At 30.2% G+C, this 57,671-nt stretch carries 54 protein-coding genes, 1 tRNA gene and 2 rRNA genes (2 of these 57 cut by a window edge); 22 read left to right on the top strand and 35 right to left on the bottom strand.

The features are described 5' to 3' along the window. From CM240_RS17360 to CM240_RS00550, 5 genes are all read right to left on the bottom strand, one after another. On the bottom strand, nucleotides 1–67 hold the 5' end (the start) of the coding sequence (locus CM240_RS17360; RefSeq protein WP_044035765.1) for a galactose-binding domain-containing protein. Its footprint begins 6,839 nt before the window's first position; 67 of the gene's 6,906 nt are visible here — the first part of the coding sequence; its start codon is at nucleotides 65–67; its stop codon lies beyond the left edge, outside the window. A gap of 932 nt (nucleotides 68–999) precedes the next feature. After that, nucleotides 1,000–3,027: a carboxypeptidase-like regulatory domain-containing protein gene (locus CM240_RS00560; protein WP_156930485.1), complete on the bottom strand. Its 2,028-nt coding sequence runs from the start codon at nucleotides 3,025–3,027 to the stop codon at nucleotides 1,000–1,002. 48 nt (nucleotides 3,028–3,075) lie between these two features. Beyond that, nucleotides 3,076–3,222, bottom strand: coding sequence for a hypothetical protein (locus CM240_RS17355; protein ID WP_156930484.1), 147 nt, complete (start codon nucleotides 3,220–3,222; stop codon nucleotides 3,076–3,078). Continuing rightward, nucleotides 3,219–3,893, bottom strand: a complete 675-nt coding sequence (locus tag CM240_RS00555) for a hypothetical protein (protein WP_156930483.1) — start codon at nucleotides 3,891–3,893, stop codon at nucleotides 3,219–3,221. Before CM240_RS00555 ends, CM240_RS17355 begins: the two co-directional genes overlap by 4 nt. 84 nt (nucleotides 3,894–3,977) lie before the next feature. After that, a complete protein-coding gene (locus tag CM240_RS00550) occupies nucleotides 3,978–4,727 on the bottom strand; it encodes a hypothetical protein (RefSeq protein ID WP_044035762.1) in 750 nt (249 codons plus the stop codon). A 269-nt stretch (nucleotides 4,728–4,996) separates the two neighbouring features. Here CM240_RS00550 and CM240_RS00545 point away from each other — a divergent pair, with 269 nt between their 5' ends. Together CM240_RS00545 and CM240_RS00540 are read left to right on the top strand one after the other, a co-directional pair. Continuing rightward, the gene (locus CM240_RS00545; protein WP_044035761.1) at nucleotides 4,997–5,677 is read left to right on the top strand and encodes a helix-turn-helix domain-containing protein; all 681 of its coding nucleotides are present in this window, start codon (nucleotides 4,997–4,999) and stop codon (nucleotides 5,675–5,677) included. Further along, complete coding sequence (locus CM240_RS00540; RefSeq protein WP_156930482.1) at nucleotides 5,635–6,567, top strand: IS3 family transposase; 933 nt, start codon at nucleotides 5,635–5,637, stop codon at nucleotides 6,565–6,567. Before CM240_RS00545 ends, CM240_RS00540 begins: the two co-directional genes overlap by 43 nt. A gap of 211 nt (nucleotides 6,568–6,778) precedes the next feature. Here the strand turns inward: CM240_RS00540 and CM240_RS00535 are convergent, their stop codons facing one another. After that, nucleotides 6,779–7,294 carry a thioredoxin family protein gene (locus CM240_RS00535; RefSeq protein WP_044035760.1) on the bottom strand — a complete coding sequence of 172 codons (516 nt, stop codon included), beginning with the start codon at nucleotides 7,292–7,294 and terminating at the stop codon, nucleotides 6,779–6,781. A 215-nt stretch (nucleotides 7,295–7,509) separates the two neighbouring features. Between CM240_RS00535 and CM240_RS00530 the strand changes: the two genes are divergently transcribed. Continuing rightward, nucleotides 7,510–8,397 (top strand): ParM/StbA family protein, encoded by an 888-nt coding sequence (locus tag CM240_RS00530; protein WP_044035759.1) that lies wholly within the window; start codon nucleotides 7,510–7,512, stop codon nucleotides 8,395–8,397. Then, nucleotides 8,387–8,632 (top strand): hypothetical protein, encoded by a 246-nt coding sequence (locus CM240_RS00525; protein ID WP_044035758.1) that lies wholly within the window; start codon nucleotides 8,387–8,389, stop codon nucleotides 8,630–8,632. Before CM240_RS00530 ends, CM240_RS00525 begins: the two co-directional genes overlap by 11 nt. Before the next feature lie 264 nt (nucleotides 8,633–8,896). Here the strand turns inward: CM240_RS00525 and feoB are convergent, their stop codons facing one another. From feoB to CM240_RS00505, 4 genes are read right to left on the bottom strand one after another with little or no spacing between them, the layout of a single operon-like run. After that, nucleotides 8,897–10,906, bottom strand: coding sequence for a ferrous iron transport protein B (gene feoB / locus CM240_RS00520; RefSeq protein WP_044035757.1), 2,010 nt, complete (start codon nucleotides 10,904–10,906; stop codon nucleotides 8,897–8,899). Nucleotides 10,907–10,927: 21 nt separating this feature from the next. Then, a complete protein-coding gene (locus CM240_RS00515; RefSeq protein WP_051483608.1) occupies nucleotides 10,928–11,149 on the bottom strand; it encodes a FeoA family protein in 222 nt (73 codons plus the stop codon). Nucleotides 11,150–11,160: 11 nt separating this feature from the next. After that, entirely contained in the window at nucleotides 11,161–11,382 is a 222-nt protein-coding gene (locus CM240_RS00510; RefSeq protein WP_044035756.1) for a FeoA family protein, read from the bottom strand. A 2-nt stretch (nucleotides 11,383–11,384) separates the two neighbouring features. Then, a complete protein-coding gene (locus CM240_RS00505; RefSeq protein ID WP_044035755.1) occupies nucleotides 11,385–11,648 on the bottom strand; it encodes a PCI domain-containing protein in 264 nt (87 codons plus the stop codon). Nucleotides 11,649–11,904: 256 nt separating this feature from the next. Here CM240_RS00505 and CM240_RS00500 point away from each other — a divergent pair, with 256 nt between their 5' ends. From CM240_RS00500 to CM240_RS00485, 4 genes are all read left to right on the top strand, one after another. Next, a complete protein-coding gene (locus CM240_RS00500; RefSeq protein WP_044035754.1) occupies nucleotides 11,905–12,099 on the top strand; it encodes a hypothetical protein in 195 nt (64 codons plus the stop codon). Nucleotides 12,100–12,400: 301 nt separating this feature from the next. Beyond that, entirely contained in the window at nucleotides 12,401–13,054 is a 654-nt protein-coding gene (locus tag CM240_RS00495) for an HAD family hydrolase (protein WP_044035753.1), read from the top strand. Between the two features lie 373 nt (nucleotides 13,055–13,427). Continuing rightward, nucleotides 13,428–14,375: a DMT family transporter gene (locus CM240_RS00490; RefSeq protein ID WP_044035752.1), complete on the top strand. Its 948-nt coding sequence runs from the start codon at nucleotides 13,428–13,430 to the stop codon at nucleotides 14,373–14,375. A gap of 93 nt (nucleotides 14,376–14,468) precedes the next feature. Further along, nucleotides 14,469–15,305 carry a phosphotransferase gene (locus CM240_RS00485; RefSeq protein ID WP_044035751.1) on the top strand — a complete coding sequence of 279 codons (837 nt, stop codon included), beginning with the start codon at nucleotides 14,469–14,471 and terminating at the stop codon, nucleotides 15,303–15,305. A 12-nt stretch (nucleotides 15,306–15,317) separates the two neighbouring features. Here CM240_RS00485 and CM240_RS00480 read toward each other — a convergent pair whose 3' ends face one another. Continuing rightward, complete coding sequence (locus tag CM240_RS00480; RefSeq protein ID WP_044035750.1) at nucleotides 15,318–16,631, bottom strand: carbohydrate-binding domain-containing protein; 1,314 nt, start codon at nucleotides 16,629–16,631, stop codon at nucleotides 15,318–15,320. Nucleotides 16,632–16,842: 211 nt separating this feature from the next. Between CM240_RS00480 and CM240_RS00475 the strand changes: the two genes are divergently transcribed. Both CM240_RS00475 and CM240_RS00470 read left to right on the top strand, forming a co-directional pair. Beyond that, complete coding sequence (locus tag CM240_RS00475) at nucleotides 16,843–17,589, top strand: polyphosphate polymerase domain-containing protein (protein ID WP_242838484.1); 747 nt, start codon at nucleotides 16,843–16,845, stop codon at nucleotides 17,587–17,589. After that, nucleotides 17,583–18,269, top strand: a complete 687-nt coding sequence (locus tag CM240_RS00470) for a DUF4956 domain-containing protein (RefSeq protein WP_044035748.1) — start codon at nucleotides 17,583–17,585, stop codon at nucleotides 18,267–18,269. The genes CM240_RS00475 and CM240_RS00470 overlap by 7 nt, the downstream gene beginning before the upstream one ends. A gap of 119 nt (nucleotides 18,270–18,388) precedes the next feature. Here CM240_RS00470 and CM240_RS00465 read toward each other — a convergent pair whose 3' ends face one another. Continuing rightward, nucleotides 18,389–19,423 carry a M42 family metallopeptidase gene (locus CM240_RS00465; RefSeq protein WP_044035747.1) on the bottom strand — a complete coding sequence of 345 codons (1,035 nt, stop codon included), beginning with the start codon at nucleotides 19,421–19,423 and terminating at the stop codon, nucleotides 18,389–18,391. Between the two features lie 116 nt (nucleotides 19,424–19,539). Here CM240_RS00465 and dhaS point away from each other — a divergent pair, with 116 nt between their 5' ends. After that, a complete protein-coding gene (dhaS, locus tag CM240_RS00460; RefSeq protein ID WP_044035746.1) occupies nucleotides 19,540–20,088 on the top strand; it encodes a dihydroxyacetone kinase transcriptional activator DhaS in 549 nt (182 codons plus the stop codon). Between the two features lie 320 nt (nucleotides 20,089–20,408). On the opposite strand, the gene CM240_RS00455 is transcribed toward dhaS, so the two are convergent. The 4 genes from CM240_RS00455 to CM240_RS00440 all read right to left on the bottom strand — a co-directional run bounded on the left by CM240_RS00455 (nucleotide 20,409) and on the right by CM240_RS00440 (nucleotide 29,686). Further along, nucleotides 20,409–23,603 carry a ligand-binding sensor domain-containing protein gene (locus CM240_RS00455; protein WP_051483607.1) on the bottom strand — a complete coding sequence of 1,065 codons (3,195 nt, stop codon included), beginning with the start codon at nucleotides 23,601–23,603 and terminating at the stop codon, nucleotides 20,409–20,411. Between the two features lie 136 nt (nucleotides 23,604–23,739). Then, nucleotides 23,740–25,185: an RICIN domain-containing protein gene (locus CM240_RS17120; protein ID WP_084485329.1), complete on the bottom strand. Its 1,446-nt coding sequence runs from the start codon at nucleotides 25,183–25,185 to the stop codon at nucleotides 23,740–23,742. Between the two features lie 246 nt (nucleotides 25,186–25,431). Beyond that, a complete protein-coding gene (locus CM240_RS00445; protein ID WP_084485328.1) occupies nucleotides 25,432–27,801 on the bottom strand; it encodes a M6 family metalloprotease domain-containing protein in 2,370 nt (789 codons plus the stop codon). A gap of 184 nt (nucleotides 27,802–27,985) precedes the next feature. Next, nucleotides 27,986–29,686, bottom strand: coding sequence for an ABC-ATPase domain-containing protein (locus CM240_RS00440; RefSeq protein WP_044035745.1), 1,701 nt, complete (start codon nucleotides 29,684–29,686; stop codon nucleotides 27,986–27,988). 478 nt (nucleotides 29,687–30,164) lie between these two features. Here CM240_RS00440 and CM240_RS00435 point away from each other — a divergent pair, with 478 nt between their 5' ends. The 6 genes from CM240_RS00435 to CM240_RS00410 all read left to right on the top strand — a co-directional run bounded on the left by CM240_RS00435 (nucleotide 30,165) and on the right by CM240_RS00410 (nucleotide 36,215). Next, on the top strand, nucleotides 30,165–31,304 hold the full coding sequence (locus CM240_RS00435) for an ABC transporter substrate-binding protein (protein WP_044035744.1): 1,140 nt from the start codon (nucleotides 30,165–30,167) through the stop codon (nucleotides 31,302–31,304). 20 nt (nucleotides 31,305–31,324) lie between these two features. Then, nucleotides 31,325–32,200, top strand: a complete 876-nt coding sequence (locus tag CM240_RS00430) for a branched-chain amino acid ABC transporter permease (protein WP_044035743.1) — start codon at nucleotides 31,325–31,327, stop codon at nucleotides 32,198–32,200. Between the two features lie 9 nt (nucleotides 32,201–32,209). Continuing rightward, the gene (locus CM240_RS00425) at nucleotides 32,210–33,154 is read left to right on the top strand and encodes a branched-chain amino acid ABC transporter permease (protein ID WP_044035742.1); all 945 of its coding nucleotides are present in this window, start codon (nucleotides 32,210–32,212) and stop codon (nucleotides 33,152–33,154) included. Between the two features lie 252 nt (nucleotides 33,155–33,406). Further along, nucleotides 33,407–34,588, top strand: a complete 1,182-nt coding sequence (locus CM240_RS00420) for an RNA-guided endonuclease InsQ/TnpB family protein (RefSeq protein WP_044035741.1) — start codon at nucleotides 33,407–33,409, stop codon at nucleotides 34,586–34,588. Between the two features lie 159 nt (nucleotides 34,589–34,747). Further along, nucleotides 34,748–35,518, top strand: coding sequence for an ABC transporter ATP-binding protein (locus CM240_RS00415; RefSeq protein ID WP_044035740.1), 771 nt, complete (start codon nucleotides 34,748–34,750; stop codon nucleotides 35,516–35,518). Further along, the gene (locus CM240_RS00410) at nucleotides 35,511–36,215 is read left to right on the top strand and encodes an ABC transporter ATP-binding protein (protein WP_044035739.1); all 705 of its coding nucleotides are present in this window, start codon (nucleotides 35,511–35,513) and stop codon (nucleotides 36,213–36,215) included. The genes CM240_RS00415 and CM240_RS00410 overlap by 8 nt, the downstream gene beginning before the upstream one ends. A 199-nt stretch (nucleotides 36,216–36,414) precedes the next feature. Here the strand turns inward: CM240_RS00410 and CM240_RS17115 are convergent, their stop codons facing one another. After that, nucleotides 36,415–36,852: a L,D-transpeptidase family protein gene (locus CM240_RS17115; protein ID WP_278246580.1), complete on the bottom strand. Its 438-nt coding sequence runs from the start codon at nucleotides 36,850–36,852 to the stop codon at nucleotides 36,415–36,417. Between the two features lie 254 nt (nucleotides 36,853–37,106). Between CM240_RS17115 and CM240_RS00400 the strand changes: the two genes are divergently transcribed. Then, entirely contained in the window at nucleotides 37,107–37,607 is a 501-nt protein-coding gene (locus CM240_RS00400) for a GNAT family N-acetyltransferase (protein ID WP_044035738.1), read from the top strand. On the opposite strand, the gene CM240_RS00395 is transcribed toward CM240_RS00400, so the two are convergent. Further along, nucleotides 37,608–38,519: a ribonuclease Z gene (locus tag CM240_RS00395; RefSeq protein WP_044035737.1), complete on the bottom strand. Its 912-nt coding sequence runs from the start codon at nucleotides 38,517–38,519 to the stop codon at nucleotides 37,608–37,610. It lies immediately after the preceding gene. 182 nt (nucleotides 38,520–38,701) lie between these two features. Here CM240_RS00395 and CM240_RS00390 point away from each other — a divergent pair, with 182 nt between their 5' ends. After that, nucleotides 38,702–39,457 carry an exodeoxyribonuclease III gene (locus tag CM240_RS00390; protein WP_044035736.1) on the top strand — a complete coding sequence of 252 codons (756 nt, stop codon included), beginning with the start codon at nucleotides 38,702–38,704 and terminating at the stop codon, nucleotides 39,455–39,457. A 31-nt stretch (nucleotides 39,458–39,488) separates the two neighbouring features. On the opposite strand, the gene CM240_RS17110 is transcribed toward CM240_RS00390, so the two are convergent. After that, nucleotides 39,489–39,644, bottom strand: coding sequence for a DUF1540 domain-containing protein (locus tag CM240_RS17110; protein WP_084485326.1), 156 nt, complete (start codon nucleotides 39,642–39,644; stop codon nucleotides 39,489–39,491). 51 nt (nucleotides 39,645–39,695) lie between these two features. Further along, nucleotides 39,696–40,382, bottom strand: coding sequence for a cyclic nucleotide-binding domain-containing protein (locus CM240_RS00385; protein WP_044035735.1), 687 nt, complete (start codon nucleotides 40,380–40,382; stop codon nucleotides 39,696–39,698). 117 nt (nucleotides 40,383–40,499) lie between these two features. Here CM240_RS00385 and CM240_RS00380 point away from each other — a divergent pair, with 117 nt between their 5' ends. Together CM240_RS00380 and CM240_RS00375 are read left to right on the top strand one after the other, a co-directional pair. After that, entirely contained in the window at nucleotides 40,500–40,922 is a 423-nt protein-coding gene (locus CM240_RS00380; protein WP_044035734.1) for a DMT family transporter, read from the top strand. A gap of 11 nt (nucleotides 40,923–40,933) precedes the next feature. Further along, the gene (locus CM240_RS00375; protein ID WP_044035733.1) at nucleotides 40,934–41,374 is read left to right on the top strand and encodes a DMT family transporter; all 441 of its coding nucleotides are present in this window, start codon (nucleotides 40,934–40,936) and stop codon (nucleotides 41,372–41,374) included. A gap of 392 nt (nucleotides 41,375–41,766) precedes the next feature. On the opposite strand, the gene CM240_RS00370 is transcribed toward CM240_RS00375, so the two are convergent. The 11 genes from CM240_RS00370 to CM240_RS00320 all read right to left on the bottom strand — a co-directional run bounded on the left by CM240_RS00370 (nucleotide 41,767) and on the right by CM240_RS00320 (nucleotide 53,644). After that, nucleotides 41,767–43,464, bottom strand: coding sequence for an ankyrin repeat domain-containing protein (locus CM240_RS00370; protein ID WP_044035732.1), 1,698 nt, complete (start codon nucleotides 43,462–43,464; stop codon nucleotides 41,767–41,769). A gap of 87 nt (nucleotides 43,465–43,551) precedes the next feature. Continuing rightward, nucleotides 43,552–43,989 (bottom strand): staygreen family protein, encoded by a 438-nt coding sequence (locus tag CM240_RS00365; protein ID WP_044035731.1) that lies wholly within the window; start codon nucleotides 43,987–43,989, stop codon nucleotides 43,552–43,554. A 338-nt stretch (nucleotides 43,990–44,327) separates the two neighbouring features. Beyond that, nucleotides 44,328–44,762, bottom strand: a complete 435-nt coding sequence (gene aroQ, locus CM240_RS00360; protein ID WP_044035729.1) for a type II 3-dehydroquinate dehydratase — start codon at nucleotides 44,760–44,762, stop codon at nucleotides 44,328–44,330. Then, the gene (locus CM240_RS00355) at nucleotides 44,759–45,265 is read right to left on the bottom strand and encodes a shikimate kinase (RefSeq protein WP_242838483.1); all 507 of its coding nucleotides are present in this window, start codon (nucleotides 45,263–45,265) and stop codon (nucleotides 44,759–44,761) included. Before CM240_RS00355 ends, aroQ begins: the two co-directional genes overlap by 4 nt. A gap of 11 nt (nucleotides 45,266–45,276) precedes the next feature. Then, nucleotides 45,277–46,428 (bottom strand): bifunctional chorismate mutase/prephenate dehydratase, encoded by a 1,152-nt coding sequence (locus CM240_RS00350; protein ID WP_044035728.1) that lies wholly within the window; start codon nucleotides 46,426–46,428, stop codon nucleotides 45,277–45,279. 15 nt (nucleotides 46,429–46,443) lie between these two features. Then, on the bottom strand, nucleotides 46,444–47,532 hold the full coding sequence (gene aroC / locus CM240_RS00345; protein WP_044035727.1) for a chorismate synthase: 1,089 nt from the start codon (nucleotides 47,530–47,532) through the stop codon (nucleotides 46,444–46,446). Next, entirely contained in the window at nucleotides 47,529–48,797 is a 1,269-nt protein-coding gene (gene aroA / locus CM240_RS00340) for a 3-phosphoshikimate 1-carboxyvinyltransferase (protein WP_044035726.1), read from the bottom strand. The genes aroC and aroA overlap by 4 nt, the downstream gene beginning before the upstream one ends. A 15-nt stretch (nucleotides 48,798–48,812) precedes the next feature. Further along, on the bottom strand, nucleotides 48,813–49,874 hold the full coding sequence (gene aroB / locus CM240_RS00335; protein WP_044035725.1) for a 3-dehydroquinate synthase: 1,062 nt from the start codon (nucleotides 49,872–49,874) through the stop codon (nucleotides 48,813–48,815). Then, entirely contained in the window at nucleotides 49,843–50,718 is an 876-nt protein-coding gene (locus CM240_RS00330) for a prephenate dehydrogenase (RefSeq protein WP_044035724.1), read from the bottom strand. The genes aroB and CM240_RS00330 overlap by 32 nt, the downstream gene beginning before the upstream one ends. A 22-nt stretch (nucleotides 50,719–50,740) precedes the next feature. Then, nucleotides 50,741–51,757: a 3-deoxy-7-phosphoheptulonate synthase gene (gene aroF, locus CM240_RS00325; RefSeq protein WP_044035723.1), complete on the bottom strand. Its 1,017-nt coding sequence runs from the start codon at nucleotides 51,755–51,757 to the stop codon at nucleotides 50,741–50,743. A gap of 291 nt (nucleotides 51,758–52,048) precedes the next feature. After that, nucleotides 52,049–53,644 (bottom strand): putative polysaccharide biosynthesis protein, encoded by a 1,596-nt coding sequence (locus CM240_RS00320; protein WP_051483605.1) that lies wholly within the window; start codon nucleotides 53,642–53,644, stop codon nucleotides 52,049–52,051. A 174-nt stretch (nucleotides 53,645–53,818) separates the two neighbouring features. On the opposite strand from CM240_RS00320, the gene bcp reads away from it, so the two are divergent. Further along, nucleotides 53,819–54,277, top strand: a complete 459-nt coding sequence (bcp, locus tag CM240_RS00315) for a thioredoxin-dependent thiol peroxidase (protein ID WP_341349775.1) — start codon at nucleotides 53,819–53,821, stop codon at nucleotides 54,275–54,277. Between the two features lie 200 nt (nucleotides 54,278–54,477). Here bcp and trpB read toward each other — a convergent pair whose 3' ends face one another. From trpB to CM240_RS00295, 4 genes are all read right to left on the bottom strand, one after another. Continuing rightward, nucleotides 54,478–55,668, bottom strand: coding sequence for a tryptophan synthase subunit beta (gene trpB, locus CM240_RS00310; protein WP_044035720.1), 1,191 nt, complete (start codon nucleotides 55,666–55,668; stop codon nucleotides 54,478–54,480). Between the two features lie 148 nt (nucleotides 55,669–55,816). Further along, a tRNA-Phe gene (locus tag CM240_RS00305) sits at nucleotides 55,817–55,892 on the bottom strand. 6 nt (nucleotides 55,893–55,898) lie between these two features. Next, a 5S ribosomal RNA gene (rrf, locus tag CM240_RS00300) occupies nucleotides 55,899–56,016 on the bottom strand. Between the two features lie 56 nt (nucleotides 56,017–56,072). After that, nucleotides 56,073–57,671: ribosomal RNA gene (locus CM240_RS00295) — 23S ribosomal RNA — on the bottom strand; it runs 1,302 nt beyond the window's last position.

Here is a 57,671-nt window from a genome sequence, read left to right as displayed (position 1 = left end):
CTTTAATCTCAACCTTCACATCTGTAGTTGACTCTCCATTAGCATCAATAAGATACGGTGAATTCATCAAAAATATTTCTTTCTTTTCTTCATTATCTGAATAGAAAGAAATTGTATTATCCTCATTTAACTCAGGTCTAAGACCTTTAGCTGTTATATTAAATTGAAACTTCTCGGTATCAATCTTCTTATTTATTATTAAATTTTCTTTTAATGATGTAGTCCCTTGTATATATTGAAGAGTAACATCATCTAATATATCTGAATAATTTATTGTATTAGAATTATTCTCTAAAGTCTTAATATTTTCATTGTAAGTTAAGACTTCCTTAACTTCCTTTTTATTTTCTTCCGTTATATTTTCATATTTTTTATCATTATTTATTGTAGTATCTACTGCTTCTTTTATTAACTCATCTACTTGCTTCTTTTCTTCATTTTTATCTACTTTCTTTTCCTCTAACTTCTTTTTTTTACTTCCTTCTAAATTCCAACTTAGCTCATATCCTTCCTTTTCAATAGATACAAGCTTTTCTGCATCAGAATCCTTAGCAAAATTAAATTTTAAGTCTCCATTTTCACTTCCTATAGCATCTATCTTTTTATTATCTTCTGTTTCTGCAATAGTATCTTTAAGCGTGTTATCTATTTCTTTCCACTGTCCATCTTCTTCATAATGAATCTGATCCTTATAAATAGCTACTTCTGTACTTCCGTCTTCCTTAAGAAAATATTTTGTATTTTCTGTTCTCTTTTCTGTGAGTTCTTCAACTATCTTAGGCTCCTCAACTACTTTTATTTCTTCTACATCTTCTGTCTTAATACCAGAGTTCTCTCCTTCTATTTCATTGAATATTGCATTTTGTTGTAATACGATTTTTTAGTATTCAAATGCAATTTATGCTATAAACAATCGCTTCTATGTACTAATTTGTATTTATATACAAAAACAACCTCCATTTACTTAAATGAAGATTGTTTCTACATCCTTATAATATTTTAAGTTCCACTTTCACTCCAATTTGGATTATTTTCTTGCGTTACTTTTGCTTTTATTGAACTATCAAACTTTAACTTAAAGTTGTCTGCTATAATGTCTATTTTATCTTGAGATACTAACTTTAATTTATAGTCTACTTTATAATAATATCCTGGCTCTACTTTTAAGGCTGTATTTTCTATAGAATACTCTTCCCCTGACTTAACTATTTTTATTTCCTTAGAAATTGGCTCTCCTATAGCAGTATCACTACCTTCTTTATACCTATTGACTATTATATTTCCAGTAAACTTAGTTTCTGCGCTTATTATAGGTTTTGTACCTTTAGGTAACATCTCTATATTTAACGTCACTGTCTCATTGTCATTTAAATGATATATTGTGCACATTCTATCATTATAACTTGGATGAGTAACCTTTAATATAACTTGTCCTGGTGCTACATCTTCTATGAAATATTCTCCATTTGCATCAGTAGTAACATATCCTTCTATACCACTACCTGTTATTATCGCACCTTTTATAGGGTTTCCTTCTTTGTCTGTAACTTTTCCTTTTATATTAGATGATCTATCTATATCTTTATTTACTATTACTTTGGCAAAGTCTATAGCATATGAATCTCCACCGGCTATATCACCTTTTTTTATTTCTGTTCCATCATAATTTTTACCTACTATTGATCCATCTTCATTTACCATGCCTGTATATATAGTACCATCTCTAGGATCATCTACTTTTAATAGTAGTCCATCACCACCATTTTCTATATACTTTAGTAATCTTTTAGGAACCTCAAAAGTTACTAAATTTGCTCTTGGTCCATGTTGGTCTATATTATTTATTATTTCCTCAAACTCTTGAACTCTAACAGCTGGGTAATCTGGATTACCTTCTACTTCTAAAGTAACTTGATACTTATTTGTTGATTTTGGTGAATATGCTGATACAATCCAATCGCCATCATTCTTCTTATATTCTATAAAGTCTTCTGATGGCTCTGGTTGAACATCATCAAACATTACTTGAATTGTTGCACTTGATACTTTCTTACCTTTTTCAATTTTATCGCTATAAACAAACTTCACTGGCTCTACCTTCTGTAAATCTCCCCAGTTTACTCCATTTAACCAATGACTCCACTTGCTTCCTAACGTACTATTAGTATATCCGTCAAAAAATACCTCCCCATTGTCTTCAATAAGTCTTCCTATCTTATTTGTATCTATTTGCCAATAATCATCATAAAATTTACTTTCCTTTGTCCAAGTACCATCTTCTTTTTCATAAAAATATCCACCAAAGCAACAACTTCCACCAGGATTTTTAGTATCCCATACTAATGGCCACTTATATTGTTCAGTTCTCCAATTTCCATTTTCTCCAAAACTTATACCTGGTTTTGCCGTATATAATATAGAACTCCACTTGTTCCCTAAATTGCCTTTTTTAGTTCTCTTTATTAAGTTATAAAATCCAGTTGTCGCCATTTTCCTATCAGTTCCTTGCGCATCGTTATACCTTGGATAAACATCCAAACTGTGAACTGGTGTAATTTGCGTAAATGGATCTATATTGTTATATCCAAAACCTAAATTATCTATGTCGCCTACCAATAAATCAAATCCAGCAGTATCCTCCCTATCATCTACATCAATATCATCTTCTGGTATATTAAGCTTTCCCTCTTCTGTACCGCCTATTTTCTCCCCTTTAAATAGTAAACTTAAATCCATATTAGCAGTTAGATTAGACTTATTAATAATCTTTACCCCTTCATAACTTACGTCTAAGCCATCGGTAGGGTTCAATATGCTCCCATCAATATTATTCCCTCCACACTTCCAACTACTATTAGATGTATCTATCTCAACTTTAGCATTCCCATTTGTTATATGAAGACTATTTATTTTCTTGCCATCACTGCCACTTATATTTACTTTGGCATTAAAATAACCATAGCTAATACTTACTGTCAGTATAAAAGCTATCATGATGCTTAAAATGACATACTTCCCCTTTTTCAATTTTCTAATCACCCCTTATATAATTACTAAAAACAATAATTATATAATTTATTTCTTATTGTTATACTCAACTTCTAGTGTCGGTATTTTAGCTTCTGCCTCTCCGTTAAAATAACCATAACTACTAGATGCCAATAATCCAAGTAAAACAATGGATGCTAATAATAATACTATTTTGACCTTCTTTCTACTCAAACCCTATCACCTCTCCTATTGATTTTTGATATCTTTGCAAATATCACTCCCATAATTATCAAAATTGAGGCTTCTAAAATTAAAGTTTGCTTATTAAAAATCGAACCTGTCTTAGTTAACTTCTTAGTAATTACATTATCTTTTTCTACAGCAACAGTGAATGCATTGGGATATAATATATATTCATAGTTCTTATTTTGAAATTCATTTCCTGATAGACTATTAAATGATATATTCATATTAAAATCCACTTTAGAGTTTATATCCATAAAAATAGGTTCTTCAAAATTTATATCCCTATCTGCAAGATCAGATATTTTGCCACTATAGATATTTTTATTTTCCTTGGCAATATTAATATTGTATTCTGTATCTAAAATGCCTTCTTCTTTAGCTTCATCAAAGCTATATACCTTGCCACTATTTACATCACTTATATAACTTCTTTTAAAAGAGATTCCTTGAAGATAACACTTTTCTCCCCATATATTATCTATAGTAAAGGTCTTATTAACTATATCACTGGGTTTCCAAACCCCTTCCTTCTCCTTACTATAGATATAATTGTCATCTTCACTACCAAGAACTCCTGCCGAAGTAAAGCAAATTACACAAATGGTGACAATACACAGTAATAACATTTTCTTTGTCTTATTCAACATATTACTCATATCTCACCTTACCTATATAGGCATTGTTGCACAATATACTGCTAATATGCACTAAATTGTGCAACGACCTATCATTTATAGAAACTATTCACCGTCTTCTGACCATCCTGGATTATTTTCTTGAGTTGCTTGTAATTCAACTATTGAATTAAGATCAAATCCTGCATCTGCTGTTGATGCTGTACTCTTATCTTGCTTTGTATTTCCTGTTAATAGTGGTAATTCAAATCTAACATCTACATTTTTCTCTCCACCTTTGGCAACAACCCCTAAATCTACTGCTGATTCACTTGTTAGATCAACCTTTGCATCATTAACATATAACTCCCAACCTGCTGCAGTAAGTTTATCTAATTCAGCTTTTGCAGCAGCATCATTCTTTACTACTAATTGCATCTTAACTGTTAAATTACTTTCATTTATTAAACGTAATCCAGATTCTTCACCATTTTTTCCTGGAACACCTAATACTAAAGCATCTCCCGGTCTTGTAAATTGTACTGGTGTTGTAACTGGTGAACCAATAACAGCTCTTTCTATTCCATTTGAATCTGGAGTCTTATTAACTGCATTGATATCTGGGCTGGCATCTTTTTCTACAGTTGCACCTGAATGTTTAGCTACATCATAAGACCATTGAAAATCAGAAGCACCATTATTTTCTACTTCTGCTTTTACAACAACATTACCATTAGTAATTTGAATTTTTTGTAACTTACCATTAGCCCCATTACCAATACCATCATTCTTACCTGTAAAGTATGCAAAAGATGTTGCAACTCCTGCCACCATCACAACTCCTAATATTCCTGCTAAAACTTTCTTTTTTTTCATATAACATATCCCCCTCAAAAATAAAAAATATATTTAAACAGTAGCTACTTTGTTTAACATAATATAATTTACTTTATTTTACAGTTCTGTTAAATAATATCACATAGTATTTTCCAATGCAATATTTTTCGTAATTTTTTTGAGTTAAACTAAATATAAGCAAAAAAGAAGACTGAAGCACAATAAAATAAATCAAATTGTGATATGCTCCCCTTATGGTAGACACATAAAATAATTAAAATGTCTATCATGAGAGGGAGTATTTTTTTATGTGTAAAAAACGTAATTTTAGTGCTGAAGAAAAAGTTAAATATGTTGAGGAATATCTAAAAAGTAAAAATAGTATGAGTCATTTTTCATCTATGCTGGGGATTGCCTTAGAATCTTTTCGTCAATGGATTCGTAACTACAATAGTATAGGCGCGGAAGCCTTTACGATGGAAGGATATAAGGGCTATTCTAAAGAATTGAAATTACAAGCAGTAGAAGCTTATTTGTCAAATTTATATTCTCAAGATGAAATTTGTGCAAAATATAAAATACGTTCAAAAACGCAACTACAAAGATGGATTTCAATATATAATAGTCATAATAAACTAAAATCTTCTGGAGTTGGAGGGACAGCAATTATGACTAAAGGTAGAACTACAACTTATAATGAACGTATTGAGATTGTAAAGTATTATATAGAAAATGATAAAAATTACGCTAAAACAGCAGAAAAATTTCAAATATCATATCAACAAATATATAGTTGGATTAAGAAATATGAAACCAATGGCATTGAAGCACTATTAGATAAACGTGGAAAGCGAAAGCTTGCCGATGAAATGTCTGAAATAGAAAAGTTAAAAGCGAAAAACAAATTACTTGAAGCCGAAAATCGTAGACAACAGATGGAGATAGAATTCTTAAAAAAGTTAGACGAAATAGAAAGGAGGCGATTTTAAGTAAAACAAAAAATGAATTTATCTATTTAGCAATACAAGAGTTGCATAAGCAAAAATCTTTTTCTATTAAAGAATTATGTGAAATAGCCGGTATTGCACGCTCCGCATATTATAAATGGACGAATCGCAAAGTAAGTATGAATGAAAAATTTAATGAGGTGTTATTATCACTTATACAAGAATCATATGAAGAAATAAACGGAATATTAGGATATAGACAAATGACTATAAAATTAAATCGTGAAAATGATTTTCATGTAAATCCAAAGAGAATTTATAGGCTTATGTGTATTCTTAATCTAAAGTCAGTATGTCGTAGAAAACGAAAAACTTATAAAAAATCTACACCTGAAACTGTAGCTGATAATATTCTAAATAGAGATTTCTATGCAGATAAATTTGGTGAAAAGTGGCTCACAGATGTAACGGAAATGAAGTATGGTATTGGAAAGAAAGCATATTTAAGTGCAATTCTAGATCTTTCTGATAAGAGTATTGTCTCTTTTGTAATTGGGCATTCAAATAATAATAATCTAGTGTTTCAAACATTTGATATTGCCCGTAGGGAGTATCCGCAGGCTACGCCTATTTTTCATAGTGATCGTGGTTTTCAGTATACTTCAAAAACATTTAAGAAAAAGCTTGAAGAAGCTAATATGATTCAAAGTATGTCACGAGTATCACGTTGTATTGATAATGGTCCAATGGAAGCATTTTGGGGTATGTTAAAATCAGAAATGTATTATTTAAAGAAATTTAATTCATATGAAGAATTAGAAGCAGCAATTATAGAGTACATAGATTATTACAATAATCGTAGATATCAAAAACGTCTCAACTCTATGACTCCGTTAGAATATAGGGAGTATTTATTAAAATCTGTAGCATAAAATATAGCTAACCACAAAAGTGATTAGCTATATTAAATATTTTTATTATTTCACCTGTCTACTTGACAGGGAGCAGTTCATTGTGCTTCAGTCCCAGTTTATTAATAGTAAGGATATAAATTTTTTAGCGATCATATAAAATTTTATTTATTAATATCTCAATCTAAATTCTAAAAACTCCACAAGAACTTCTTTCAAGATTGTTAATTAATCATAATTCCATATACTTGTAATTAATTCCAGTTATAAGTTCAATTAAATCCTTTTGTATATATTCATTAAATTTACCCATTCTCATTTTTCTTACAAGAACGTTTCTATCTCTTCCATCACTTTCTTTAATTTTATATTTAACCCTATTAGGTAATTCTACATACTTTCTAAGTACATCGCCATCATTATTTAATACCAATATAGTAGGTACTCTTTTATCTCCAGACATCTTTTCTAATATCTCTTCGTTTCCTTTCATTCTAAAAAAACTTAAATTTATATTTTCATTAAATTCTGATAATCTTAATAAAAAAGGAATAACTATAGCAGAATCTTGACACCTTGTCTCTGTAAAAATAACTACTTCTACTGGAATATTTATATTCTTTATATCTTCTAGTCCTTCTTCAAATAGCTTCACTCCAGAATACATTCTTTTTACTAACCTTTTATGATTATCTGGAGCTCCAGAAATTAATTCTTCATAGCTCATAGATTTCTCCATATCTAACATCTTATCATCCTTTCATCTATGCTATAAGATTTCATATTAATTTTAGTTTTCCGAAGACTACTTTGCAATATAAGATTTTTAAAAAACTTTTACTATAAAATTCTTTTGGAAATTTTTTACACATTCTGTATGGACAAATAACCTACAAAAGATTATAATTCTAATTGTAAATATTTTACATTTAGGATTTTTACGTACAAAAGGAGGACAAAGTGATGATAATGGGAATAGATGTGGGATACTCTCACACTAAGGTTTGTACTGAAAACGGACTTGATATATTCCGAAGCACAGTAAATGAAGGTGCTATAGATATTAATGTTAACTCTACTAAAATATCTTTCGAAGGCAAAGATTATACTATCGGTGAAAAAGTCGGTTCTTTTTCAGTAAAATTAAATAAAATTAATGATACGATTTTTAGACTATGTCTATATTCTGCTATAGCTAGAAATCTACGAAATCATGATACTTCTATAGAATTGGTTATAGGATTGCCTATCCAATACTATAAAGATCAAAAGAAACAATTGATTGATGCTCTAGAAAATACAAGCGTTTCTATGACATTAAATAATAAGCCTATTAATTTTGAAATTACAAAATGTCTTGTTTTCCCTCAATCTGCTGGAGGAGTAATACTATATCCAGATCTATTTAAGGAAAATATAACTGTTATTGATATTGGTGGTATGACAGTTGATGTTGCTTTTTATAGCGATTTTTCTCTTCAAAATTATAGAACCTATGAAGAAGGCATGTTGAAACTTTATGATACTGTTGTTCAATCTATTAAAGCAAATTATGGTGTATCTTATGATATTCTTCAAGCTGAAGATATCATTAATAGTAAGATTATTCATAAAGATGGTGAAGATATAGATTGTAGTGACGTTATCGAACAAATTTTAAGTGCCCATGCTAATAGAATAATAACTAGAATTATGGCTGGAATTCGTGAATACGAAATATCCAAGCATATTTTTATGGGTGGTGGATCCTATATATTAAGAAAATATTTACCAGATGTTATTGAAGAAAAAAATATTTTTGCCAATGCTGATGCTTTTTACAGAATTGGAGTTGAGAGATTTGCGAATTAAAAAAACTATAAGTATTCAACAAGACGTCTTAGAAAAAGGTCAACATAGAGCTAATGAATTCTTCTCTGGTAACTTTTCTTTATATATAACCTACTTAATTAATTCCGATGTAAAAGGTGTAATGAATAGCGGTATTCATTCTACTAACCAACCTTACGCAACATCTCCTACTAATGATTATAGACATAAAAAAGAAGTGTCAAATGCTATAGATAGTATTTTAAATATGGAATAGAAAAAAGAGGCTTCAGCAATAACAAATGAAAATTTGTTTACGAAGCCTCTTTTTTTCAATTCGCAATTAATGTGGAAATTCCTATGGAATTTCTTCAATTATAAGTGTACTTTGTATAGTTGCTATATGAAAATGTAAATTTTCATTGCCTACCTTCAACTGTTTCTGCTGTCCGCAGGACTATAATATTTTCCCCTCCGGGGGAAAATCAACCTTAATTGTGAATTGTGAAATGTAAAATGTGAATTATCACCTGTGCTCTGATTAAGCGAATCCTAAAAGTGATCCTATTTGGAATACTAGTACTGATAGTATCCATGCTACTACGAAAGTATATACCGCTGCGAAAATAGTCCATTTCCAAGAGTTTGTTTCTCTTTTTATTGCTCCTAATGCAACTAAGCATGGTGTATATAATAATGACATAACCATAAATGACATAGCAGATAGTGGTGTAAATACTCCTTGTATTGCAGCTACTACTCCTGCACCTTCCTCTACTCCTGCATAAATTAATCCCATAGTTCCTACTACTGTTTCTTTAGCTAATATTCCTGTTAAAAGAGATATTCCTGCTTGCCATGTTCCGAAACCTGCTGGCTTAAATATTGGTGCTATAGCACTTCCTATAATACCCAATAATGATTCTTCACTATTTGCTTCAACCCCTACTGGTAAACTTGATAATGCCCACAATACTATCATAACTGGAAGTATAACAACTCCTGCCTTTTTAGCGAAGGCCCCTGCTTTATCCCACATTAATAAAAGTACATTTCTTATTGATGGTAGTTTATAACTTGGAAGTTCCATTACAAAATACGATGGTTCTCCCTTAAATAAAGTTTTACTAAATAATTTACCCATTATAAGTGCTACTATTATTCCAACTACATAAAGTGAAAATAAAATTAATGCCTCATGTTTTTCAAAAAATGCACTTATAAATAATGCATATATAGGTAATCTTGCTCCACAAGATATAAATGGATTTATAAGTATTGCTATCATTCTATCTTTTTTATTTTCTAAAGTTCTTGTAGCCATGATTCCCGGAACATTACATCCTACACTTACAAGCATTGATACAAAAGTTTTACCATGTAAACCTAATGCCCTCATAAGCTTGTCCATAACATATGCCGCTCTAGCCATATATCCACTATCTTCTAATATACCAAGTAATATATACATAACCATAATTAATGGTAAGAAGCTAATTACAGCTCCTACTCCTCCGAAAAGTCCATCACCAACAAAACCTTGTAATAATTCTGGAGCTCCCATAGAAGCTAATGCATCTACTACTTTCTCTCCTAATGTTCCTATAAGTCCATCAACCCACTCTTGAAGTCCTGCCCCTGCAAAAAATGTTATCTTATAAAGCAAAAACATAACTAAAGCGAAAATCGGAATTCCTAGAAATTTATTAGTTACAACTTTATCTATTTTATCTGTAATAGTTTCTTTATGCCTTTCATTTCTTACTACAGATTTAGCTACTATATCTCCTATAACAGAATATCTTTCATTAACAATAGCCATTTCACCTTCGAAACCAATATCATCTTCAATATCTTTATTACACTTATCTAAAATATTTTTTAAATCTTTATTACCTTCTACATTAAGTTGCTTCTTTATATAATCATCATTCTCTAATAATTTTAATGCAGCCCATTCTGATGGTATATCAGTACTCTTTTTTGACTTATCTATAGTTTCTTTAATAGTTTTTATACTATTAGTTATAGTATCTCCATAATTAATATCTAAATTAGAGCTATTTATACTATCACTTATACTGGCTTCTATTAATTTATCTATACCTTCATTTTTTAATGCAATAGTAGGAACTACTGGTATTCCTAAACTTTTTGAAATTTCTTTTATATTAATTTCAATTTCTTTATTTTTTGCCTCATCCATCATATTTAAAGCTAGTACAACTTTTGTTCCCATTTCTAACAATTGCATTGTTAAATATAAATTTCTTTCAATATTACTAGCATCTACTACATTTATAACCACATCTGGTTTTTCTTCAATTATATAATTTCTTGCTATAATTTCATCTTCAGAATATGCCCCTAAACTATATGTCCCTGGAAGATCTATTATAGTATATTCTTTTCCTTTATATTTTAAAATTCCTTCCTTTTTTTCAACTGTAACTCCCGGCCAATTTCCAACATGCTGTCTTGCTTTTGTTAAAATGTTAAATAAACTTGTTTTACCGCAGTTAGGATTCCCTGCTAATGCTATAGTCTTCATACTCATCCTCCATATCTAATCTTATATCGCAATCATTATATCTTTAGCTAAATTATTATCTAAAGCAAATCTACTTTCCTCAATAGCTACAATTAAACTTCTACCATCATTTTTAATTATTTTTATATGATTTCCCGATATAATTCCAAGCTCCGAAAGTCTCTTTGTTAATCCATCTTTCTTTGCTATGGCTTTAACTTGTACTATATTTCCTTCTTTTGCAGCAGTCATTGGCATTATCATAAAATCATCTCCTATTCTCCCATTACACTTTCTGCTTCATTTTTTCTAAGACTAAGTTTATAGCCTCTTACTAAAATTTCTATAGGATCTCCAAATGGAGCCTTTCCCGTAACCTCTAGAGAAACTCCAGGTGTTATTCCCATGTCTAATAGTCTTCTTCTTACTGTGCTTTCTTTACTTAAATTCTTAACTATCATCTTATCTCCAATATTTAATTGCTCCAAAGTTTTCATAATCATGCCTCCATCTTTTTTAAAACTTTATAACCTTTATCAGTTATTTCCCAATTTATTTTGTCATTTAACATTTTAGTACTACATCCACAAGAACACTTTTCACACATTGATGTATCACAAGATGCTTGTCTTATATATCCTGAGCTTATAAGCTTATTTTTTATATCCTCTACCATAGCCGTTGGTAATCCCAATTCCTTTGATATAAAACTAGTTGAAAAGTTACCTTTTTCATATAACAAACTTAGAATTTGTAATAACATCTAATCATCTCTTTTCATAAAATTTAACCATTACTGTAACTCTATGTAATTAGCTTACCACTTATTTTTTCTTATTGCAACTAATTATCAATTACATTTGAAAATTTATTTCTTTTATTATTAATTATTATTTCCTAAGCTTTAATTTATTCCATATTTTTTATATATAATTTTGTGTTGATTTTTATTTAGAAAGGGGCTATTATATTTGTGAACTAATACACTAGATAAAAGTCATTTATGGAGGTAATATATTATGATTAGAATTTGTCCATTCTGTTCAGATGTTGACATTGAAGAATTAAAAGAAATCGTTGGCGAAGAAAATGTAGATGAAGGTTGCATCGGTATGTGTGGTCAATCTCACGTTGCATACTTCGATGATGAATTAATAGAAGCAATTAGTGAAGAATCTTTAATTGAAGCTCTTAAAGAAAGACTTGAATTATAATTTATAAATTACAAAGAGGCTGTAGCAATAACAAATGAAAATTTGTAGGCGACAGTCTCTTTTTTTAATTCGCAATTTTCAATTAAGGTGGAAATTCCTGCGGAATTTCTGAGGTTATAAATGAGACATCATAAGCTTATTAACACAATTACTGTCCGAAGGACTCTAATATTTTCCCTCTATGGAAAATTAACCTTAATTGTAAATTGCCCTTTATGAATTGTGAATCATATAATAGTACTATTTATTTCACTATAGAAAATATATTTATACTATGATATATTACCATAGAGGTGATAAGATGCTAAAAGACATACAAGGAGCTATATTTGACATGGACGGAACTCTAATCGATTCTATGTGGGTATGGCTTAAGGTTGATATAGATTATTTAAAGAAAAGAAATATTCCTATGCCAGAAAACTTAAAATCGGAAATTGAACATTTAAGTTTTATAGATTGTGCTAGATATTTTAAAAAAACATTTTCACTTCCAGAAACCATAGATGAGATTATGGAAGAATGGAATACAATGGCCTATACTGAATATCTAGAAAATGTACAAGTTAAAGAAGGCGTTCCTACATTTTTAAAGAATCTTAAAGCTTCCGGAACAAAACTTGCATTAGCTACAAGCAATTGTAGACCTTTATTAGAAGTAGCTCTTAAAAAATTTGAAATATATGATTTGTTTGATGCTATTGTTATAACTGATGAAGTTGGAAAGCCAAAATCAGAGCCTGATGTATTTTTAAAAGCTGCTGAACTTATAGGTGTAGAACCTTCTAACTGTGTAGTATTTGAAGATATATTACCAGCAGTAAAAAGTGCTAAAAAAGCTGGTATGAAAGTAGTTGCTATCTCTGATGATTCTTCTCTATATCAAAGAGAAGAAATTAAACTAAATGCGGACAAGTTTATAAAGGAATATTCTGAACTTGAAGATGTAATTTAGATGTTATAAGGGGCTATCGCGATAACTATTAAATTTCGTGAGCGAGGCCCTTTTTCAATTCTCAATTCACGATTCTCAATTGTGGTGGAAATTATAAATATAGTGTTATTACTTTGTTGTTGATTCTTATTTCATAATTAGAATTAAATTTATACTCCTGTCTTACATGGAACCAATGAAATTTGTACTTTCATTACTATTCTCAAATACTTTTGCTGTCCGCAGGACTATAATATTTTCCACGCCGAGGAAGATTAACCTTAACTATTCACTATTACGCCTCAGCTACTTTCTCTTCACTTAATATTTAACACATCTGTAACTAGATGTATAATATTGTTGTACAATATATAATTTATAGGAAGTGTTGAAATTGAAAAAAGGATTCATCTATATTGGAATTACTACTTTTCTATTTAGTACTATGGAAATTGCTTTAAAAACTATTTCCGAGAATTTTAATCCTATCCAACTTAATTTCAGTAGATTTTTAATCGGCGGCATAATCTTACTACCTTTTGCCCTAAAAGCATTAAAATCAAAAAAAATTTCACTTACACCTAAAGATATAAAGACTTTTTCATTACTTGGCCTTACATGTGTAGTAATAAGTATGACTTTTTATCAGTTAGCTGTAATGAATACTAAAGCTTCTGTCGTTTCTGTTTTATTTAGCTGCAACCCTATCTTTGTAATGATCTTTGCATATATAGTGTTAAAAGAAAAAATTTATAAGCATAATATAATTGCATTAGTCTTAGAATTATTAGGTATTATAGTAATCATTAATCCACTAAACACTAAATTATCTATAACTGGCATAATCTTAACACTATTAGCTGCAATTACATTTGCAATCTATGGTGTCCTAGGAAAAAAATCTTGTGCTAAATTTGGAGGAATTGTTGTAACTTGTTTTAGTTTTATACTAGGAGGCTTAGAAATGCTAATTCTTTCTTTATTAAGTCATTTAAATATTATCTCTGATGTATTAAAAAGCTTGAATCTTAACAAATTTGCTGAAATTCCTATTTTAAGTGGCTATACTCTTGATACTCTTCCAAATGTTTTATATGTATTCATCTGTGTAACTGGCATTGGATATGCTCTATATTTTAAAGCTATGGAAGTAACTTCAGCCAATACTACATCTTTAGTGTTTTTCTTTAAACCAATTTTATCACCTATACTTGCTCTAATTATTCTAAAAGAAGTTATTCCACTAAATATGATTTTAGGAATTATTTTTATCTTAATAGGCTCATTAGCATCATTACTTCCTCCTCTTATTAATGAACGTCATAAAAATTTATCTTATTAATAAAATATCTTGTGTAATCTCATTATGTCAGTTTACACAAGATATTTTTTATATTTATAATTATTTATATATATAAAGAAAGGATTATTCATCATGAATGTAGCAATAAATAATTTACTTTTTTCTGCCTTTCATAATAAATGCGATATTTCTACTATAATTCCTATTGGAGGCTTAAATAATGATAATTTTAAAATAACCTATAATAATTTTAATTATTTTGTACGTATTTCTTCATCATCATATATCTATAATGATATTAATGAAGAAACTAACATATTAAAAAAAGCTAGTGATCTTAATATCTCTCCATCGGTTATATATTTCGATTCTTCAACTAGAAATCTATTAATGGACTGGATCGATGGTAGAATGCCAACAGAAAAAGAATCTAATAGTGAAACCTTTATAACTTTATTAACTAAAAAACTTAAAACTCTTCATAGCTTAACTTCAACAAATGTATTTAATCCCTTTGCTGAAATAAGAAAAATAATTTTCTCTAACAAAGATTACTTTTTTAATACCGTTCCATATATTTTAGATCTTTTAAAAAATTTAGATATCATAGAAGCTCATGTTAAAAATTCATATATGGAAGGTTTATGTCATAATGACTTGAACCCATCAAATATTTTATTAACAGATAAAAGCTTATATATCGTTGATTATGAATTTGCTGCTAGAGGTGATATTTTCTTTGACCTAGCCACAATAGCATGGCTATTAGAAGACAGTTCTAGAAAACTTTTAATAAAAAAATACTTCGGATATTACTCCGAAGCATACTATGATAAACTTATTAAATATATTTATGTTGTTAAAATGTATAACGGATGTTGGTCACTAGTAAAATCCCTAAATAACAATAAAGATTATGACTTTAAAACAGGGGCAGAAGTTATTTTTAATGAGCTGTCGCACTCTTAATTTAATAACTCCTTATCTTCTTCCTCCTTGAGGCATTCCGCCGCCATTCATTCCATTTCCTCCAACTGATGCGCCATTCTTAGATACTGTCATTACATTACTTGATAATGTAAAACTACTTAATTGTGTACCTCCAGAATATGATCCATTTGTATATAATCCATCTTTATTATCGCTACTTGTACTTCCTCCATATGAAACGATATATTTAGATCCATTTTTAATATCCGGTGTAGATACAATTACTGATTGATATTTTTTAGATGGCTTGAAAGTCACTATTTCATTTCCACTTTCTGATTGTACACTTACAATTGTATCTTCTGTTTGTGATGGTAACATCACATTTATAGCACCTTGGCTAGATGTTGTACTTGGACTTTGTGCCATTCCTGTACTTCCTGCTGCAATTAATGTTCCTCCACTTATTTCAAATGTACCATCATAATCTAAAGCTCCATTTCCGTTATCTTCTGGACCATTTACTATAACTACTCCATCTTTAATATAAACTGATCCATTAGCATCAATACCATCTCCTTCTGCTTGTATACCATCTTCATCAGCAGTAATTTCTACTGTACCATTTTCCATTAGTACATATCCTTTTTCACTATCAGTGCTGTTATTAGCCTTTATTCCATCACCTTTAGCATTTACTATAATTGTTCCATCTTTAATTTTTACTGAATCTTTTCCTCTAATGCCATCATGAGTAGCATTAACAGTTATATTTCCTCCTGTTATTTTCAAATCATCTTTGCTAGTTATACCATTATTATAGTTACCATTAACTATTAAACTTCCTTTTCCGTTAATAGTAAGATCATCCTTACTATATATAGCTGCATTAGGTTCATTAGAGTTCGCATCTTCTAATTTGTATTCTGTTCCATCAGTAATATAATTTACACTACCTTCTGCCAATGTTAAAATTGTGTTTTTTGCCTTCACTACATATATAGGAGCATTATCACTACAAGTTATATTTGTTTCAGCTAATAGTAAGTATACATTTTCTTCATCTGCAGAGTTTACTATCACTTGCCCATCATCTAAAGTTCCTTGCAGACAATATGTACCTCCTGAATTTATAGTAACTGTACTTCCATCAACTGTAGTACCATCCCCCTCTACATTTATAGAATTATTATTAAAATTTATAAATGTATCTACACTATCTTTATCTATAACTACATCTGATGATGTATCTACTGTAGTTACAATATTATCATTCCCTGACGTACTATCTGAATTTTTTGAACATGCCGAAATAGAAACGGCTAGCATAATTACAATTAAAATACTTAAAAACTTTCTTTTCATAAATCTTCCCCTTCCAAATATATAAATTCATTATATATCATCTTTAACCTAAATAAAGGATATACCAAAAAACCATATACAAACTCCACAATAGCTATAAAATTCCTTAATAATCTTCACATAATCTTTAAATTGCCTACACAACAACTATATTTTGTAAAACTATTATGTTAAATAAAGTTAACATTACATAGAAAGTGAGGAGGTTCTATTGATAAAGTCATTCAAACGATATGAAAAGAAATTTATTATAAGTAAAGATCAATATGATCAACTTATACCTAAATTACTTAATTATATGAATATCGATAAACATTGCATTAATAATACTTACTCTATATATAACATATACTATGATACGAAAAACAGTGATGTAATAAGGCATTCTATCTCAAAGCCATATTACAAAGAAAAGCTTAGACTTAGAAGTTATACCATTCCAGAAAAAAATACTGATACGGTTTTTCTAGAACTTAAAAAGAAAATTAATGGTATTGTAAGTAAACGTAGAGCTGTATTAACTCTAGAAGAAGCTACAAACTTCTTAAAATTTAAAGAAAAACCTGAATGTAATGACTATGTAAGTAAACAAGTCATTGAAGAAATTCATTATTATCTATCTCATACAAAAATCCAGCCCACTGTTTATATTGGATATGAAAGAATAGCTTTTTTCGGAAAAGATAATTCCGATTTTAGAATTACATTTGATTCTAATATAACTACAAGGAGACATGATCTCCATTTACAATCTGGTATGTATGGGCAAAAAATTTTGCCTAACGATGAATATCTAATGGAAGTTAAAATCTTAGGTTCAATTCCTCTATGGTTAACTAGAATATTTTCCGAATTAAAGATTTATAACACTCATTTTTCTAAATATGGCAATGAATACATGAACTTTTGTAAACAAAAAAATAATAAAATAATAATAGCGAGGGAAATAACATGTTAGAAACAATAATAAAATCAACAACAGGAGAATCTTTTACTTTTACTAATTCATTAATTGTAATATTTACATCTATTATACTAGGAGTAGTAATCTGTGCATCTTACATGAAAATACACAAGGAAGAAGTATATTCACAAGGTTTTACGACAACTCTTATTATGCTTCCTGTAATAATATCAATAATAATTCTTCTAGTAGGAAATAACGTAGCTAGAGCTTTCAGTTTAGCCGGTGCCTTTTCTATAATAAGGTTTAGAAGTGCTCCCGGAAATTCTAGAGATATTGCCTATATATTTTTCACTTTAGCTGTTGGACTAGCTTGTGGTATGGGATATATAGGATACGCTATTATTTTTACAGTGATATTATGTGCAGTTATGTTCATATTAAATATCACAAAATTTACTGAACCAAAAACTAAAATGATGACTTTAAAAATAACTATCCCAGAAGATTTAAATTTTGATGGAATATTTGATGATATTCTTAATAGATACACTACATCATGGAATATTTCTAGAATAAGAACAAGAGATTTCGGATCATTATTTGAAATAAATTATGATCTTTCAATAAAGCCTGAAATTAATCAAAAACAATTTATTGATGAGATAAGATGTAAAAATGGAAACCTAAATATATCTTTAACACGAGGATCTAGTGGTGAAAATACATTTTAAATCAAGGACTTGCTTACTATAACTCACTGTGCACTAAAAGAGGCTGTCGCCTGCAAATTTTTATTTGCTATTGCGACAGCCTCGTTTCAAAATTCCTCCTAAACATACATAACTATCAGTTACACTAAGTATAAATATAACAACTTGATAGTGTTTTCAATAGCACTATAATGTGTTCTTTCCATTCCATGTGAAGCATGAACACCTGGTCCTATAAGAGCTCCTCTAATATCATTTCCACCTTTTAATGCTGCTCCTACATCTGACCCATATCTAGGATATATATCTACTGCGTAACTAATATTATTATCTTTAGCTAAATTCACAAGTTTAGTCACCATATTATAATCATATGGTCCTGTTGAATCTTTAGCACATATTGACACATCATATTCTGTACATGATAAATCAGAACCAATACATCCCATATCTACAGCTATCATTTCTGTTATGTCTTGTGGTATATACGATGATCCATGTCCAACTTCTTCATAAGTAGATATAAATATTTTAGTAGTATATTTCGGAATTATATTTTCTCTACTGATAAGTTCTAATAATCCCATTAATGCTGACACACTTCCTTTATCATCTATAAACCTAGATTTTATAAACCCACTTTCTGTTATAGTAGTTTTCGGATCTATAAAAATGAAATCACCTGGGCATATTCCTAATGCTTCAACTTCTTCTTTATTTGATACAACCTCATCTATTCTAACTTCCATATTATCTAAGTCACGTTTCTTACTCGCTGCATCATCGTAAACATGAACTGAAGGACTCGTACTTAAAAAAGTTCCAGTATATATTTTCCCATCTCTTGTTCTTATTTTACAATACTCTGAATCTAACGTAGGAACTATCGGACCTCCAAGCAATGTAAATTTTAATGTTCCATTCGATGTTATAGACCTTACCATAGCTCCTAAAGTATCTACATGAGCTGATAATCCTATAACTTTTTCATTGCTGCCTCCAGGCACAGTAATAATTCCGCAACCTTTATTTGTAGTCTCAAAATCATATCCAAACTGTCTAACTTTATCTTCTATAAGTTTTATAATATCAAAACAGAAACCTGTTGGACTATCAAAGGTTAAAATCTCTTTTGCTGTATCTAGTATATATTGTTTATTTATTGAAATATTCATCTTTCTTCCTCCGGAGTTTTATCATTCTATATAAATAATATATCATAAAAATTTCACGATAATACATAAAATAGTTGTATAATTACTTATATATTACATAAAATTGGAGGTACAAAATGTCTCTCAGCACCAAACAACAATTGGCTAATGCATTAAAAGTTTTAATGTTAACAAAGTCTCTCGAAAAGATTACCATAAAAGACATAGTAGCTCATTGTGGTGTAAATCGTCAAACTTTTTACTATCACTTTAAAGATATATATGACCTACTCCGATGGATATACAAAACAGAAGCTATAGGTAGTATTTTGGACTATAAAACCTACGAAACATGGCAACAAGGTTTTCTTAAAATATTTCAATATGTTGAAGATAATAAAGAGTTTTGCATGAATACCTTTCATTCTATGGGAAGAGATCATCTTGAAGATTTTCTACATAGCGAAGTTTTTTCTCTTGTGTTAAATGTAGTAAATGAAATATCTACGGAATATCCTATTGCTGATGATTCTAAACGTTTTATCGCAGATTTTTATACTTTTGCTTTTATCGGACTTTTGACCTCTTGGATGAAAACAGGAATGAAAGAAAAACCCTGTGAGATAATAAAAAAATTAGAAAAACTAATTAATGGTACTATAAAACGAGCTATATACAAATATTAAAGAATTTTTACTATAAATGAAAAAATTATGTTATAACTCCAAGCTACAACTTACATGAGAATTTTAATAACCCATAATTCAAGCGACATGCCAGTACAACTGGCATAAGCCCTCTGTAATAACCTATTTAGAAAACTTAAACTTATTAAGAAACTCAGCCCAAATTATGGGCTGTGACTTCGCATTTACAATTTCAGAAATTCTGCAAGAATTTCAACCATCACTGTGCACTAAAAAGAGGCTTCGCCTACAAATTTTCATTTGCTATTGCGACAGCCTCTTATTAAAACTCTCTTTCTTATATATCTCGAAATTTTAATCTAAATAATCGGTAAAGTTATTATGAATTTACTTCCTTTATTCACTTCACTTTCTAACTTTATTCTTCCTCCATGAAGTTCTACTAAATATTTTACTAAAGTTAGTCCAATACCACTACTACTACATTTTACAGTTTCAACGCCTTCTACTTGCGAAAACCTATTAAATATGAAACTCTGATCTTCTTCTGATATTCCTATACCTGTATCTTCAACTATTATATCTACTTCATTGCCTCTATCTTTTATATAAAGATTAATCTTTCCACCTTCTGGTGTAAATTTACTTGCATTAGCTAATAAATTTATTGTACATCTTTCTATTTCAGTAGGATCACAATATACTATTTTCTCTTCTATTTCAGGATCAATTATAAATTCAATTCCTTTCTCTTCAATAAAGTTACTCATATTAAGAGCAGCTTCTTCTACAATATATACTATGTCCACTCTTTCTTTATTAATTTTATAATTACCAGTTTCTATCTTTGAACTATCTACTATATCATTTATTACTTTTAATAGTGTGTTAGAACTTTTCTCAATTATTTTCATATATTCTGAAGATTTTTCCTTTGTGATTCCTTGATCTTTATTTAATAAATTAACTAATTGTACTGTAGATAATATAACATTCAGCGGAGTTCTTAACTCATGAGATAAATTCACAAAGTACGCATTTTTAAACTTCTCATTTTTAATTATTTCTTTATAAAGTTTATCATTTTGTTGTAATTGCATATTTAACTCAGCAGTTCTTTTTTTAACCATACCTTCTAATATCTTTACATAATCCCACACAAATGCCACAATAATTAAAAATACTATAATATATATTATATATGCTACCGGCGTTCTCCAATACGGTCTTTTTATTAGTATCTTAACATTAGTTACATCACTAACATTTCCATTTATATCAGTGGCTCTTACTTTAAAATTATATTTTCCTGGTGACAATAAAGTATAATTAACACTGTTTTGGGAGTCACAACATATCCACTTTTCATCTAAACCTTCTAACATATAGTCATACTTAATACTATCTATATTTTTATAGTTTGGACTAAAAAAATTAAATTTTATATTATTCTCATTATATTTTAATTTTATATAATCTTTTTCAAAATAATTCTTTTTATTATTAACTGTTATACTCTCTATTACAACATTATTATCTATAAATGAATCTTCCAGAATATCTTCAGGATTAAAAAATATTAAACCTTTAGAACCACCTAAAAATATTAAGCCATCTTTTCTCTTGAAATCTGCTCTAACATTGAATCCCCCTACAAAGATTTCGTTGCCCTCAATATAATTATTGAACTTACCAGTCTTTATATTTAACTTGCTTATTCCCTTATCCGTAGACATCCAAATATTTTCGTCATTATCTAATAATACACTATAAATATAATTATCTATAAGTCCATCCTTTTCTGTATAATGATAGAACTCCTCTGTATCAACATTAAATTTAACTAATCCTATATCTGTCCCTATCCAAATATTCCTAAAGCTATCTCCTTTTATAGAATTTACACTTCCATAATTTTTTAAATTTCTATTTATATGCTTAACATATCTTTCTTCTACACCATTTTTTTTACTAAATTTTATTAGTCCTCCAGCGACCCCTCCACCAAGCCATAATATATCTTTATCATTTGAATCTTGATAAATATCTACTATATTAACAGCTGATATTCCATAAGTATCAAGATTTAACTTATATTCTATAATCTCACCTGTGACCTCATTGTAAGAAATTAATCCATTTTTAGTCCCCATCCATATATAATCTTCATCTTTATATAATATATTAACATCAATATCATATTCTTCATCTATTCTAAAATTTTCTATATCTCCAGTAACTTTATTTATAAGACTTAGTCCTTTATCTGTAGCTACTAGTATGTTATTTTTATTTGTTTCTACAATAGATCGTATATTGTTGCTAATTATACTATTTTCATTATTTTCATCATAATAGTAACTTACTACATTTCCTTCTAAACTATTAATAAATCTTATACCACTATTTTTAGTACCTATCCAATAATTGCTATCACTATCCTCAAATATATCCGTCACACTTATATTTTTCAACTTTTCACTACTTAAATATTCTACATTTAATAAATTAAATTGCTGACTTAAGTTTATTATATTAACTCCATTATCAGTACCAATCCAGATAACACCATCTTTGTCTTCAAATAAACATGTAATATAATCACTAGAAATAGATTTTGGTTCATATATGCTAGTTTTATAGTCACTCCTTTTACCTGTATTTTTATCATATTTAGTTAATCCCTCTACCGTTGCAAACCAAATATTATTATTTTTATCACTCATTATTTGATTTATATGCATTCCAAATTTACTATCTATATCATATTGATTATAAATATCTTGGTTTTTGAAACTAAATTTTACAACACCATCTTTTGTGGATATCCATATATTTCCGTTATCATCATTTTCCATATCATATATATATTTATTCCTCTTTTTAGTATTGCTTTCAAATTTATTTGTTTCTTCCACAAAAACATTAATTCCTTTTTTAGTTCCTATCCATATATTTCCGTAATCATCTTCTTCTATTCTCGTTATATAATTACTAATTAAAGTTTCTCCTTCTATTCCATCTGTAGTATATTCTCTTATCTCTCCTGTCACAGTATCATAAATATTTAATCCACATTCAGTACCAATCCATATCCTTCCTTTAGAGTCCTTATACAAAGCTGTTATGTTAAAATGAATAGTACCTTCATTATCAATGATTTTATTAGGTACTCTAGTTATTTTATCTTTTTTTATATCTAATATATTTAATCCGCCACTAGTTCCTATCCACATATTCCCACTATCATCTTCAATTATCGACGATATATAATTGGAACTAAGACTTTCTTCATTTCCTATTTCATTATTATATATCTTTATATCATGTCCATTATATCTATTTAGCCCATGAGCAGTTCCAATCCATATATATCCTATACTATCTTGATATATTGTAGTTATATTCCTATTGGATAACCCATCTTTAACATTAATTTTTTGAAAGTTTATTTCATAAACTTCTTTCCCTCTAATAATATCGCTTTGAATAATTATCATAATTACAAAAATTAATAACTCAAATAATGCTACTCTTCTTATAAAGTTTTTCATATACTTCTCCATCATTAATTATAGTAAAATAATATCCCACAATATATTATACGTATTTCGACATTTTTCATCAATCATTATATGTCAAAAATAAAAATGACAATCTTATCTTCATAAGATTGTCATTTCTATTATTTTACTCTTTAACTAGTTCTAATTCCCATTGCTGACACTTATTAGAGTTAATTTTCCATTGTTGAACATTAGCTTTCTTAGATTTACTTGCATTCTTTACTTCAATAACTGACTTTCCATTAGATGCTCTTGTTACTATATTAAACTTACCATCTCCTAAATGCTTAAATTTGAATTGTTGATTTTTAGCATTTTTATCATTATATAATATTACATTTGTTCCATTACTACTTTTCTTTCCTTCAATATCTACTACCCTTTTAGCACTTCCTACTTGTGATACTAATTTATAATATCCATCACCAGTACTTACGGCTTTAAATACTTGAGCATCTTCTCCGTTTCCAGGATATTGTTGTATATTAGTTTTGTTTGCATCTTTCCCATTTTTAACATCTAAATATTGACCACTATTTACATTTTTTATTCTATAGTATGCACCGTCTTTAACTTTAGTAACCTTTGTAGTATTTGTAGTTTCGCTAGTATCGGTATTATTATTAGTTGTTGAATCTTCCACTGCTTTTTCTGGGAATCTAGTTGTATCTTTCTTTAATTGACTCCAAGTATAGCGTAATAACCAGCTATCCCATTCTGTTATAGTAGTAGAATCTCCAGCCCACATAATAGTATGTGTTGGGAATCCACTTGGTGGTCTATCCGCATCTTCATAGAAATCTGGGAATCCAAAACCATGTCCTATCTCATGTTCAATAATATGACTTTCACCATTAGCATCTGAACTTAAGATATACTCATCAGAAACACGTTGTCCCCAATCTCCACCTGCTCCACCTTCAAAATTACTTGTACCCCATAAATACATATCAAAACGTTTGTCTAATCCTCCTGGATATGAATAACTAGAATCTTCAAAATGATCAAATCTTGATAATTCTGTAGGTGCCACTGGTAATTTTGATGGAATACTTGAATTTGAATTACTTAAATCATCATTGATATAATCGGTATATACCTTTTCATCAGATTGCTTATCTAGTATTAATGAAGCATCTGCACATGCCCATCCTACTACATTTACATCTATTTCATCATAAGGCCATCCATCATAACCTTTAAGATACTTAGCCCAATTATTAATCTGATTACTAATCATTTTAGCTATGTTCTTACGTTGTTGTAATGTGACACTTTTATTTGATTGCCAACGTACCACATAATTGAGTGTCCCATTACCTGCATATATTTGATCAAAAATTGTATTTTTTCTATTAGTTGACCCTTCCTTAACCATTCTATTATTCCAAACCCATTCAATAGAAGATTTATAATCAGAAGGCATAGAGCTTAGTGTTATATCTGTTGACTTAGTTACTGATGCAGCTATAGTTCTAGTTTCTGTTTGAGCAGATACTGTAACTGTTCCCATTGAGCTAGTTAGCATTATTGCCGACATTACCATGCAAGTTAATTTGCGTTTATCCATCTTACTCACTTCCTTATTAATGCTTTTCGACTTTTTTCTTCCTTTTATTTATTTATATGACATTTATGTGTCGTTTTTATGTAGTTTTTGTAAATAATTCCTTTGGATATATCATCTATACATATAAAAGTAATTCATATAATAACCTTCATTATTTTTATAAAAAAACATAGGGCCAAAAACCCTATGCTTCTCTCTAACTTAAAATTATTCTATTTTATCTCTTTCTAATATCCATTATCAGCATTACAACTTTAAAAACTTGAATATTCTCTCTAATAATTTTTTAATACTAAAGTGTTTTCCATTTTTATCTTTTGAATCATCTGATGTAACTGTATCCTTTGTATCATCTGTTGTAGTCGTATCTTTTGAATCATCTGATGTAGTTGTGTCCTTTGTATCATCTGTTGTAGTTGTGTCCTTTGAATCATCTGTTGTAGTCGTATCTTTTGAATCATCTGACGTAGTTGTATCTTTTGAAGTGCCATTAGCAACTTCTCCATAAACTTTCCACTCAACTATACCTGTAGATGATCCATTGTTTGAATTCATTTCTACTGCTATAGTATCTGTTGTTATAGTATCAAAAGTTGTTGTATTAAACTTATTTATATCTACACCTAATCCTTTTGCATTCGATACATATTTCCAATTACCATTATCCATATACTTTATCTTATATGAAGATGGCACATCTATTCCTAAATTATCTTTAAACCAATATAAATCACATTTAGATATTTTATATTTTTTATCAAATTTATATTGTACCCATTGAGTATCTGTTTCAGGCCAATTCCCATAAACATCATGATTTCTATCATTAGAACTTACAGGTACAAAACCATCATTTAAAGCATTTATAGTTTCCCATGATGAACAATATGATGTTGTTACAGTAGCTTTAGCTGCTATATTACCATCATCAGTTACTGCTGTATCATTATTACCACTATCATTTGTTGTATCATTTTCAGTAGTATTATTATCATTATCAGTACCACTACTTGTACTATTTCCTGACTTAACAAAAGTCATAGTTTCTCCTATAGCACTTATATTTGATATATCTAATCCAGATGAAGTTTTATCCCACCACTTAGAATTCGGACTACTCGTATCATTAAAAGTATCATTATAACCAGAGTGGAATAAGTCTCCATCAGCACCATAGTTAACTTTGTTCTCTAATTCCATCTTATTATCTGCTTGTACAACTGAAAGTTCATAATGTTTTGCTTTTGATGTTTCTTGATTTGAATTACTTCCGTTTTCATCAACATGCCAAATCATAAGTCCTTCATCAGGCATACTTTTGTATCTTCCACTCTTCTTAATATTTTCAATCAAATAATATTCATTTGAATTTTCTCCTGACCATTTATATACTGGTTGTGTTCCATCTGTACTAGAATTTGCTGTTACCTTATATCCATCACTATAAGAGTTTAAGTCTATTACTGAATTCCATCCTGATATTACATTTCTACAATATGGATCTGGTGGTGCTGGATTTTTAGCATCTGAAATAAATGACATAAGACTATATATACCACATCCACCAGTTTTCCCTGTATAGTCATATAAATCCGGATATCCGAAAAGTAGATGTCCATTTTCATGACAAACAGTATCTAATGCTAATTCACTTCCTATATTGCTCATTTGATATAATTGAATTTTTGCACCATCTGCTGTAAAAGCATTAGGAATATATCCTTGATGAGGCCATAAACCTTTTGACCACCCTGCATCAGCATTTCCAGCATAAAGTATATTCACACCTTTTACCATACCATTAGAGTCTGTAGTTAATTTTGAAAAATCAAAGCCTGTTGACTTTAACCAAGTTAACGCTTCATTGACTAATTCTAGAGCTTTACTATAGTCACTTTCATTTACATTATCATAATAAGATTTAGGATTTTTAGCGGTATAAAATTCAGTTATAGTATTTTCATAAGTAACTTTTCCTCCTGATACATCATAAAAATAATCTTTAACTGATCCATTATTAGAATATCCTGTATACCCAGTTTGATTAAAAAAATTATTTATTTCTGATTTTGATACACTACTCTTTTCATCTGGGAATTCTATAAGAAGTGTTAATCCATTAATTGTTTCAGTTTCTGTATAATTTGATTTTGCCTTAGCACTTGTACTCATAACTTCTTCTGCTACTTCTTCTATAGCCTCTGCATTAAGTTCTTCTTTTACTTCTTCTCTTTGTTCATCCATATATTCTTTATCTATTTTTTCATGCTTAGATAATTTTTCTGCACTACTTAAGATTCTTTTAATAACAGATGGAGCTTCGTATTTTTTTCCTGTATAAACTTTATCTGTAGCAATATATTCTGAATTGTCATCACTTACTTTAGCATAACATATCCATCCATCTTCATTTCTACAAAGGGTATATCCATCAATACTTTCTATATGTTGATAATATTCATCACCTGTAATTTTTACTTTTACTTCTGTATTATCTGGTTGTTTTAGGATAAATTCTTTATTCTTATAAGCTGCTGCATCTGCTGTACCACTTATACCTAAACATAGCGTAGCAGTAATAACAATACTAAGTAAACTTCCTTTAAGTTTTTTCATAGCATCCTCCTTTTTTTACTTTTTTCTACATTTTTCTTTTTCTTTCCTATTTATACCTTTTTATTATGTATTTTTTATGTAGGCTTTTAATTTATTGGTATAAACAAATGGTTTTTACGCTCAAAAAAAGGATATTGCAAGATTTTTGTAGAATCTTGTAATATCCTTTAATAATTCTATATCCTCATATTTTTAATTTTCTATATCTATTATAAGCAGCCATTATCTCCTGTTTCCTTGGCATAGCTAAACTTCCCCAGCCACCTTTCATTTTTTCCATAGATATTAATCCGCGCTCATTTATAGTATCAATAATCAAGTTTACCAGTTCACCAAATTTTAAATTTCTATCCATAATATTTTCTTCAGTCCACTTCATAATAGATCCTATTGAATTCAATTGTTCTCCATCTACTATTTGCTCAACTGCTCTTAAATCTATATCTTCTCTATTTATACTTATACCATCTTTACCAAAGGTTTTTATCTTTATTCCTTTATGACCTGCTTCTATTGTACCTTTCTTTATCTTTCTGCTAAAATCTATATTTATCTTAAGATTTCTTTCTTCTATCCTTGATAAAACTACACCTCTCATTAACCTTTTAGCTTCTTCGCTTACATCTTTAGCTTCATAGTTATCCATTTGAATAACACAATCTGCCACATCAAAAAAATCTCCTGAACTTCCTACTACCATAATTGTAGATATATTTTTTTGACTATATAAAGGTTTCACAACTTCTATAAATGGCGTTATAGGTTCTTGCTCTTTTGCTACTAACTTTTGCATTAATTCATCTCTCATCATAAAATTAGTAGCGGAAGTATCTTCATCAATTAATAATACATTAGTCCCACTTTCTATAGCTTCAACTATATTGGCCGCTTGTGATGTACTACCACTAGCATTTTCCGTAAAGAACCTCTTTGTATCCTTTCCGCTAGGTATATTATTAATAAATAATGATATATCATCTCCAGTTACTGCTCTTCCATCTTCTGCTCTAATCTTAAATGCAGTATCATCTGTTATAACAAACTCTCTCCCATCACCATTTATATGATTATACACTCCAACTTCTAAAGCTTTAAGTAAAGTAGATTTACCATGATATCCACCACCAACTATAATTGTTATTCCTTTTTTTATACCCATACCTTTTATAATACCTTTATTAGGTGTATTAAATTCCACCTCTAATGTCTTTGGTGATACAAAAGGTATTGCACTCTTTAAAGGTTTATCTGATACTCCACTCTCTCTTGGTAATATGGACCCATTGGCTACAAAAGCTACTAATCCTTCTTCTTTCATTTTTTCTCTTATAAACTGTTGATCTTCACTTAATTTAACTTTACTAATAAGTTGATTTTTATTTAAGTTATTATATATTAAAGAACTTTCTACTATAGAAGGAATTACATTGTATATTATTTTTTCTAATTCCTTTGCAAGTACGCTTCTCCCTCTAGCAGGAAACCCTACATAAAATCTAGCTTCTATTTTCTCTCTATCTATAATTATAGCTGTTCTCTCTAAAACCTCTTGCGTACATTTACTTATAGATATTAACCCGCTCTTGCCAGATCCAAATATTCTTTCACCTTTCTTATATATATTGGAGTAAAACTCTCTTGTTATATAATCTGCAACAGCTATATTCTTATATTTTTTATCAATAAGCTCCATCGGTATTTTAGCTACATTTTGATCTACTATAACCCTAACTCTTGATGGTGATGCAAATGGATCTCCTTGCACATGATCTATACTTAAAATATAATCTTTAAACTTATATTGCCCTTCCAAATCCTTATAAGCCTTATATCCTCTTCCATCAATACTAATTAATTTTTTTCTTAATTCTTCTGAACTCCTCATTTCTACACCTTCTATATAAATAAACTTATTTTTATAATCATGTTTATAATTTTATCATAATAAAATTAATTATCACATATTATATAACTGTTTTGTCTCTTTTATTCCATCTATGTATTTTTATAGAAATTACTGTCAATACTCCTTCATTAATTTCACAAATGACGTCTTTCCTTTCATTTCTTGCAAATTCATCATTTATTGAAAATATTGGATTTAATTGTTCCACTATACTAAATTTTATAATAAAACATCCTGTTATGTAAACGAACACTATATTTATTTTATAGCAATCGTGCTATATCTCTTTATTTTGTAAATTTATACACACTATTCATTTTTTTTATTATTTTCATTTTTAATACTTGTATATATTGTATTATTGTTACTATTTTGATAATATTGGTGTTATAATAATTTTAGATTTGAAATTATATATTATTATTCTTTCATTTTTAATAAAAAGGGGGCAATTATTATGAAGAAAAAGTTACTATCAATGGTAGTATTAGCTACCTTGTCATTAACATCTTTAGTTGGATGTGGATCGCAAAAATCTGAAGATGAAATTCTAATTGGGGGCATTGGACCATTAACAGGAGACGCTTCAAGTTATGGTACTTCAGTTAAAAATGGAGCAGAATTATTTATAGACGAGTATAACGCTAATGGTGGATTTGATGGCAAAAAAATCAAACTTCTTTTTGAAGATGATGAAGCTGATGCAACTAAAGCGCTTAATGCTTATGACAAGCTAGTAAATAAAGAAGAGGTTTCTATGATATTTGGCGCAGTTACTTCCGGTTCAAGTACTGCTATAGCAGATAGAGCAAAATCAGACCAGATACCAATGATTTCTCCAACAGCAACAGAACCTAATATAACTAAAAAAGGTGGAGAATACGTATTTAGAGGTTGTTATATAGATTCATTACAAGGTGAAACTTTATCTAAATATGCTACAGAAGATTTAAGTGCGAAAAAAGCTTCTATATTATATAACGTTTCTTCTGATTACTCTAAAGGAATCGCAGAGACTTTCAAGAAAAAATTTGAAGCTGCTGGTGGAGAAGTAGTATCTTTTGATTCTTATAACAGCGGTGATAAAGATTTCAGTGCTCAATTAACTAAAATTAAGAACTTAAATCCTGATGTTTTAGTATTACCTGATTACTACGATACTGTTGGACTTATTACTGATCAAGCAAGAACTGCTGGTATATCTGCTCAATTCCTTGGTGGTGACGGTTGGGATTCACCTAAGTTATTTGAAATTGGCGGAGATTCTGTAGAAGGTGCTATATTTGTTAATCACTACTCTCCAGAAGATGAGTCTGAAGATGTACAAAACTTCGTAAAATCTTATAAAGAAAAATATAATACCGATCCAGATGCATTTGCTGCTTTATCTTACAGTACTCTACAAGTATTAACAAATGCTATAGAATCTGCTGGTTCTACTGATGCTGATGCAATAAAAGATGCTCTTGCAAAAACTGACTTAGATACAATTACTGGTCATGTTACATTTGATAAAAATAGAAATCCAATAAAGAGTGTATCAGTAATAAAAATTCAAGATGGAAAACAAACATTAGTTAAGAAAATAAATCCATAATCTATGAAGGAGGATTTAAAATGGAACTATTGCAACAACTTACTAATGGTCTTTCACTAGGGTCTATTTATGCATTAATAGCCCTAGGTTATACCATGGTATATGGAATAATAAATTTAATTAACTTTGCCCATGGTGATATATACATGATTGGTGCCTTTGTAGGTATATTTTGTGGATCAACGCTAAAGCTTCCACTAATTCCAACATTATTATTATCAATGTTGGCATCTGCACTACTAGGAGTTTTAATTGAAAAAGTGGCTTATAAACCACTTAGAAACTCTCCTAGAATAACACTACTTATAACAGCCATAGGAGTATCTCTTCTTTTAGAGAATGGAATGGTATATTTAGTAGGGCCTGATACTAAAGCTTTTCCAAAATTATTAAGTACAAATGTTCTCAATATTGGTAGCCTATCAATTGACACATCAAAAGCTTTAACTTTAGTTGTATCAATTATCCTTGTAATTCTCCTTCAATTTATAGTGTTTAAAACTAAGATAGGTAAGGCAATGAGAGCTTCTTCTTATGATATAGAAGCTGCTTCTTTAATGGGTATCAATGTAAATACTACTATTTCCGCAACATTTGCCATTGGTTCTGCATTAGCTGGTGCAGCCGGTGTTCTAGTTTCTTTAGCTTTTAACTCTGTTGGTCCTTATATGGGTGTTGTACCTGGTCTTAAAGCATTTATAGCTGCTGTACTAGGTGGAATCGGAAGTATTCCTGGAGCACTTATAGGTGGTATTCTTATTGGATTAACAGAAACTCTTACAAAAGCATATATCTCAACTACACTATCTGATGCAATTGTATTTGGAATTCTAATAGTCATCTTACTAGTTAAACCATCTGGATTACTTGGTAAGAAATCTAATGAGAAAGTGTAGGTGATATAAATGAAAAAATATAAAAAACTCATTACTTGGGTTGCATTAATTATATGCGCATATTTATTTTTCAGTTTTCTTATATCTTCTGGAATTCTTAATAGATACTATTCAAGGATATTAGTTTCTTGTTGCATAAGTGTAATCTTAGCTGTTTCTCTAAACTTAATTACTGGATTTACAGGACAACTTAGCTTGGGCCATTCTGGCTTTATGGCAATTGGAGCTTACACTTCTGCCTACTTATCAACAACAACAAATATACCATTTATAGTTTCTATAATAATTGGTGCACTATTTGCAACAGTTATAGGTTTCCTAGTAGGGTTACCTACTCTTAAATTAAAAGGAGATTATTTTGCTATAGCAACTTTAGGTATATGTGAGATTATAAGAGTTTTAATAACAAATATCGATGCTCTTGGTGGTGCTAGAGGTTTGTCTAGTATCCCTCGTGAAACTAATTTTACTCTTGTATACTTTGCTATGGTGTTAACTATAGTTGTTATCGCTAATATCATTCATTCTTCTAAAGGTAGATCTATGATTGCTATTAGAGAAAATGAAATTGCTGCTGAAGCAATGGGTGTTAATACTACAAAATATAAAATAATGGCTTTTTTAGTTTCTGTTTTCTTTGCAGGAATTGCTGGTGGACTTTTCGCTCATCAAAATGGATTTATTCAACCAACAGCATTTAACTTCTTGAAATCAATTGAGATTTTAACTTTTGTAGTTCTTGGTGGTATGGGATCTATCTCTGGTTCTATCATTGCTGCTATTGTTCTAACTATATTACCAGAAGCACTTAGAAGCTTTGCTGACTTAAGAATGATTTTCTATTCTTTAGCATTGATAATTGTTATGATTTTTAGACCTAAGGGACTATTTGGTAACATGGAAATAACAGATGTACTTAAAAAATTTAAAAAGAAATCTAAAGCAAAGGAATGATAATTAGTTATTAATAACATAAACAAACGTGTTTAAATGCGATAATATCTACTCAAGGTTATATTAATGACAAATAAACACATAATAAAAAAACTAAAGATTTTGCTGACTTATTTGGTGTAAGTGTTAAGACATTACAACATTGTGATAGATATAGAACTTTATATGCAATAAACTCATTGATGAATATATGGAAAACAAAATAGACATAATAATATTTAATCACAAAGACGCTGGAAAGAGATGAGAAAATTGCTAAGAGCATATAAAGTAGAAATAAAGCCGACTCATAAGCAGATAGAAAAAATTAATCAAAGTATTGGTGTATGTAGATGGCTATATAATCATTATTTGTTCACAAACAGTCAGCTATATAGTCAATATAAAGAAGGTTTTATTGATAAAAAAGAATCATTTATCAGTGCTAATGATTTTGACAAGTACATTAATAATAAAGTTAAATGTTTAGAAAAATATAGCTGGATAAATAATTGTGGTTCTAAAGCAAGAAAAAAGGCAATTCAAAACGCTGAAACTGCATATAAAAGATTCTTTAACGGTCAATGTAAGTTTCCTAGATTTAAAAAGAAAAAGAATGACGATATTAAATTGTACTTTCCTAAAAATAATAAAGGCGATTGGAAAGTAGATAGACATAGAATCATGATACCTACACTGAAGAATGTTAGATTAAAGGAATATGGATATATTCCAGTAGGTGCAAAAGTTATAAGTGGTACTGTTTCTAAAAAGTATAATAGGTATTATGTATCAGTTATTATAGATACAGATTGGACTATTCCAAGTGGAGAGTATACCGAAGGTATAGGAATTGACTTAGGCGTTAAAGATTTGGCTATATGTAGCAATAAACAAAAATTTAAGAATATTAACAAAACACAAAAAATAAGAAAGTTAGAAAAGAAATTAAAAAATGAACAAAAAAGGCTTTCAAGGAAATATGAAAGTTTAAAATTAAGAAATAAGAATAAGAAAGGAGATGCTACTAGGCAAAATATTCAAAAACAAATAGTTAAAGTACAGAGTATTCATCAAAGACTTACTAATATTAGAACAGATTATATTAATAAAACAATTTATGAAATAGTTAAGCAAAAACCACGCTATATAACTATTGAAGACTTAAATGTAAATGGAATGATGAAGAACAGGCATTTATCCAAAGCAGTTGTTCAACAAAAGTTATATGAATTTAGAAATAAATTAAACTACAAATGCAACCTATTTGGTATTGAACTAAGAATAGTAGATAGATTTTACCCTTCAAGTAAACTATGTAATAACTGTGGTTCTATTAAAAGTGATTTAAAACTTAAAGATAGAATTTATAAGTGTCATTGTGGTTATGTTGAAGATAGAGACTATAATGCTAGTCTTAATTTAAAAGATGCTAAAATCTATAAAATAGCATAAACAAATTTTATAGATATGTACGGATGGCTAGTTCGGAATTTACGCCTTTGGACTGTTATACCAAATCAAAGTAGTTCTTTATAACAAAATGAGACAGGATGAAGAAGGAAAAATCTCGGAATGGATATATTTGTCCATATTTTGAGTAGCAGGATTAACATGTTAGACGTAAAAGATCTTACAATAAAATTTGGTGGACTAGTTGCCGTATCTAACTTTTCTCTAAATATCGGTGAAAAAGAAGTTGTAGGCCTTATTGGTCCAAACGGTGCTGGAAAAACTACTGTTTTTAATATGTTAACAGGCGTATATGCTCCAACCTCCGGAACAATCTCCTACTTAGGAGAAGATATCCAAGGTTTAAAACCTTATATAATTACTTCAAAGAAAATAGCTAGAACTTTTCAAAATATAAGATTATTTTCTGATTTATCAGTTTTAGATAATGTAAAAATTTCTTATGATTATAAACTTAAATATAATTTACTAGATTCTATTTTAAGAACACCTAGATTTAAAAGAGAAGAATCTAACATGGATTCCGAAGTTAAAGATCTTCTTAAAACATTTAATCTTCTAGATAAATGTTATGAAAAAGCAAGTAATCTTTCCTACGGTGAACAACGTAGACTAGAAATAGTAAGAGCATTAGCTACCGGACCAAAACTTTTACTATTAGATGAACCAGCAGCTGGTATGAATCCACAAGAAACAGCTGAATTATCGGATTTAATAAGATGGATTCGTGATACTTATGATGTATCTATACTACTTATTGAGCATGATATGAAGCTAGTTATGGGCATATGCGATAAAATAACTGTACTTGATTATGGTAAGGTAATAGCTGCTGGTTCTCCAGATGAGATTAAGAATAATCCAAAAGTAATTGAAGCTTACCTAGGAGAGGAGGCCACAGTAAATGCTTAAAATAAATAACTTAGATATTTTTTACGGAGGTATCCACGCACTAAAAAAAATAAACTTAGAAGTAAAACAAGGTGAAATAGTAACTCTTATAGGCGCTAATGGTGCCGGTAAAACTTCTACTCTTAGAGCTCTTTCTTCATTAGAAAAGCCTAAAAATGGTGAGATAATATTTAATGGAGAAAATATAACAGGTATGGCACCTCACAAACTTGTTGCTAAAGGCATTAGTCATGTTCCGGAAGGTAGAAAAATCTTCGCAAACCTTTCTGTTATGGAAAATCTAGAACTTGGTGCTTACCTTAGAAAAGATAAAAAATCAATTGAAGAAGACTATGAAATGGTCTTTGAAAAGTTTCCAAGACTAAAAGAAAGAATCAAGCAAAATGCCGGAACTCTTTCCGGTGGTGAGCAACAAATGTTAGCTATCGGTCGTGCTTTAATGAATAGACCTAAAATGTTACTTCTTGATGAACCATCTATGGGATTAGCACCACTAGTAGTAAATGATATATTTGACACTATCGTAGAAATAAATAAAGCAGGTACTACAATACTTCTTGTAGAACAAAATGCTAATAAAGCTCTCTCTATTGCTGATAGAGCTTACGTACTTGAAACAGGACGTATAACACTACAAGGTACTGCTGATGAACTTTTACATGACGATAAGGTAAGAGCGGCTTATCTTGGAGAATAAAATGTATGTCAGTACACAGTTTTGGTGGAAATTCCTACGGAATTTCTTGAATTGTAAGTGTGATGATACTAGAGCTTGGTATCATCACATTTATTTTATAGTTAAATATTGATGTTATAATATTGTCTTACAGTATGCTAATGAAAGTTGCACTTTCATAAATCTGTTATTACAAGTCCAAAAAGAAACAACTTTATTTTTAATAATTATAAATAGTACTACTATTAGTAGCTATTACTATTCTAGTACCACTATTCATACATTGTAATAAATGTATCATTGTACTTTCCGGAACCGCTACACATCCACCTGTAGCATTTCCCTTTATACAATGTAAGAAAATCGCTGACCCTGCTCCAGGCACACAATTAGTATTATAATTAATTACTGCACCATATTTATAAGCTACTTGTTCATCTATCAAATGTTCTTCCGAATTCCAATCCTTAGCGACCTCTGTTACATTAACCCATTTATTGTAATATGAAAAATTACTATCATCAACCCAATAATCATTTACAGTAACTTGTCTATATCCTATATTACTACCTGGATTACCTGCAATTCCAAACCCAGTTCCAAATGAATGTATTCCAGCTGGTGTTTTTTCATCTCCTTCTCTGGTACTACTAGAAATACCATTATATCCAACTTTTCCATCAACTCTAATTTGTTAGTTCATTAGGCTAATTTTTTTCAACGTAAACAAGAGATTACTAGTTCTACTAGATTGTATTTTATTATGTAGTTTATTCACATTAGTTGCTAATGCTAAAAAAATACCTTCAGCTAGAATATTGTAATTTAAGAATTTAGTAATATCCTTTCTTTATGATTCTCTTATATACAATATGGTACAATCTATTTGTATTTTACTGAGGAGGAGTTTATATGGAATTTAGAAAAGCTATAAAATCTGATCTTGATAATATAATGATTATTATAAAAGAAGCGCAAAAATATTTTAAAGAAAATAATATAGATCAATGGCAAGATAACTATCCTAATGAAAAAACTATTTTAAATGATGTAAATAATGAAACTTCTTATGTATTAGTTAAAGATGATAATATAGTTGCTACTGCGTCTATATCTTTTGAAGCAGAGCCAACCTACAATCATATTGAAGGAAATTGGCTTACTAATGATAGATATGTCGTTATTCATAGAGTGGCTGTATCTAATGATTATAAAGGATTGAGACTATCTTCAACTATTCTAGATAATGCCAAAGCTCTCGCTTTAAAAAACAATATTCATAGCATAAAAATAGATACCCACAAAGATAATAAAGCTATGCAAAAAGTTCTACTTAAAAATAACTTTACTTATTGTGGGATAATATATTTAGAAGATAATAGTGAACGAATAGCTTTTGAAAAAACATTTTAATTATTCTTTAAAGCTTAAATGAAGTTCTAACCTATCTTCGCCTATAATTGTATTACTAAAAGCTGCTGTAGCATTACTAATATGCCTTTCCGGAGAATCCATAGCAGTACTAAAATGGGTTAATAATAGCCTTTCTACATTAGCCTTATTTGCTAAAGTCGCTGCTTCTCGGAAAGTCATATGCTTATTCTTAATTGCCTTTTCTATATCTTTATCATCTCCATATGTACCTTCACATATAAATAAATCACTATCTTTAATAAATGGTACTATTTCATCTATTGGTCGTGTATCTGTTATCATAGAAACTTTAATTCCTTTTCTTTCAGCTCCTTTAATCATATCCGGAGTATATATTCTCCCTTGAAACTCTATTTCTTCAGTAGTCTTTTGCAATTTAGACCACAACTGTTTAGGCACTCCATTTTCTATAGCTCTATCTACATCAAATTTTGCCATCCTTTTAAGATAAAAACTATATCCTATACATGGTGAGGAATGTTCCACTTCCAATGTATCTATTTTAATTTCATCATTACAGGCTAATACCGTATCTTTTGGATTTTCTATCACATTAATCTCATAAGGCAACCAATTCGCTATAACCCTTAACCCTTTTACTGCCTCTGTTATTCCTATAGGTCCGATAATTGTTAATGGATCTGTTCTCCCACTATTACCTATAGTGCCAAGTAATCCTGGCAATCCTACAATATGATCACCATGAATATGGCTAATACAAATAACATCTATAGTTTTAAAACCTAAATTACATATTCTCATTGAAACTTGAGTACCTTCACCACAATCTACAAGTATTTTTCTCCCCTTGTAACTAATACATAGAGCTGATAAAAATCTATTGGGCATAGGCATACCGCCACCACAGCCTAATAATGTTAAATCTATCACTATATCACCACCTTATATCTTATATTATCTAATATAACATTATTATTTATCAAAAATATTCCTTAATTCATATTTTATTTTTAAAATATGGAATATACTTTATTTTAAAATATTCCCTTTATCTTTAAGATTACTTAGAATATAATCTTACTAAGTACATATTTAAAATAAGGAGATACGATATGAAAAAATTAATTTCATGGAATGTAAATGGCCTCAGAGCTTGTGTAAAAAAAGGGTTCTTAGACTATTTTAAAGATGTTGATGCTGATATATTTTGTATTCAAGAAAGTAAGCTACAAGAAGGTCAAATAGATTTAAATCTTGAGGGTTACTATGATTATTGGAACTATGCTGAAAAGAAAGGTTATTCTGGTACAGCTATATTTACTAAAGAAAAACCTCTTAATGTTACCTTAGGTCTTGGTATTGAAGAACATGATAAAGAAGGTAGAGTTATAACATTAGAATTTGAAGATTTCTATATGATAACTGTTTATACACCAAACTCACAAGATAAATTAGCAAGAATAAATTATAGAATGTCATGGGAAGATGCATTTCTAAATTACATTAAAGAACTTGAAAAAAATAAACCTGTAATAGTTTGTGGTGACTTAAATGTAGCTCATGAAGAAATTGATTTAAAAAATCCAAAGACTAATAGGAATAATGCTGGTTTTAGTGATCAGGAGAGAGAAAAATTTTCCACCCTTTTATCTAACGGATTTATTGATACCTTTAGATATTTTTATCCAGATAAAGAAGGTGCCTATTCTTGGTGGTCTTATAGATTTAATGCTAGAGCTAATAATGCAGGATGGAGAATCGACTATTTCTTAACTTCAAACTCTTTAAAAGATCGACTTGTCAGTGCTGATATCCATAACGAAATTTTTGGTTCTGATCACTGTCCTGTAGAATTAGTAATTAAATAATAAAAAGGTCCAGCAAAGCTGGACCTTTTTATTATTTTAATTCAAATGACTTACAATCTGTACATTCTGGAACTTTAGGATTTTGTTCATGTGTACCTACTAAAATTTCATTTAAAGTACAATATTCCGCTGCAGAATTATATTTACATTGTTGTACTGTACACTTAATACTTGGGTTCTTATCCATATCCAACACTCCTTAATATCAATTTCAACAATATTTTGTGTTTTTTTAACGTTATTTATACAATTCTGAAGCTAAGTCCTTAAGAATTTCTATTTCAATTACTTCATAATAATTGCTTCGTTTCCTTATTGCTCCTTTACTTGTTAAGTTACTTAATGTTCTTAATAAATGTCTATAACTTGTACCTAATAATTCTGATATCTCCATTAAATTTCCACTAAACTTTAATACTCCCACATTAGTTCTTTGACTAGTAGCTAAAATATAACTAGCTAGTCTATTTTCTAAAGGATATAGTAAATTTATAGATCCATTAATAGTTGATTTTTTAAGTTTTTTACTTAAAGAATTACATGTAAATCTTAAATATCTAGGATCTTCTAATAAAATATTTCTAACCTTATAAAAAGGTAATGCAATACAATAAGAGTCTTCTAAAACTTGTACATTTGTGCTAGCTCTACTTAAAGATACTATTTCTAAATCTCCTAAAACCATAAATGGATAATAGAAAGACAAAAGTAATGATTTCCCATTTTGTAGTACTATATATACCTTTGCTTTTCCTTTTACAAAGAAAAAAATATATTCTATCTTTTCATTTTCTCTACATATAAATTCATTTTTCTCAAATAATATTAATTCCATATATTCTTTCATATCATTGGAAAAGATATTATCAAGGTTATATTTTTTTATATACTTATCCTTTAGATTTTCATCATCTATTTTTATCATTAGTTTATTTCCTTTCTAAGATTAAATACAAGCTTTTATAGCTAATATGACATATGTCATAACAATGTTCAAGAAATCTATGATAAATTTATACTAAATTATTTAGGAGGAATACATATGTATAACTTAGCATCAATATTAATAGGTGCATTAATAGGACTTATGGTCTATTTTAATGGACTCTTATCTGTATACTTAGGTAATTATACTTCCAGTGTTGTTGTCCATTTTATAGGACTTATTGGAATAATTTTAGTATTAATTTTTACAAAGTCAAAATTAATTTTCGATAAAAACCAATCCATATTTCTATATAGCGCTGGTATAGTTGGTGTCTTCACCGTTCTTTTCACTAATATAGGATATGTCTCCGTTGGAGCTTCTATAACTATAGCTTTAAGTTTACTTGGACAGACAATATCTGCAATCATAATTGATCATTATGGATTATTAGATGTAAAGATTTCAAAATTTAACAAAAAGAAATTAATAGGTCTATCAATAATAACAATAGGAATAGTTATTATGACAATATACTAGGAGGATTGATCATGTTTTACTTATTTATTGCAGCACTCTCTGGAGTATCTATAGTTGTCTCTAGAATTATAAATGCAAATCTATCAACAAAAATAGGAATGTATCAAAGCACCTTTTATAATTTTTTAACTGGACTTATATTTTCCATTATAATATTAATATTTAGCAATGAAGTTTTTAGTGAATCAATATCTATACTAAATAAAATTCCATTAACTGCATACTTAGGAGGCCTTGTAGGTGTAGCTTCTATATCATTATCCAACTTTATAGCACCTAAAATTTCTGCATTCTATATGGCACTTTTAGTATTTGTAGGTCAATTATTTGCTGGTATCGTTATTGACTACTTTACTATGGGTGAATTATCTATAGGAAAAATTCTAGGCGGTATAATTGTCGTAATTGGTCTTGGTTACAATCTTTTAATAGATAAAAAAGCATCAGCTTAAATAAAAGCGTAGAGATGTGTAAAGTTTATAAGTACATTTCTACGCTTTTTCATAAATATTTAGTTTACATAATAAATGTTTAAGTAAATTCATATTCTTAAAAACATAAAAACTATTATCTATTATTTTCCATAAGACTTTAAAAGGGATTCTCTCATAATTATATATATTTTAAGCTACATGAAAGTACAACTTTTATTAGTCCCCTATAAAGCAACATTACAATATCAATATTTAATTATAAAATAAGTCTTTATAAGAAACTAATGATACTACACTTATAATCTTAGAAATTCCGCAGGAATTTCCACTACAATTGTGAATCGTGAAGTGCGAATTTAAAAAAAGGCTTTCGCCTACAAATTCTCATTTGCTATTGCGAAAGCCTCTTTCTATTCTAACAATCTAATAATATCTTTACTATTATTCTCTTTGGCATAATGTAACGCATCAAAGTTATAATTATCTTCTATATTTTTATCTGCTCCTGACTCTAGTAATAATTTGACACAATCAGTCCATCCCATTTTAGTAGCTTCTAAAATAGCAGTAGTACCTTCAGCATTTTGATAATTTATATCTCCACCATTTTTAATTATTTTCTTCATTATATCTTTACTACCACTATAAGCGGCAAGTGTAAGTGGACTATTTTTCATATGGGAATCTTCATCAATATAATTTATATTTGCATCATACCTTATTGCAAGTTTAAGTATATCCATATTTCCATAAGCTATAGCATTTTCTAATATTCTATTTGGTGATGCTCCATTTTCAAATAAATACTCTAACATTTTTAAATCTTTTGCAGATTTATTATATTCATTAATATCTAACCCGCCTTCTACTAATACTTTAGCCACATAATAATCATCAGCATATTCTAATAAACTTTGTCCATCTTTTTTAATTTTTAAGTCATATCCATTATCTAATAAATATTGAACTATACTAGTATTTCTATTTTTAATAACTTTTGTAGCTGTTGAAAACAAATAATTATCATCTAAAGGATATCCACTTTTCAATATCAAATCTACCATCTGCACATTACCATTACTAGCAGCTTCATAAAGCACATTATAAAAATCACTACTAGGAACAAGATTTGCACCTTTTTCTATAAGATACTTAACTACATCATAATGATTATTTTTTGCTGCCATAACTACTGGTGGTACATATCCCTCTCCACCATTAACATCTAATCCTTGATCTAAAAGATACCTAACAACATCGATATTCCCATACTTAGCTGCTATTGTTAATATAGACATACCATAATTATTACAAACCTCTAGCTCTGCACCTTTTTCTTGTAAAACCTTTATTGTATCTACATCTCCAAATGCAGCAGTATAAAATAAAATTGTATCTCTATCATCTTCATTTATATCATTTTTACAAATTAATGATGTAACCTTATTTGTTTCTCCTAAAATGGCTGCTTCTACTACAGGCTTCAATTCTGATTCATAGTTATTATCTAGAAGACTTTTTAGTACAAAGTTTACTAGTGCATATTTACCATCACCATCATTATATATAGACCTTCCTTTAAAAACTGCTTCTAATGTATTTGGTCCTATTTTTCCACCATTATCTAAAAATAATTCTATAGTTGACATAATCCTATTTTCATCCTCACTACCAGAAGCAGCATACTCTAAAGCTGTATACCCATTTTTATCTCTATATTCTATATTTGCCCCATAATCTAAAAGTAATTGACAAATCTCATTATTATTTTCGGAAGCCATAGCCATCAATATAGAAGTACCATCTTCCCTACAACTATTGACATCCGCCCCGTTTTTTATAAGATACTTTACTACTTCTCTATTATTTTCATTATTATTATTCATAGCTATAAAAATAGGCTTTGATTCACCATTATTTATATGATCAAATTCATTAATATCACAGCCTTCTACTAAAGCTTCATCAATAAGACTAAAATTGTTATTTTCAATACCACTATATAGCTTTGTGTTATTACTAACAAATATCTTGTCCCTTATAATGAAATATCCTAGTACCACTATAACTATTAAAATCATACTCATTACCTTTTTATTAATTTTCATATATTCTTCCCACCATAAATTTCAATTTTTATAGATATATACCATGATATCACATTTAGTTCTTATTTTTACTATTATAATAAAAATTTATATTTTGTATTCCTTCATAGTTCCAAAGTTTTTTACTTTGTTATATTCTTCAAGCTCTGAAATAAACTTAATTTCAATTACAATGTCATCTAGCTTCTTATTCTCCTCAAATAATTTTCTATCACCATATCTAATAGCTTGCAATGCCAATGGCATCTCCTTATTAAAAAGCATATTTCTAATCTTACTCTTTTTTATTGTATCGTTATCAATTAATACCTCTCCAACTAATTTAATTTTTCCGTTACTATGTGTCCATTTTAAAAGCACTTCATCTCTAAGTTTATCTATCTTGTCTTCTGCGTATTTAAGTCCAATGGTTACAAATAAATCACCAGTTTTATCAGAATGAGTAACTGTATACTTTCTCCCTTCAATAGGATATGTTTCTGTTACACCATCACGAAATTCTGTAAATATTTTATTATAATCCATTTATTACACTCCTACTATAAATATTTAATACTATATTTATGCTAAACTATTTACATATATTTCAACATACTCTATACTGTTGGTATATAATTTCAACTTCATATATAAAAATAATTTTTTAGTTTACATAATCATATTTTTATATATTTATTAAAATTAGCGACTATTTTCATAACTATAACTTTTTAAATATTATTCCAGTGTAACTCCATTATATTAATATATGTTGCAACCTCTTTGACTTGTGACTCAATTATACGATCTATATTCTGAATTACCCAATAAAAAAATAGTAGCCTCCCCAAAAGAAAAGCTACCATTATACAAGTTACTAACCACTATGCACTGATCATATCTACCAAATACTCTAAAGCATATCCATATCCCTTAAACCCTAATCCACACACTTGTCCAACGCAAGCTGGAGCTATAACAGATTTTCTTCTAAACTCTTCTCTCTTATGAATATTACTTATATGAACTTCAATAGTAGGTATACTTACAGATAAAATAGCATCATAAATTGCATAAGAATAATGAGTATATGCCCCTGGATTTATCACAATCCCATCAAATTCCCCATAAGCACTATGAATTTTGTCTATTAACTCACCTTCGGAATTACTTTGAAAAACCTCTACTTCAGTACCTAACGCTTTTCCCTTTTCCTTAACTTCCTTAACTAAATCATAGTAATTTTGTGAACCGTATATTCCTTTTTCTCTAACACCTAAAAGGTTTAAATTTGGTCCATTGATAACTAGTATTTTCATTTTATCACCCCATATTCTTTAACTATTTCTTTAAGTTTTTTCACAGCCTCTTCTTCACTATCATTGTTATATAATATCTTGTCAGAATATAAAACATATAAATCTTTTCTTTCTCTATAAAGATTATATATTCTTTCCTTCCCTTCTTTAAGTAAAGGTCTTGTTTCTGTATCCACATTTTCTATGATTTTTTCAGGTACTCTGTGGATAAATACAATATATCCACAGCTTTTCAACACATCCATGTTTTCTTTTCTCTTTATAACTCCACCACCTGTGGATATAATAGTATTTTTGTACCCTGTCATTTCCCTTACTACAGAAGATTCTTTATCTCTAAAAAAGTCTTCACTTCTACTAAACATCTCTTCTATTGTCATACCATTTCTATCTACCACATAATCATCTAAATCAAGAAACTCTAATCCTAATTCTTCGGAAGCTTTCTTCCCTAAAGATGTTTTTCCACAGCCTGGCATTCCTATTAGTATTATATTATTCACAAAAAAGCCCCCTATTTTATCATGTCGCAACTTTGTTTATAACAACCAATTAGCCTAAAATCTATACTTTCACAAGCTAAATCTTCTATAACTTTTCTTGTAACACCATCATCTAAATTTCCTGTAAAGTCTATATAGAAGAAATACTCAAAAGCCTTATCCCCAGTAGGCCTTGATTCTATCTTAAGCATATTTAATCCGTTATTTGCAAAATGAGCTAATGTTTCATACAAGCTTCCACTAACATGTGGTAATGTAAGTATAACTGATACCTTATTACATTCATTATCGCATTCTAAATTTTTTCCTACTATAATAAACCTAGTATAGTTGTCAGTTAAATTATTGATACCTTCTTTAATACACTTAAGTCCATATAGTTCACCAGCGGCTTTACTACATATCGCTGCTTTACTAATATTATTTTCTTCACTAACCATCTTCGCTGCCATCGCTGTATTATTATATGGCATTAATCTTATATCTCCATATTGAGATAAGAAATTAGATGATTGAGAGAATCCTTGTGGGTGAGAATATATTTCTTTTATATCTTCTATTTTTGCTCTTTGTACCCCAAACAAGCACTGTTCTATTCTCACTAATTCTTCTCCAACAATATATGTCTTATATTCCCTCATAAGATCATAAACATCATTAATAGCCCCTGTAGAAGAGTTTTCTATTGGTAAGATACCATAATCACATTCTCCATTTTCTAAAGCTTCAAATACATCTCTGAAGTTATCTACATTAGTATAACTACAATCACTAGAGAACTGTTTTAATGCTTCAAAAGAGAATGCTCCTTCTACACCTTGATAAACAACTCTTGGTTTATCTTTCTTTTCTACTACTGAATCCATAATCTTATCAATAGCATCTATCTTATCTCTACAATTACTACTATTTTGATGAGAACGACTAATAGCCATAATAGATTTAAGCATACTTATAGTACTTTCCTCATAAGTCTTATCTTTTACTAAAGAACGTCCTCTTTCTATTACTGCTTCCTCTCTTTTCTCATTAAGAGTACCTATTCCATTTTCTCTTTTAACCCTACCTACCTCAGATACTACTTTCATTCTCTCTTCAAAAATTTCTATAAGTTTACTATCTATTTCATCAATTCTATTTCTTAATTCTTGCAATTCCTTCATAAAACCACTCCCCAATTATTGTTGTTTTCCTTGAAGTAATATATCTAATATTGCTACAGCTGCAGCACATTCAACTACCGGTACAGCCCTTTGCACTATACATGGATCGTGTCTACCATGAACTTCTAATATATCATTTTCCATAGTTTCAACATTAACAGTTTTTTGTGGTTTTGATATTGATGGCGTTGGCTTTATAGCTAAAGAGAATACTACTGGCATTCCATTTGTTATTCCTCCAAGTATTCCTCCATTATTATTAGTATAAGTTTTTATTTTTCCATCTTCTATATAATAACTATCATTAGCCTCACTACCTCTTAGTGTGGATATATTAAATCCCTCTCCAAACTCAACACCTTTTACTGCTGGAATTGAGAATAACATATGGGATAATACACTTTCAACAGAATTAAACATAGGATTTCCTACTCCTGCAGGTAAATTAATAATTGCAGCCTCTATTACACCACCAACAGAATCTAAATCATTTTTAGCATCTAATATTTCTTTTTGCATATCTTCTACTACATCTTTATTCAATGTTGGAAATCTATTTTCTCTAAGTTCGTCTAATAATTCTTTTGTTATATTAGTTTTATCAAAACTAGAATCTTTTACATTCCTTATAGATTTAATGTGACTACCTACATATATATCTTTTTCCTTAAGAATTTCCTTACAAACAGCTCCTGCAAATACAAACATAGCTGTAAGTCTTCCTGAAAAGTGTCCTCCACCTCTATAATCATTATAGCCATCATATTTTATCATTGCTGGATAATCTGAATGGCTAGGTCGCATTTTAACCTTAAGCTCTGAATAATCCTTAGATTTTGTATTACTATTTTCAATAATAGCCGCCAAAGGTGCCCCAGTAGTTTTTCCATTAAAAATACCACTTAGCACCCTTGGCATATCTTTTTCCGCCCTTGGTGTAGAAAACTTATCTTGTCCTGGTGCTCTTCTTTTCATATCTTCATAAACTTTATCAAAATCTATATCATATCCTGCTGGTAATCCATCAATAACAACACCGATAGCCTCACCATGAGATTCTCCAAATACAGATATCTTTACTTTAGTACCTATTATCGAACTCATCTTACATTCCCTCCCAGCTTCGTATAATCCTCAAAGAAATTTGGATACGATTTTTCTATTGCCATAGGATTATTAATGATAATATCACCCTTTGCTCTAGTTGCTGCTATAGAAAGAGCCATCACTATTCTATGATCATTGTGAGAATCAACGTCTCCTCCCTTAAACTCCTTTACCCCTCTTATAATAAGAGAATCTTCTAATTCAGTTATATCAGCACCTATCTTGTTTAATTCTACTGCTGTAGCATTAAGTCTATCGCATTCCTTTATTCTAAGACGCTTTGCATTTAATATTCTTGTTTCACCTTCAGACATACTAGCTAGTACTGCAAGAATCGGTACTAAATCTGGACATTGTGAAACATCTATATCTATTCCCTTTGTCTTTGATGGTAATGCCTTTACATATTCATCCGTTTCTTCAAAGTTACAACCCATATCCTTTAAAATATCTAAAATTGCCATATCTCCTTGAAGAGAATCTTTTCTAAGCCCTTTACACTTAATATCATTTCCTATAGCACCTGCTACTAAGAAAAATGCCCCTTGTGAGTAATCACCTTCTATATAATAATCTCTAGGTGAATATTGTTGATTTCCTTTGATTTTAAATATCTTATAATCTTGATTCTCTATTTCTATACCAAAACTCTTTAAAGTATCTAATGTTAAATCAACATATCCCTTAGACTCTAATTCCGTAGTAACTACAATTTCAGAATCTCCTTCTACTAAAGGAAGGGCAAATAATAATCCTGTTATAAACTGAGAACTTATGTCACCCCTAAGCTTATAAATCCCACTACTTAACTTTCCTTTTACCTTTAATGGTAATCCACCTTCTGTAGTAGTATATTCTATTCCTTTTTCATCAAAAATCTCATAGTAAGATGTCAGTGGCCTACTTACTAACTTTCCTTTACCTTGAAAAACATATTGTCCTTCTCTAACTAATGCCACAGGAATTAGAAATCTTATAGTAGAACCAGATTCATTACATTGTAGTGTTATCTCCTTATCTCCACAAGAAAATATATCTGTACCATCTATAACTAAGCTATTATCCTTTTTCTCTATCTTTGCGCCTAACATTTTCATAATTTCTAAAGTAGCAATTATATCTTTAGAATATTGTACATTGCTTATATTAGAAATTCCTTTACTTAAAGCCGCTGATATTATACCTCTATGCCCAAGACTCTTCGATGGAGGAATTGTAACCCTGCCTCTTAATGCCGTCGGACTTATTACAACTTTTTGCACATTATTGCCCCCCTTTTATATAAAATTTACAATCTCATCTCTAGAAACTTTATGAATAAAAGATTCCCCAATATCTTTTAACAAAATTAGATTCATAGATTTTCCTATATTCTTTTTATCTACTGATATTGCTTTAGCAATATCCTCTTTTTTAATATCACCTATACTACAAGGTAAATTAAACTTAACTAATACTTCCTTTATACTTTCAGAAACTCCTTCAGGACAGAAGCCCATATCCTCACATCTTTTTGCGATAGAATACATTCCTATAGATACTGCCTCTCCATGAGAATATCCTTCATAGTTTTGAATCTTCTCTATAGCATGACCTATAGTATGACCAAAATTTAATATCATTCTTTCTCCAGTGTCCTTTTCATCTCTTTCTACAACACCTCTTTTTATATCGCAACAGTCATATATTATATCTCCTAAGTTTTCAAATAATTCATCATAACTATTTATTGAACTTAATTTTTCAAATAAACCTCTATCTTTTATTAGTCCATATTTTATAGCTTCACCTAATCCATCATTTAAAAACTTTCTCTCTAAGGTTTGCAAAACATTAGGATCTATAAATACTGCCTTTGGATGATAGAAACTGCCTACTAAATTCTTACCTCTTGGTAAATCTACTGCTACCTTTCCACCAATTGAAGAGTCAATTTGAGCTAATAACGATGTAGGTATTTGTACAAAAGGTATTCCTCTTAAAAGTGTTGAAGCACAGAATCCAGTTAAATCACCTATAACACCACCACCTAAGGCAATTATTAAATTACCTCTATTTAGGTTAAAATCTAGTAACTTATTATATAGTGCCATAAGGGAATCCATTGATTTACTCTTTTCTCCTGCCGGTAAAACTACCTTTAGAGTATCATATCCCTTTTCCTCTAAAGCATTATTTACTATATCTCCATAAAATTTATCTACATTGGTATCTGTTATTATAGCAATCTTATCTCCTGTATAAATATTTGCAATCTTATCTCCTATATCTTGTATAAGTCCATTCTTTATTAGAATTTCATACTTATTACAAGGAAGCTTCACTTGTATTTTTCTCATTCTGTTGCTCCTTTCTAACCCTCGACTTCTTTAAGAGTTTATACAATCCCTCTTCATCGTTATTTTTTAATAGACTTTTTATATCCTCCAAGTTCTTTTGTAGCTTTTCTATTTCCTTTATCAAATTTCCTTTGTTATCCATAAAAAGACCACTCCATAGGTCTTCATTTATCCTTGCTACTCTAGTAATATCTCTAAAACTTCCTCCCGTGAATCCATCACACATTGTAGCTAAGTCATTTTCCATCATTGCTACTGCCACTACATGAGGAAGATGTGATGTATAGGTAATCAACTTATCATGTGTATTACCATCAACTACTTTAATCGTTGTAAATCCTATTTCCTGGGCAATACTTTTTAATAACATAATATTTTCTACCTTGCTACTACTGCTAGGAGTCAGTATATAACTTCCTCCCTTCAGCATATCCAAAGAAGCGTGTTCAAAGCTGTTAGTTTCCTTACCTACCATTGGATGTCCTCCAATATAATCTACCATTCCACTGCAAATCTTTACGATTTCCTCTTGAAAACCATCTTTTAATCCCGTAGTATCAGTAACTATAGCACCTCTTTTTATCCTATCTATATATTTATTAAGGAATTCTACTTCTCCCCTAGGATATATACTTATTAAAATAATATCACTATCTTCCATTTCTTCTGTAAAAGTAGTACTTCCTTTATCAATTATACCCATTGAAGTAGCTTTTTCTAAAACATGTTCATCTATATCAATGCCATATAATTTAATAGGATTAAGTTTTCTAAGTGCCATAGCTAAAGATCCTCCAATGAGCCCCATACCAACCACGGTGATTTTTAGCTTAAAGTCCCCCATAACTTACACTCCTTAAATATTTCTAAAGCTCTCTTCCAACAGCCTTAGCTATATCCTTTAATGATTTCATTAAATTATCAAATCTTTCTGGCTTTAATGATTGATCCCCATCACACTTTGCATTAGCCGGATCATTATGAACTTCAATTATAAGACCATCTGCTCCTACAGCTACTGCCGCTCTTGAAAGGTCCTCAACCATCCACCACATACCTGCTGCATGAGAAGGATCTACTACCACTGGTAAATGACTCAACTTCTTTACTGCAAGTACAGCACTTAAATCAAGAGTATTTCTTGTGAATTTTTCAAATGTTCTTATTCCTCTTTCACAAAGAATAACATTCTCATTTCCACCTGCCATTATATATTCAGCAGACATTAACCATTCTTCAATTGTGTTTGATAAACCTCTCTTTAATAAAATCGGTTTCCTTGTAGCCCTACCAAGCTCTTTCAATAGCTCAAAGTTTTGCATATTTCTTGCCCCTACTTGGATAATATCAACATCTTCTATAAATTTGTCTATAAGATATGGACTCATTATCTCTGTTACTATTGGAAGCCCTGTTTCTTCCCTTGCAATCTTAAGAAGTTCTAATCCTTCTTCTCTCATACCTTGAAATGCATATGGCGATGTTCTAGGCTTAAAAGCTCCACCTCTTAAGAATCCTGCTCCACTATCCTTGACACTTTTAGCTACTGATATTATCTGCTCTGGACTCTCTACAGAACAAGGTCCAGCAATTATCGCTAACTTTTCTCCACCAATTTTTCTTCCACATATATCTATTATAGTATTATCTGGATGGAATTTTCTATTAGCTTTTTTAAAAGGTTCCTTAACTTTAATTACATCTTCAACAGATTTATCTCCTTTAATCTCTTCCTCATTAATAACACTGGTATTGCCAATTAAACCTATTACAACTCCACTACTTCCCACTGTTACTTGAGTTTGCACTCCTAATGAGACTAGTTTTGAATTCACTCTTGTTATATCTGATTCATCTGAATCTTGCTTTAAAACAACTATCATAAATCTTACCTCCATTAAATTCTATTATATGAACAAAAAAGAAGGTTCATTTGAATGAACCTTCCCTATCTTAACTAAAATTTTATACACTAAAAAGATACACTCATATTTAGGAGTCTAATATTCTTTTTTGGGTAGCAAAAATATCTAGCGCTAAAATAAAAATAGCCCCAGTTAAAAAAGAAAGTATAAAAATTTATTATGCACTTTTTTAACTCTTTCATAAGAATATTCCTCCCTTTTTATTCCACAATATGGTTTGTTTAAATTATATCAAATTTTTATTTAGTGTCAATATGATTTTATTCTAGCTTTTAACTTTCTCGGAATAAATCTTAATACTATTCTTGGAATAGCTTCAAAATCCTCCTCTGTAAATCCACCTATAGCAACCATCGTAATAAAATATATATATCCACAAACTCCTGCTGTAGCGACAAGACCTACGAATATTCCTAAAGTTACACTAAAAAATGAAATTATATAGTATACTGAATTATAAACAATTTTCACGAAAAATGCCATAAAAATTGCAGATAGCCCTGTCTTTGTGATATATTTCCTCCATTGTATACTTACCTTAAGTTTATTCCTTATATAAAATGTTGCCAATAACATTGGTACAAGATAACATACTATATTTGAAATCACCGCTCCAGTAATGCCCATACTAGGAATTATAGTTCTATTCAATATAATCTTTATTATAATCCCAAGCACAGTAAATGTTGTAGCTACATATAATTTATTCATACTTTGCAGTATAGTATTTTCAATTAAATATATACCCCAAAATATTATAAGTATAGCTCCTCTTAACATAAGAACGTGACCCTCATATGATCCCGGAAACATAAGTCTATATACAGGTTTAGCTAGTAATGTAAAAGCTATTGCTGCCGGAATTGCTAACATCAATGTTATTCTAATTGCTAAATTTACCCTTTGATTTACTAACTTTCTATCATCAACAGCCATAGCAGCAGATATAGATGGTATAATAGCCTGACTTAAGGCAGTTATAAACGTTATTGGAACTAAAACTAATTGAAGATAGTTATTTACCATACCATACAAACCCTCTGCAGTCTTCTCTGCAACTCCACTTATGATTAAAGAGTCCTTTATGATACTTCCATCTATAATATTTCCACCATAAATTAATGCAGAAGTTATAACGATAGGTGTTGCATACATCTTTAACTTATCAACAATTTCGCTCTTCTTTACACGTCTTCCTTCGTTAGAAAGCCTTTCTGGCCTTGTTTTCTTATACATTTTTCTTATCATAAGGTAAGATATAAAAGCTCCCACGCCTGTTCCTATTGTTGCTCCCGCTACTGCATAATCTATCCCAAGAGGTTTTAAGGCAAATGCACAAGCTAAACTAACAACAACATTTAATAATTGTTCAACTATCTGTGTCACAGCTGTAGGAATCATATTTTCAGTTCCTTGAAAATATCCTCTATATACAGATAATAAGGTACTTAATAATATTGATGGTGATAAAAATCTTAATGCCAACGCAATACTCGGATAACCTGAAAACTTTGCAATTGGAGTTGCAAATAGAAATAACGCTATTGATAAAATTAGTCCAAATATGCACATATAATATTTAGCTATTTTAAAAACTCTATTAGCATCTTTTTTATTTCCTTTTGCAATATATTCCGCCACAGTTTTTGATACTGCAAGACTTATACCTGAATTAGCTACACTAAAAATAAACGTGTAGATAGTATATGTATATGCATAATTTCCATAACCTGTTTTCCCTAACGTTAAGGTAAGAAATGGCATATATACCAATGAAACAACTTTAGATAACATTGCTCCTGCTGATAATATAGCAAAACCTTTTGTAGTAGATTTACTGCTCATAAAATCTCCTTTTCAAATTTATCTTATAGTAATACTTTCTAATAAATAATAATTATTATATAATATTATATAATATTAAATTTATTAACATAGTTATATTTTAATATATATTTGAAAAATGTTAAACATAAAAATTTGTAAAATTTTATAAGAGGTGATATATTTATGGATAATATGGTATTAAATATAGGGGATAAAGCTCCTGATTTTTCTTTAGAAGGATCTGATGGCAAAACTCATAGCCTAAAAGATTACTTAGGTAAAAAAGTTATTCTTTATTTTTATCCTAGAGATAATACTCCTGGATGCAGTAGAGAAGCTGAATCTTTTAGAGACGCTTATAAAGAAATAAGTGACTTGAATACAGTTATATTAGGTGTATCTAGAGATACTTTAACTTCTCATGAAAAATTCATAAACAAATATTCTCTACCATTTGTATTACTTAGTGATAAAGATGAGAAAGTATGTAATCTTTATGGTGTAATGAAAGAAAAAAAACTTTATGGAAAAGTATGTTATGGAATAGAAAGAAGCACTTTTTTAATTGATGAAAATGGAATCCTTGTAGATGAATTTAGAAAAGTTAAAGTTCCTGGACATGTAGACTCAGTAGTAGAAAAACTTAAATAAAAAGATAGCTGTTCATATTTGAACAGCTATCTTTCTATTATCTTAATTCTAATTACACTTAATAAATAATACTATCTTGCTTAAATAGTTTTATTGCATTTTTATATTCGTACTTTATAATAATGCTATACAAAAATGTAGCTTTCATAAAGTATCTTCACTTTACACTGATGTTGTGAATCTTAGTATAACACCCTCTATTATACTTCTTTCTTCTTTCTAAGAATATCTTTAACTTGAACTACGTCTTTATCTCCTCTTCCAGAAAGATTTACAATAATGATTTTATCTTTATCTAAAGTAGCTGCTAATTTCATAGCATAAGCAACAGCATGGGAACTTTCTATAGCTGGAATTATTCCTTCTGTCCTACTTAATTCACAAAATGCATCTATTGCCTCATCATCAGTTATAGATACATATTCAGCTCTACCTAAATCTTTATAGTAGCAATGTTCCGGACCAACTCCTGGATAATCTAATCCCGCTGCTACAGAGTACACTGGTACAACTTCTCCCTTTTCATCTTGTAAAAGATAACACTTAAAACCATGAATCTCTCCTAATGTACCCTTACACATAGATGCTGCATGATCTGGTGTATCTAATCCTTTTCCTGCTGGCTCAACACCTACTATATTGACATTTTTGTCATTAAAGAATGGATGGAATAATCCAATAGCATTACTACCTCCACCAACACATGCAATAACGTAGTCTGGTAATCTATCTTCTGCCTCCAATATTTGCTTCCTTGCTTCTTTTCCAATTATACTTTGAAATTCTCTGACCATAGTAGGATATGGATGTGGACCTACTGCTGAACCTAATAAGTAAAAAGTATCTTGTACATTATGAGCAAAATCATCTAACGCTGCATCTACCGCATCTTTTAAAGTTCTTGTTCCAGAAATAACAGGTATAACCTTTGCCCCTAATAATTCCATTCTAAAAACATTTAATGCTTGTCTCTTTGTATCTTCTTCACCCATATAAATTATGCATTCCATATCCATTAAAGCACAAACTGTTGCAGTAGCTACACCATGTTGACCAGCTCCAGTTTCTGCTACGATTCTTTTCTTTCCCATTCTCTTTGCTAAAAGTGCTTGTCCAATAGCATTATTAATTTTATGTGCTCCAGTATGATTTAAATCTTCCCTTTTTAAATATATCTTAGCACCTCCGATTTTTTCAGTTAATCTTTCGGCAAAGTATAATGGGTTTTCTCTTCCTACATACTGTTTCATATAATAATTAAATTCATCTATAAAACTCTTATCTTCTATATATTTATAGAAATTCTCCTCTACTTCACTTATAGCTTTTTGTAATAAAGGTGAAACATATGAGCCTCCATATTTGCCAAATTTCCCATGATTATTGATCATTTTATAACCCCCTAATTTATCACAATATTACTTTTTAAATTATCATTTATATATATATTTGTCAATATATGCATAACTTTTTATTAACTTTTATATTTATAATAATTACAAAAAATAAAAAGACAGTTAGTAAAAATACTAACTGTCTTGGTGGCTCGAGCAGGAATCGAACCAGCGACACGAGGATTTTCAGTCCTCTGCTCTACCGACTGAGCTATCGAGCCACATCTACCTGGCAACATCCTACTCTCCCACACAGTCTCCCGTGCAGTACCATCGGCCCTCTGAGGCTTAACCATCGTGTTCGGTATGGGAACGGGTGTATCCCTTAGAGGCATCATCACCAGATTTGAAAGATATTGTTCTTTCAAAATTGCATGCTACAATAAACTTTTTTATATACATTGGACAAGCCCTCGACCTATTAGTATCAGTCAGCTAAATATGTTACCACACTTACACCTCTGACCTATCAACCTGGTAGTCTTCCAGGGGTCTTACTGACTTAACGTCATGGGAAATCTTATCTTGAGGTGGGCTTCACGCTTAGATGCTTTCAGCGTTTATCCCTTCCCGACATAGCTACCCAGCTGTGCTCCTGGCGGAACAACTGGTACACCAGAGGTCAGTCCATCCCGGTCCTCTCGTACTAAGGACAGCTCCTCTCAAATTTCCTACGCCCGCGACGGATAGGGACCGAACTGTCTCACGACGTTCTGAACCCAGCTCGCGTGCCGCTTTAATGGGCGAACAGCCCAACCCTTGGGACCTACTACAGCCCCAGGATGCGACGAGCCGACATCGAGGTGCCAAACCTCCCCGTCGATGTGGACTCTTGGGGGAGATCAGCCTGTTATCCCCGAGGTAGCTTTTATCCGTTGAGCGATGGCCCTCCCACGAGGAACCACCGGATCACTAAGCCCGACTTTCGTCCCTGCTCCACTTGTAAGTGTCGCAGTCAGGCTCCCTTCTGCCTTTGCACTCTTCGAACGATTTCCGACCGTTCTGAGGGAACCTTTGGGCGCCTCCGTTACTTTTTAGGAGGCGACCGCCCCAGTCAAACTGCCCACCTAACAATGTCCCGTGACCTGATTCAAGGCCTCCGGTTAGAAATTCAGTACTGTCAGGGTGGTATCCCAAGGATGACTCCACACAGGCTGACGCCCATGCTTCCTAGTCTCCCACCTATCCTGTACAGACAATACCAAATCTCAATGCTAAGCTACAGTAAAGCTCTACGGGGTCTTTCCGTCCAATCGCGGGTAACCAGCATCTTCACTGGTACTACAATTTCGCCGGATTTGCAGTTGAGACAGTGCCCAAATCATTACGCCATTCGTGCGGGTCGGAACTTACCCGACAAGGAATTTCGCTACCTTAGGACCGTTATAGTTACGGCCGCCGTTTACTGGGGCTTAAGTTCACACCTTCGCTTGCGCTAAGTGATCCCCTTAACCTTCCAGCACCGGGCAGGCGTCAGCCCCTATACATCAGCTTTCGCTTTAGCAGAGACCTGTGTTTTTGCTAAACAGTTGCTTGGGCCTATTCTCTGCGGCCTACATTTCTGTAGGCACCCCTTCTCCCGAAGTTACGGGGTCAATTTGCCGAGTTCCTTAACTGCAATTCTTCCGCTGGCCTTAGGATTCTCTCCTCATCTACCTGTGTCGGTTTGCGGTACGGGTACCAAACTCCTCCCTAGAAGCTTTTCTTGGCAGCGTGGAATCAGGTACTTCGCTCATACGAGCTCCCCATCACACCTCAACTTAGTCTCCGGATTTGCCTAGAGACATGTCTAAGTGCTTAGACAGACATCCAATAGTCTGCACACCCTATCCTCCTGCGTCACTCCATTGGTAATAACGTCATTTGGTAGTATCGGAATATCAACCGATTGTCCATCACCTACGCCTTTCGGCCTCGGCTTAGGTCCCGACTAACCCTGGGCGGACGAGCCTTCCCCAGGAAACCTTAGATTTTCGGCCATTGAGATTCTCACTCAATTC

The organism is Clostridium bornimense (assembly GCF_000577895.1).
GTDB classification, from domain to species: domain Bacteria; phylum Bacillota; class Clostridia; order Clostridiales; family Clostridiaceae; genus Clostridium_AN; species Clostridium_AN bornimense.
Note: the sequence above shows the minus strand (reverse complement) of the source record. Positions and strands in the feature narration are given on the sequence as shown.

Excerpts from the sequence above, each read along its gene's own strand:
- CM240_RS00465 (WP_044035747.1), bottom strand. The coding sequence starts at position 19,423 with ATGAATATTTCAATAAATAAACAATATATACTAGATACAGCAAAAGAG.
- CM240_RS00535 (WP_044035760.1), bottom strand. The coding sequence starts at position 7,294 with ATGTTAGATATGGAGAAATCTATGAGCTATGAAGAATTAATTTCTGGA.
- CM240_RS00505 (WP_044035755.1), bottom strand. The coding sequence starts at position 11,648 with ATGTTATTACAAATTCTAAGTTTGTTATATGAAAAAGGTAACTTTTCA.
- CM240_RS00410 (WP_044035739.1), top strand. The coding sequence starts at position 35,511 with ATGCTTAAAATAAATAACTTAGATATTTTTTACGGAGGTATCCACGCA.
- CM240_RS00495 (WP_044035753.1), top strand. The coding sequence starts at position 12,401 with ATGCTAAAAGACATACAAGGAGCTATATTTGACATGGACGGAACTCTA.
- aroC (WP_044035727.1), bottom strand. The coding sequence starts at position 47,532 with ATGAGTTCGATAATAGGTACTAAAGTAAAGATATCTGTATTTGGAGAA.
- CM240_RS00470 (WP_044035748.1), top strand. The coding sequence starts at position 17,583 with ATGTTAGAAACAATAATAAAATCAACAACAGGAGAATCTTTTACTTTT.
- CM240_RS00515 (WP_051483608.1), bottom strand. The coding sequence starts at position 11,149 with ATGATAATGCCAATGACTGCTGCAAAAGAAGGAAATATAGTACAAGTT.
- CM240_RS00430 (WP_044035743.1), top strand. The coding sequence starts at position 31,325 with ATGGAACTATTGCAACAACTTACTAATGGTCTTTCACTAGGGTCTATT.
- CM240_RS00365 (WP_044035731.1), bottom strand. The coding sequence starts at position 43,989 with ATGGATTATAATAAAATATTTACAGAATTTCGTGATGGTGTAACAGAA.
- CM240_RS17120 (WP_084485329.1), bottom strand. The coding sequence starts at position 25,185 with ATGGATAAACGCAAATTAACTTGCATGGTAATGTCGGCAATAATGCTA.
- CM240_RS00380 (WP_044035734.1), top strand. The coding sequence starts at position 40,500 with ATGTATAACTTAGCATCAATATTAATAGGTGCATTAATAGGACTTATG.
- aroB (WP_044035725.1), bottom strand. The coding sequence starts at position 49,874 with ATGAGAAAAATACAAGTGAAGCTTCCTTGTAATAAGTATGAAATTCTA.
- CM240_RS17110 (WP_084485326.1), bottom strand. The coding sequence starts at position 39,644 with ATGGATAAGAACCCAAGTATTAAGTGTACAGTACAACAATGTAAATAT.
- CM240_RS00510 (WP_044035756.1), bottom strand. The coding sequence starts at position 11,382 with ATGAAAACTTTGGAGCAATTAAATATTGGAGATAAGATGATAGTTAAG.
- CM240_RS00485 (WP_044035751.1), top strand. The coding sequence starts at position 14,469 with ATGAATGTAGCAATAAATAATTTACTTTTTTCTGCCTTTCATAATAAA.
- CM240_RS00370 (WP_044035732.1), bottom strand. The coding sequence starts at position 43,464 with ATGAAAATTAATAAAAAGGTAATGAGTATGATTTTAATAGTTATAGTG.
- CM240_RS00415 (WP_044035740.1), top strand. The coding sequence starts at position 34,748 with ATGTTAGACGTAAAAGATCTTACAATAAAATTTGGTGGACTAGTTGCC.
- CM240_RS00385 (WP_044035735.1), bottom strand. The coding sequence starts at position 40,382 with ATGATAAAAATAGATGATGAAAATCTAAAGGATAAGTATATAAAAAAA.
- CM240_RS00425 (WP_044035742.1), top strand. The coding sequence starts at position 32,210 with ATGAAAAAATATAAAAAACTCATTACTTGGGTTGCATTAATTATATGC.
- CM240_RS00455 (WP_051483607.1), bottom strand. The coding sequence starts at position 23,603 with ATGAAAAACTTTATAAGAAGAGTAGCATTATTTGAGTTATTAATTTTT.
- CM240_RS00320 (WP_051483605.1), bottom strand. The coding sequence starts at position 53,644 with ATGAGCAGTAAATCTACTACAAAAGGTTTTGCTATATTATCAGCAGGA.
- CM240_RS00445 (WP_084485328.1), bottom strand. The coding sequence starts at position 27,801 with ATGAAAAAACTTAAAGGAAGTTTACTTAGTATTGTTATTACTGCTACG.
- CM240_RS00550 (WP_044035762.1), bottom strand. The coding sequence starts at position 4,727 with ATGAAAAAAAAGAAAGTTTTAGCAGGAATATTAGGAGTTGTGATGGTG.
- bcp (WP_341349775.1), top strand. The coding sequence starts at position 53,819 with ATGGTATTAAATATAGGGGATAAAGCTCCTGATTTTTCTTTAGAAGGA.
- CM240_RS00400 (WP_044035738.1), top strand. The coding sequence starts at position 37,107 with ATGGAATTTAGAAAAGCTATAAAATCTGATCTTGATAATATAATGATT.
- CM240_RS00555 (WP_156930483.1), bottom strand. The coding sequence starts at position 3,893 with ATGAGTAATATGTTGAATAAGACAAAGAAAATGTTATTACTGTGTATT.
- CM240_RS00530 (WP_044035759.1), top strand. The coding sequence starts at position 7,510 with ATGATAATGGGAATAGATGTGGGATACTCTCACACTAAGGTTTGTACT.
- aroF (WP_044035723.1), bottom strand. The coding sequence starts at position 51,757 with ATGATAGTTGTTTTAAAGCAAGATTCAGATGAATCAGATATAACAAGA.
- CM240_RS00350 (WP_044035728.1), bottom strand. The coding sequence starts at position 46,428 with ATGAAGGAATTGCAAGAATTAAGAAATAGAATTGATGAAATAGATAGT.
- CM240_RS00545 (WP_044035761.1), top strand. The coding sequence starts at position 4,997 with ATGTGTAAAAAACGTAATTTTAGTGCTGAAGAAAAAGTTAAATATGTT.
- CM240_RS00330 (WP_044035724.1), bottom strand. The coding sequence starts at position 50,718 with ATGGGGGACTTTAAGCTAAAAATCACCGTGGTTGGTATGGGGCTCATT.
- CM240_RS00375 (WP_044035733.1), top strand. The coding sequence starts at position 40,934 with ATGTTTTACTTATTTATTGCAGCACTCTCTGGAGTATCTATAGTTGTC.
- CM240_RS00480 (WP_044035750.1), bottom strand. The coding sequence starts at position 16,631 with ATGAAAAGAAAGTTTTTAAGTATTTTAATTGTAATTATGCTAGCCGTT.
- CM240_RS00500 (WP_044035754.1), top strand. The coding sequence starts at position 11,905 with ATGATTAGAATTTGTCCATTCTGTTCAGATGTTGACATTGAAGAATTA.
- dhaS (WP_044035746.1), top strand. The coding sequence starts at position 19,540 with ATGTCTCTCAGCACCAAACAACAATTGGCTAATGCATTAAAAGTTTTA.
- CM240_RS00440 (WP_044035745.1), bottom strand. The coding sequence starts at position 29,686 with ATGAGGAGTTCAGAAGAATTAAGAAAAAAATTAATTAGTATTGATGGA.
- CM240_RS00435 (WP_044035744.1), top strand. The coding sequence starts at position 30,165 with ATGAAGAAAAAGTTACTATCAATGGTAGTATTAGCTACCTTGTCATTA.
- trpB (WP_044035720.1), bottom strand. The coding sequence starts at position 55,668 with ATGATCAATAATCATGGGAAATTTGGCAAATATGGAGGCTCATATGTT.
- CM240_RS00390 (WP_044035736.1), top strand. The coding sequence starts at position 38,702 with ATGAAAAAATTAATTTCATGGAATGTAAATGGCCTCAGAGCTTGTGTA.
- aroQ (WP_044035729.1), bottom strand. The coding sequence starts at position 44,762 with ATGAAAATACTAGTTATCAATGGACCAAATTTAAACCTTTTAGGTGTT.
- feoB (WP_044035757.1), bottom strand. The coding sequence starts at position 10,906 with ATGAAGACTATAGCATTAGCAGGGAATCCTAACTGCGGTAAAACAAGT.